This window comes from Muricoccus harenae (assembly GCF_009848505.1).
Classification (GTDB): Bacteria; Pseudomonadota; Alphaproteobacteria; order Acetobacterales; family Acetobacteraceae; genus Roseomonas; species Roseomonas harenae.
Window position 1 is genome coordinate 1 of record NZ_WWDL01000010.1, and the last position, 55,554, is coordinate 55,554.

Annotated in this window: 50 protein-coding genes and 1 pseudogene; 27 read left to right on the top strand and 24 right to left on the bottom strand. The window is 70.1% G+C overall.

Annotated elements, in window-relative coordinates:
- From GSE44_RS25620 to GSE44_RS09205, 3 genes and pseudogenes are all read right to left on the bottom strand, one after another.
- Window positions 1-852: pseudogene (locus GSE44_RS25620) on the bottom strand (IS630 family transposase); the annotation flags it as partial.
- A gap of 192 nt (window positions 853-1,044) precedes the next feature.
- Window positions 1,045-1,932, bottom strand: coding sequence for a sigma-70 family RNA polymerase sigma factor (locus GSE44_RS09200; RefSeq protein WP_159348508.1), 888 nt, complete (start codon window positions 1,930-1,932; stop codon window positions 1,045-1,047).
- 2 nt (window positions 1,933-1,934) lie between these two features.
- The gene (locus GSE44_RS09205; RefSeq protein WP_159348509.1) at window positions 1,935-2,408 is read right to left on the bottom strand and encodes a carboxymuconolactone decarboxylase family protein; all 474 of its coding nucleotides are present in this window, start codon (window positions 2,406-2,408) and stop codon (window positions 1,935-1,937) included.
- A gap of 158 nt (window positions 2,409-2,566) precedes the next feature.
- On the opposite strand from GSE44_RS09205, the gene GSE44_RS09210 reads away from it, so the two are divergent.
- From GSE44_RS09210 to GSE44_RS09245, 8 genes are all read left to right on the top strand, one after another.
- A complete protein-coding gene (locus GSE44_RS09210; protein WP_235924666.1) occupies window positions 2,567-3,085 on the top strand; it encodes a CHAP domain-containing protein in 519 nt (172 codons plus the stop codon).
- Window positions 3,086-3,305: 220 nt separating this feature from the next.
- The gene (locus GSE44_RS09215) at window positions 3,306-3,572 is read left to right on the top strand and encodes a twin-arginine translocase TatA/TatE family subunit (RefSeq protein ID WP_159348511.1); all 267 of its coding nucleotides are present in this window, start codon (window positions 3,306-3,308) and stop codon (window positions 3,570-3,572) included.
- Between the two features lie 83 nt (window positions 3,573-3,655).
- On the top strand, window positions 3,656-4,276 hold the full coding sequence (locus GSE44_RS09220) for a methylthioribulose 1-phosphate dehydratase (protein ID WP_159348512.1): 621 nt from the start codon (window positions 3,656-3,658) through the stop codon (window positions 4,274-4,276).
- A 20-nt stretch (window positions 4,277-4,296) separates the two neighbouring features.
- Complete coding sequence (locus GSE44_RS09225) at window positions 4,297-4,836, top strand: 1,2-dihydroxy-3-keto-5-methylthiopentene dioxygenase (protein WP_159348513.1); 540 nt, start codon at window positions 4,297-4,299, stop codon at window positions 4,834-4,836.
- Window positions 4,833-5,543 carry an acireductone synthase gene (gene mtnC / locus GSE44_RS09230; protein WP_159348514.1) on the top strand — a complete coding sequence of 237 codons (711 nt, stop codon included), beginning with the start codon at window positions 4,833-4,835 and terminating at the stop codon, window positions 5,541-5,543. The genes GSE44_RS09225 and mtnC overlap by 4 nt, the downstream gene beginning before the upstream one ends.
- Before the next feature lie 141 nt (window positions 5,544-5,684).
- Complete coding sequence (corA, locus tag GSE44_RS09235) at window positions 5,685-6,674, top strand: magnesium/cobalt transporter CorA (protein WP_159348515.1); 990 nt, start codon at window positions 5,685-5,687, stop codon at window positions 6,672-6,674.
- Window positions 6,675-6,835: 161 nt separating this feature from the next.
- Entirely contained in the window at window positions 6,836-7,828 is a 993-nt protein-coding gene (locus GSE44_RS09240; protein WP_159348516.1) for a cyclase family protein, read from the top strand.
- Between the two features lie 134 nt (window positions 7,829-7,962).
- Window positions 7,963-8,268 (top strand): hypothetical protein, encoded by a 306-nt coding sequence (locus tag GSE44_RS09245; RefSeq protein WP_159348517.1) that lies wholly within the window; start codon window positions 7,963-7,965, stop codon window positions 8,266-8,268.
- A 26-nt stretch (window positions 8,269-8,294) separates the two neighbouring features.
- Here GSE44_RS09245 and GSE44_RS09250 read toward each other — a convergent pair whose 3' ends face one another.
- Window positions 8,295-8,927, bottom strand: coding sequence for an aspartate/glutamate racemase family protein (locus tag GSE44_RS09250; protein WP_159348518.1), 633 nt, complete (start codon window positions 8,925-8,927; stop codon window positions 8,295-8,297).
- 79 nt (window positions 8,928-9,006) lie between these two features.
- On the opposite strand from GSE44_RS09250, the gene GSE44_RS09255 reads away from it, so the two are divergent.
- The 3 genes from GSE44_RS09255 to GSE44_RS09265 are packed head-to-tail and all read left to right on the top strand — an operon-like array spanning window position 9,007 to window position 12,201.
- Entirely contained in the window at window positions 9,007-9,837 is an 831-nt protein-coding gene (locus GSE44_RS09255; protein ID WP_235924667.1) for a MurR/RpiR family transcriptional regulator, read from the top strand.
- Window positions 9,834-11,162: an aspartate aminotransferase family protein gene (locus GSE44_RS09260; RefSeq protein ID WP_159348520.1), complete on the top strand. Its 1,329-nt coding sequence runs from the start codon at window positions 9,834-9,836 to the stop codon at window positions 11,160-11,162. Before GSE44_RS09255 ends, GSE44_RS09260 begins: the two co-directional genes overlap by 4 nt.
- A gap of 25 nt (window positions 11,163-11,187) precedes the next feature.
- Window positions 11,188-12,201 carry an amino acid ABC transporter substrate-binding protein gene (locus GSE44_RS09265; protein ID WP_159348521.1) on the top strand — a complete coding sequence of 338 codons (1,014 nt, stop codon included), beginning with the start codon at window positions 11,188-11,190 and terminating at the stop codon, window positions 12,199-12,201.
- Window positions 12,202-12,374: 173 nt separating this feature from the next.
- Here the strand turns inward: GSE44_RS09265 and GSE44_RS09270 are convergent, their stop codons facing one another.
- From GSE44_RS09270 to GSE44_RS09285, 4 genes are all read right to left on the bottom strand, one after another.
- Window positions 12,375-13,769, bottom strand: coding sequence for a nicotinate phosphoribosyltransferase (locus tag GSE44_RS09270; protein WP_159348522.1), 1,395 nt, complete (start codon window positions 13,767-13,769; stop codon window positions 12,375-12,377).
- Window positions 13,766-14,605, bottom strand: a complete 840-nt coding sequence (locus GSE44_RS09275; protein WP_159348523.1) for an SIR2 family NAD-dependent protein deacylase — start codon at window positions 14,603-14,605, stop codon at window positions 13,766-13,768. The genes GSE44_RS09270 and GSE44_RS09275 overlap by 4 nt, the downstream gene beginning before the upstream one ends.
- Before the next feature lie 122 nt (window positions 14,606-14,727).
- Window positions 14,728-16,068 (bottom strand): ammonium transporter, encoded by a 1,341-nt coding sequence (locus tag GSE44_RS09280; protein WP_159348604.1) that lies wholly within the window; start codon window positions 16,066-16,068, stop codon window positions 14,728-14,730.
- 53 nt (window positions 16,069-16,121) lie between these two features.
- Window positions 16,122-16,460 carry a P-II family nitrogen regulator gene (locus GSE44_RS09285; protein ID WP_159348524.1) on the bottom strand — a complete coding sequence of 113 codons (339 nt, stop codon included), beginning with the start codon at window positions 16,458-16,460 and terminating at the stop codon, window positions 16,122-16,124.
- Between the two features lie 129 nt (window positions 16,461-16,589).
- Here GSE44_RS09285 and GSE44_RS09290 point away from each other — a divergent pair, with 129 nt between their 5' ends.
- The 3 genes from GSE44_RS09290 (at window position 16,590) to GSE44_RS09300 (ending at window position 20,929) form a co-directional block, all read left to right on the top strand.
- On the top strand, window positions 16,590-17,915 hold the full coding sequence (locus tag GSE44_RS09290) for a UbiH/UbiF/VisC/COQ6 family ubiquinone biosynthesis hydroxylase (protein WP_159348525.1): 1,326 nt from the start codon (window positions 16,590-16,592) through the stop codon (window positions 17,913-17,915).
- A gap of 271 nt (window positions 17,916-18,186) precedes the next feature.
- Window positions 18,187-19,461 (top strand): FAD-dependent oxidoreductase, encoded by a 1,275-nt coding sequence (locus tag GSE44_RS09295; protein WP_159348526.1) that lies wholly within the window; start codon window positions 18,187-18,189, stop codon window positions 19,459-19,461.
- 70 nt (window positions 19,462-19,531) lie between these two features.
- Entirely contained in the window at window positions 19,532-20,929 is a 1,398-nt protein-coding gene (locus GSE44_RS09300; protein ID WP_159348527.1) for an aminotransferase-like domain-containing protein, read from the top strand.
- Between the two features lie 83 nt (window positions 20,930-21,012).
- Here the strand turns inward: GSE44_RS09300 and GSE44_RS09305 are convergent, their stop codons facing one another.
- Together GSE44_RS09305 and bla are read right to left on the bottom strand one after the other, a co-directional pair.
- Window positions 21,013-21,705 (bottom strand): phosphoribosylanthranilate isomerase, encoded by a 693-nt coding sequence (locus GSE44_RS09305; protein WP_159348528.1) that lies wholly within the window; start codon window positions 21,703-21,705, stop codon window positions 21,013-21,015.
- Between the two features lie 114 nt (window positions 21,706-21,819).
- Window positions 21,820-22,713, bottom strand: a complete 894-nt coding sequence (gene bla / locus GSE44_RS09310) for a class A beta-lactamase (RefSeq protein ID WP_201305997.1) — start codon at window positions 22,711-22,713, stop codon at window positions 21,820-21,822.
- Between the two features lie 38 nt (window positions 22,714-22,751).
- Between bla and GSE44_RS09315 the strand changes: the two genes are divergently transcribed.
- A complete protein-coding gene (locus tag GSE44_RS09315) occupies window positions 22,752-23,696 on the top strand; it encodes a LysR family transcriptional regulator (RefSeq protein WP_328799062.1) in 945 nt (314 codons plus the stop codon).
- A 234-nt stretch (window positions 23,697-23,930) separates the two neighbouring features.
- On the opposite strand, the gene GSE44_RS09320 is transcribed toward GSE44_RS09315, so the two are convergent.
- From GSE44_RS09320 to GSE44_RS09340, 5 genes are all read right to left on the bottom strand, one after another.
- Window positions 23,931-24,938, bottom strand: coding sequence for a zinc-dependent alcohol dehydrogenase family protein (locus GSE44_RS09320; RefSeq protein ID WP_159348529.1), 1,008 nt, complete (start codon window positions 24,936-24,938; stop codon window positions 23,931-23,933).
- A 76-nt stretch (window positions 24,939-25,014) separates the two neighbouring features.
- Window positions 25,015-26,292: a hydroxymethylglutaryl-CoA reductase, degradative gene (locus GSE44_RS09325; protein ID WP_159348530.1), complete on the bottom strand. Its 1,278-nt coding sequence runs from the start codon at window positions 26,290-26,292 to the stop codon at window positions 25,015-25,017.
- 95 nt (window positions 26,293-26,387) lie between these two features.
- Entirely contained in the window at window positions 26,388-27,350 is a 963-nt protein-coding gene (locus tag GSE44_RS09330; protein ID WP_159348531.1) for a Bug family tripartite tricarboxylate transporter substrate binding protein, read from the bottom strand.
- Window positions 27,351-27,507: 157 nt separating this feature from the next.
- Window positions 27,508-28,371: a hypothetical protein gene (locus tag GSE44_RS09335; protein WP_159348532.1), complete on the bottom strand. Its 864-nt coding sequence runs from the start codon at window positions 28,369-28,371 to the stop codon at window positions 27,508-27,510.
- On the bottom strand, window positions 28,368-29,831 hold the full coding sequence (locus GSE44_RS09340) for a hypothetical protein (protein WP_159348533.1): 1,464 nt from the start codon (window positions 29,829-29,831) through the stop codon (window positions 28,368-28,370). The genes GSE44_RS09335 and GSE44_RS09340 overlap by 4 nt, the downstream gene beginning before the upstream one ends.
- Before the next feature lie 282 nt (window positions 29,832-30,113).
- On the opposite strand from GSE44_RS09340, the gene GSE44_RS09345 reads away from it, so the two are divergent.
- The 4 genes from GSE44_RS09345 to GSE44_RS09360 all read left to right on the top strand — a co-directional run bounded on the left by GSE44_RS09345 (window position 30,114) and on the right by GSE44_RS09360 (window position 36,783).
- On the top strand, window positions 30,114-31,091 hold the full coding sequence (locus GSE44_RS09345) for a Bug family tripartite tricarboxylate transporter substrate binding protein (protein WP_235924669.1): 978 nt from the start codon (window positions 30,114-30,116) through the stop codon (window positions 31,089-31,091).
- A 118-nt stretch (window positions 31,092-31,209) separates the two neighbouring features.
- A complete protein-coding gene (locus tag GSE44_RS09350; protein ID WP_159348534.1) occupies window positions 31,210-31,707 on the top strand; it encodes a tripartite tricarboxylate transporter TctB family protein in 498 nt (165 codons plus the stop codon).
- Window positions 31,707-33,209, top strand: a complete 1,503-nt coding sequence (locus tag GSE44_RS09355) for a tripartite tricarboxylate transporter permease (protein WP_159348535.1) — start codon at window positions 31,707-31,709, stop codon at window positions 33,207-33,209. Before GSE44_RS09350 ends, GSE44_RS09355 begins: the two co-directional genes overlap by 1 nt.
- An 82-nt stretch (window positions 33,210-33,291) precedes the next feature.
- Window positions 33,292-36,783 carry a PAS domain-containing protein gene (locus GSE44_RS09360; RefSeq protein WP_159348536.1) on the top strand — a complete coding sequence of 1,164 codons (3,492 nt, stop codon included), beginning with the start codon at window positions 33,292-33,294 and terminating at the stop codon, window positions 36,781-36,783.
- A 49-nt stretch (window positions 36,784-36,832) separates the two neighbouring features.
- On the opposite strand, the gene GSE44_RS09365 is transcribed toward GSE44_RS09360, so the two are convergent.
- A complete protein-coding gene (locus GSE44_RS09365) occupies window positions 36,833-37,636 on the bottom strand; it encodes an alpha/beta fold hydrolase (protein WP_159348537.1) in 804 nt (267 codons plus the stop codon).
- A gap of 405 nt (window positions 37,637-38,041) precedes the next feature.
- Here GSE44_RS09365 and GSE44_RS09370 point away from each other — a divergent pair, with 405 nt between their 5' ends.
- The 5 genes from GSE44_RS09370 to GSE44_RS09390 all read left to right on the top strand — a co-directional run bounded on the left by GSE44_RS09370 (window position 38,042) and on the right by GSE44_RS09390 (window position 43,536).
- A complete protein-coding gene (locus GSE44_RS09370) occupies window positions 38,042-39,055 on the top strand; it encodes a sulfate ABC transporter substrate-binding protein (protein ID WP_159348538.1) in 1,014 nt (337 codons plus the stop codon).
- The gene (gene cysT, locus GSE44_RS09375) at window positions 39,052-39,918 is read left to right on the top strand and encodes a sulfate ABC transporter permease subunit CysT (RefSeq protein ID WP_159348539.1); all 867 of its coding nucleotides are present in this window, start codon (window positions 39,052-39,054) and stop codon (window positions 39,916-39,918) included. Before GSE44_RS09370 ends, cysT begins: the two co-directional genes overlap by 4 nt.
- A 72-nt stretch (window positions 39,919-39,990) precedes the next feature.
- A complete protein-coding gene (cysW, locus tag GSE44_RS09380) occupies window positions 39,991-40,821 on the top strand; it encodes a sulfate ABC transporter permease subunit CysW (protein ID WP_201306004.1) in 831 nt (276 codons plus the stop codon).
- The gene (locus GSE44_RS09385) at window positions 40,818-41,888 is read left to right on the top strand and encodes a sulfate/molybdate ABC transporter ATP-binding protein (RefSeq protein WP_235924670.1); all 1,071 of its coding nucleotides are present in this window, start codon (window positions 40,818-40,820) and stop codon (window positions 41,886-41,888) included. The genes cysW and GSE44_RS09385 overlap by 4 nt, the downstream gene beginning before the upstream one ends.
- A gap of 76 nt (window positions 41,889-41,964) precedes the next feature.
- Complete coding sequence (locus GSE44_RS09390) at window positions 41,965-43,536, top strand: ABC transporter substrate-binding protein (protein WP_159348541.1); 1,572 nt, start codon at window positions 41,965-41,967, stop codon at window positions 43,534-43,536.
- 7 nt (window positions 43,537-43,543) lie between these two features.
- On the opposite strand, the gene GSE44_RS09395 is transcribed toward GSE44_RS09390, so the two are convergent.
- Entirely contained in the window at window positions 43,544-44,209 is a 666-nt protein-coding gene (locus GSE44_RS09395; protein ID WP_159348542.1) for an RraA family protein, read from the bottom strand.
- 112 nt (window positions 44,210-44,321) lie between these two features.
- Window positions 44,322-45,896 carry a bifunctional phosphoribosylaminoimidazolecarboxamide formyltransferase/IMP cyclohydrolase gene (gene purH, locus GSE44_RS09400; protein WP_159348543.1) on the bottom strand — a complete coding sequence of 525 codons (1,575 nt, stop codon included), beginning with the start codon at window positions 45,894-45,896 and terminating at the stop codon, window positions 44,322-44,324.
- A gap of 373 nt (window positions 45,897-46,269) precedes the next feature.
- Here purH and GSE44_RS09405 point away from each other — a divergent pair, with 373 nt between their 5' ends.
- From GSE44_RS09405 to GSE44_RS09415, 3 genes are all read left to right on the top strand, one after another.
- Complete coding sequence (locus GSE44_RS09405; protein WP_159348544.1) at window positions 46,270-47,091, top strand: glucose 1-dehydrogenase; 822 nt, start codon at window positions 46,270-46,272, stop codon at window positions 47,089-47,091.
- Window positions 47,091-48,938 (top strand): glycoside hydrolase family 15 protein, encoded by a 1,848-nt coding sequence (locus tag GSE44_RS09410; protein ID WP_159348545.1) that lies wholly within the window; start codon window positions 47,091-47,093, stop codon window positions 48,936-48,938. The genes GSE44_RS09405 and GSE44_RS09410 overlap by 1 nt, the downstream gene beginning before the upstream one ends.
- Before the next feature lie 127 nt (window positions 48,939-49,065).
- Complete coding sequence (locus tag GSE44_RS09415; RefSeq protein WP_235924671.1) at window positions 49,066-49,590, top strand: MaoC family dehydratase; 525 nt, start codon at window positions 49,066-49,068, stop codon at window positions 49,588-49,590.
- Between the two features lie 15 nt (window positions 49,591-49,605).
- Here GSE44_RS09415 and GSE44_RS09420 read toward each other — a convergent pair whose 3' ends face one another.
- The 6 genes from GSE44_RS09420 to GSE44_RS25640 form a co-directional block, all read right to left on the bottom strand.
- A complete protein-coding gene (locus GSE44_RS09420) occupies window positions 49,606-50,982 on the bottom strand; it encodes a nucleotide sugar dehydrogenase (RefSeq protein ID WP_235924672.1) in 1,377 nt (458 codons plus the stop codon).
- Window positions 50,979-52,901 (bottom strand): polysaccharide biosynthesis protein, encoded by a 1,923-nt coding sequence (locus GSE44_RS09425; protein WP_159348547.1) that lies wholly within the window; start codon window positions 52,899-52,901, stop codon window positions 50,979-50,981. The genes GSE44_RS09420 and GSE44_RS09425 overlap by 4 nt, the downstream gene beginning before the upstream one ends.
- 10 nt (window positions 52,902-52,911) lie before the next feature.
- Entirely contained in the window at window positions 52,912-53,916 is a 1,005-nt protein-coding gene (locus tag GSE44_RS25625; protein ID WP_235924673.1) for a UDP-N-acetylglucosamine 2-epimerase, read from the bottom strand.
- Window positions 53,913-54,149, bottom strand: a complete 237-nt coding sequence (locus tag GSE44_RS25630) for a UDP-N-acetyl glucosamine 2-epimerase (protein ID WP_235924674.1) — start codon at window positions 54,147-54,149, stop codon at window positions 53,913-53,915. The genes GSE44_RS25625 and GSE44_RS25630 overlap by 4 nt, the downstream gene beginning before the upstream one ends.
- A gap of 150 nt (window positions 54,150-54,299) precedes the next feature.
- Window positions 54,300-55,058 (bottom strand): glycosyltransferase family 4 protein, encoded by a 759-nt coding sequence (locus tag GSE44_RS25635; RefSeq protein ID WP_408015099.1) that lies wholly within the window; start codon window positions 55,056-55,058, stop codon window positions 54,300-54,302.
- A 77-nt stretch (window positions 55,059-55,135) separates the two neighbouring features.
- Window positions 55,136-55,480: a glycosyltransferase gene (locus tag GSE44_RS25640; protein ID WP_235924676.1), complete on the bottom strand. Its 345-nt coding sequence runs from the start codon at window positions 55,478-55,480 to the stop codon at window positions 55,136-55,138.
- Window positions 55,481-55,554: the final 74 nt, after the last annotated feature.

The window sequence follows — 55,554 nt, forward strand, 5'->3', positions numbered from 1 at the left end:
TCCACCGGGTTCAACTCGGGTGCGTAGCGCGGCAGCGGGAGCAAGCTGATGTTCTCGGGCAGGCGCAGCCTGGGTGAGGTGTGCCAGCCAGCACCGTCGAGCACCAGGACGGCGTGCGCGCCCTGGGCCACGCAGCGGCTGATCTCGGCCAGGTGGATGTTCATGGCCTCCACCTTGACCTCGGGCAGCACGACAGCGGCGCCGACGGCGCGCTCGGGGCAGACCGCGCCGAAGAGCCAAGCCCAGGTATAGCGGTGGTCGCGCACGGCACGTGGGCGCGTGCCCCGCTTGGCCCAGATGCGTGTCAGCGTGCCCTGTTGGCCCACACGGGCTTCGTCCATGAACCAGACCTCAAGGGGAGTGCCGGGTGCAACCGCGCCGACAACCTCCTTCACCCGATCAGCGAAGCCCCCCTAAAAGCCGCCTGCGCGGCAGGGTCGCTCTGCGGGTGCTGTGGCCGCACGGAAAGACGGCGGAAGCCCGGAACTCGCTGCTGATCCGCTCCTGCAGGTCGCGGCAGCGCCAGCGCACGACGCCGTCGCGCTCCAGGTCCGGTCCTTCCTCAACCCAGCGGGCCACCACCGCCTCCTGCTCGCTCGAGAGCCGTGGAGCCGGACCCGGAGCACGGCGGTTCACCAGCCCGGCAAGCCCCTCGGCGTTGTAGCGGTGCACCCAGTCACGCAGCGTCTGCCGGTCCATGCCGCAGCTCTCGGCCGCCTCCTCACGCGAGACCCCCTCTAGCACCAGCGCGATCGCCAGCATCCGGCGTGCCGCATTCGCATCACGGCTCCGCGCCGCTGACTTCCGGAGTTCGGCCGCCGAAAGATCCTGCCGCGTGATCGCCAACGCCATCCCAGCCTCCCAAACCAGCCGTCAGGAGGAGCGAATCACAACCGCCGCGCGGGCGGGATCACATGCGAGTCAGCGATCAAGGCGGTTGGTATAACATGGCTGCCTACGGCGCTTGAAACCGAACGCGGGGTCCGGGGTGGCCGCTGCCACCCCGGCGGACGTCCGGAGGCAGAGCCTCCGGGGCCCACCGCCCTACTGCAGCCGCGCCCGGATACCCGCCAGCTTCTCCGGGTTCCGCACGATGTAGATGCGCATGATCAGCCCATCCCGGATTTCCAGCGCCGTGGTTTGCGGCAGCCCGTCCGCTTCCAGCGTGACATAGCCCGGAAGGGTGTTGATGCGGCCGAGATGAAGCAGCGGCACCGGGGCCGGGTGCTTGCGGGCAATGCCGGCGAAGAAGCGGCTGACCTTCCCGGCGCCGCTGATGGGGTTGAGAGCGGCGGGGCGGATACCGCCGCCATCCGTGTGCAGCACGACATCCTGGGCGAGGAGATTGCGCAGCGTCGCCTCGTCGCCGTTGCGGGAGGCGGCGAGGAAGGCGCGGGCGATGCGGCGCGCTTCCGGGTCCGTGACGGGTTGGCGGGGCGCGGTTTCGTTCAGGTGGTCGCGGGCGCGGGTGGCGAGCTTGCGGCAGGCGGCTTCGCTGCGGGCGAGGAGGGTGGCGATCTCGGCGAAGGGGGTTTCGAAGAGATCGTGCAGGATGAAGACGGCGCGCTCGGCCGGGGAGAGGCGTTGCAGGGTGAGCAGGAAGGCGACGGAGAGATCCTGTGCGTGCTCGTGGGCGGCCTGTTGCGGGGGGTCTTCCGAGTCCAGCACGGGTTCGGGAAGCCAGGGACCGACATAGTGCTCGCGGTGGGAGCGGGCGGATTTCAGGTGGTCCAGGCTCAGCCTTGTCGCGACCTTGAGGAGCCAGGCGCGGGGGATCTCGATCTGGCTGCGGTCGGCCGCGTTCCAGCGGAGGAAGGTGTCCTGGGCGATGTCCTCCGCGGTTGCGAAGGAGCCGGTCATGCGGTAGGCGAGCCCGATCAGCTCGGCCCGCAGGGGGGTGAAGCCGTCGGTGGGATCGGGCTCGCCTTGCATGGTCAGGCCGCCGCCGCCGCTGCTGGCGCCGGGGCCTCGCACTGGGGCAGGCTGCGGAAGCCGATGGCTAGGCGGTTCCAGGCGTTGATCGTGGCGATCAGCAGGGTGAGCTTCACGATCTCCTCCTCGGTGAACTCGGGCTTCAGGGCCTCGTAGTCCTCGTCTGGGGCATGGGTGGCGGCGACGAGGGTCAGGGCCTCAGTCCAGGCCAGGGCGGCGCGTTCGCGCGGGGTGTAGTGGGGGGCTTCGCGCCAGGCATCCAGCAGGAAGAGGCGGGCTGTGGATTCGCCCTCCTTGATGGCGTCCCGCGTGTGCATGTCGATGCAGAAAGCGCAGCCGTTGATCTGGGAGGCGCGGGTCTTCACCAGATGGATCAGGCAGTGCTCAAGGCCGCTGGCGGCGACCGTCTTCTCCAAATTCAACATGGCCTGCAGGAGCTTGGGGGCGGTGGCGAAGTAGTTCAGGCGCGGTGTCATGGCGACCATCCTTGCATGGGGTTGTCGGCCATAGGACGAGGCGGCGGCGGCGGATGTGACGCGGGCGCGTGATTTTTTCGCGGCGCTGACAGCGGGCGGGTGGTCGCGCTAGGCTGTGGGGGATGGGTCTCGGGGGAGGCCCAAGGGGGTCTTCGATCTTGGCCGGGTTCGTGCTGCGCTTGTTGCTGCTCGCGCTGACAGGCGGGGCGCTATCCGCCTGCGGATCCACGCGGGGGCCGATCGCGGCCGGCTATGGTTATGAGGCGAGTGACGGCTACCAGTCCTGCGTGCCCTATGCGCGGGCGCGGTCGGGGATCGAGCTGCGCGGGGACGGATGGCAGTGGTGGGAGGCGGCGGCCGGGCGCTATGACCGGAACCAGCGGCCGCGGCCGGGCGCCGTGCTGGTGCTGCAGCGGACCTCCCGGCTGCGGGATGGGCATGTCGCGGTAGTGGCGCGGGTGATGGGTCCGCGCGAGATCCGGGTGGACCATGCGAACTGGGCCTCGGGCGGGCTGAAGGGCCGGGTGGCGCGGGACCAGCTGGTGGTGGATGTCTCGGCGGCGAATGACTGGTCCGCGGTGCGCGTGTGGTACCCGCCGGCCGCGGTGGTGGGGAACACCGTGTTTCCGGCCTATGGCTTTGTCCATCCGACGCGGAGCTGGGCCTCCGCCCAGTGATGGGCCTCGAAAGAACGGCTGCGGAATGATTCGGGAATGGATGACGGAACCGTCATCCAGCCATTGCGCCGGGACGCCGCATGGCCCATGTCCCTATCTGGATTTCCACAGGGATGGCGTGGGCCGGTTTACCCCGGTGGGTCGCCGCCCTAGTGTTCCTCCCAGGAACGTGGCGAAGGCCACAGGCCCGCCAAACCACGCAAGGATATCGGGGCGTCACATGGGTTCGTTCAGCATCTGGCACTGGCTCGTCGTGCTGCTGGTCGTGCTGCTGCTCTTCGGCAGCGGCAAGATCAGTGGCCTGATGGGCGACCTCGCCACGGGGATCAAGTCCTTCAAGAAGAACATCAAGGAGGACGAGCCGGACGCCTCCATGGCGGAGACGACGGCGCAGCCGCCGGCCGGCAACCTGCCGTCGCCGGGTACGACGCAGTCCGTCGCGGATCCGAACCGCACCGTGGTGCGCCAGCCGCCCGGCCCGGTCTGATCCCAGGTTTCTTGCCATGATGGCGCGCCGGTCCCGCAGGGGGCCGGCGCGTTTCGTTTGTGTGATGCTTTGGGGACAGGATGATGGCGGATCCCATTCCTGGCGGGGCGGTCCGGGCGATCGTCGAGGCCGGGCGCCGGATGGCGGAGCGGAACTGGGTGCCGGCGACGGCGGGGAACATCTCCGTCCGGCTGCCGGGCGGGCGGGTGGCGATCACGCGCTCGGGCTTCCACAAGGCGCATCTGACCGCCGAGGCGGTGATGGCGGTGGACCTGCAGGGCGTGCCGGAGGATCCGACGCTGCGGCCTTCGGCCGAGACGGGGCTGCATTGCGGGGCCTATCGCGCCTTTCCGAATGCGGGGGCCGTGGTGCACGGGCATTCGGTGGCCAATACCGTGCTGTCCATGCGGGCCGGGGATTCGGTGCGGCTGGAGGGGTATGAGCTGCTGAAGGCTTTCCCAGGGCTGGCAACGCATGAGGCCTCGGTCGAGGTGCCGGTGCTGGACAACGACCAGGACATCGCCCGGCTGCAGCAGGCCGTGGAGGCGTGCTGGGCGCGCATGGCGGAACCCGCCCTTCCCGGGTATTTGATCCGCGGCCACGGTGTCTATGTATGGGGCCCTGACATGAACGCCGCGCTGGCGCGCCTGGAGGGGCTGGAATTCATGCTGGCCTGCGAGATGGCCAGGTTGTCGTTCAACTGACCTTTGGGAGGTTCCGAGCCATGAGCCGCCTTGTCGTTCATGATGCCAATACCCGCTCTGTGCTGCAGGACACGCAGGACGGTGACGAAATCGCCAAGACGCTGGCCGGGATCGGCGTGCGATTCGAGCGATGGGATGTGGCCGAGCTGCCCGCCGGGGCGGATGCCGACACGGTGCTGGCGGCATACCGGCCGCGGTTGGACGCCTTTCTAGGCGAGACCGGGGCGGGCACGGCGGATGTAATCCGGCTGACCGCCGATCATCCCCAGGCTGATGCGCTGCGAACCAAGTTCCTGGCTGAGCACCGGCATACCGAGGACGAGGTGCGCTTCTTCCATGAGGGCGCGGGGAACTTCATCCTGCATGTCGGCGACAAGGTCTATGACACGCATTGCACGAAGGGCGACCTGATCTCCGTGCCGGCGAATACCGAGCACTGGTTCGATGCGGGCAGCGTGCCGAATGTGACGGCGCTGCGGATCTTCACCGACACGACCGGCTGGACGCCGCATTACACGGGCACCGACATGTCGGAGCGCTTCCCGGCCACCACGGCGTGACCCCGCCGAAGGTTGTCGTCTGCGACATCGAGGGGACGACCAGCGCGATCGCCTTCGTGAAGGACTCGCTGTTCCCCTTCGCGGAGCAGGCGCTGGACGGCTTCCTGCGCGCGCGGGCCGATGATCCGGCGGTGGCGGCCGTGCTGGAGGAGACGCGCGGCCTGGCGCCGGGGCTGGAGCCGGCCGAGGCGTTGCGCGGCTGGATGGCGCGGGACGAGAAGGTGACGCCGCTGAAGGCGATCCAGGGGATGGTCTGGCGGCAGGGCTTCGAGGACGGAGCGCTGCACGGGCATCTCTGGCCGGATGTGGCGCCCTGCCTGCGCGCCTGGGCAGCGGCGGGTGTGAAGCTGCGGATCTATTCCTCGGGCTCCGTGGAGGCGCAGAAGCTGCTGTTCCGGCATTCGGCGGCCGGCGACTTGACGCCGATCCTGTCCGGCTTCGACGACACGCGGACGGGGCCGAAGCGGGAGGCCGCGTCCTACCAGGCGATCGCGGCCTCGGCTGGGGTGGAGCCAGGGGCGGTGCTGTTCCTCTCCGATGTCGCGGAGGAGCTGGATGCGGCCGCCGCCGCTGGGATGCAGGTCTGCCAGCTGGTACGCGCGGCGGATGGCACGGTGGCGAGCGGCAGGCATCCGGCCTGCGCCACCTTCCCCGAGGTCGCTCGGCGCTTCGGCCTGCCGGCACCGGACGAACCGCCCCCCGGCTGATCGCGTTTTCGCCGGCCGACTGGCCCTGTTGTCACGCCGCCGCGCTTTCCGGGCGGGGTGCGGCGGGCCAGATTGGCGGCACCCTGGCTTTGGCAGGATTCGGGCTTGCCGCATCTCACTCCCCGTCGGGAGACTTCGACCATGATGACGACCTATTCCCTCCGCGGCGACAGCTGCGCTGTGCATGGCGGGCCGGATACGGTCGAATCCATCGCGCGCGCGACCTGGATCGACCTGCTGAACCCAACGCCGGAGGAGGAGCGCGCCGTGCAGGAGGCGCTCCAGGTGGAGGTGCCGACGCGGGAGGAGATGCAGGAGATCGAAAGCTCCTCGCGGCTGTACAAGGAAGGCGAGGTGCTGTTCCTCACGGCCTCGTTCCTCTACGGCGCGGATGAGGGGGAGTTCGGGTCGACGCCCATCACCTTCGTGCTGGCGCCGACCGCGCTGGTGACGGTGCGCTATGCGACGCCCAAGGCGTTTTCCGTTTTCGCGGTGCGGGCGCAACGGCAGGCGCTGCCGATCCTGAAGACGCCGGATGGCGTGATGCTGCATCTGTTCGAGCAGATCGTGGACCGGCTGGCCGATATCCTGGAGCGGACGGCGAGTGAGATGGACCGCGCGAGCCAGTCCACCTTCCGCAATGCGCGCAACATGCAGGTGAAGGCGAACAAGCGGGACGTGGACCTGCGGCAGGCGCTGCTGGCGCTGGGGCAGGTGGGTGAGGTGACGAGCCGCGCGAGCGACACGCTGCTGGGGCTGACGCGCATCCTGACCTTCGTCGGCGCGGAGAAGGCCAACGCCGTGCGCAAGGAGAATCAGACGATGATCAAGACGCTGGTCCGGGACGTGCGCTCGCTGGTCGAATACGCGAACACGATGAACAACAAGGCGCAGTTCCTGCTGGATGCCGTGCTGGGCATCATCAGCATGGACCAGAACGGGATCATCAAGACCTTCACCGTGGCGTCCGTCGCGCTGATGCCGCCGACGCTGGTGGCGAGCATCTACGGCATGAACTTCGAGTTCATGCCCGAGCTGAAATGGGCGCTGGGCTATCCCTGGGCGCTGCTGCTGATGGTGGTGAGCGCGGTGCTGCCTATCGTGTACTTCAAGCGGAAGGGATGGCTGTAGCGCGGACGACCCGGTGCCCGCCCCGTCCCTGACCCCACGAAGTGTTTGGCTGGGGCACGGCGGGAAGAGGTAGGCAGGCGCCGCCTGGTCCCATCATGCTCCTTCCTGGCCGCCCGATGCCGTGACGCATGGCGGGAGAGTGGGCCGGGAGGAATATGCCAATGAGACCGCTTTCACGCAGAAGAACGCTGTTCGGCAGCGCCTGCCTTGCCTGTGCCGGGCTGCATGGGCTGGCGGCTTCCGCCGTGGCGCAGGAGCCGCAGCGCTGGTCGCCGCCGGCCGCCGGCGACCGCTGCCCCTCGCCGCGCTGGGGAGCGGCGGACCGGCGCGGGTCGATGAACCTGATGACGGCGGAGCGGGCCAAGCGCGCGGCCTCGCTGATCCGGACGGGCGAGATCGTGGAATGCGGGCAGACGCTGAACCAGACCATGCCCTTCTTCGGCACGCGGCGGTTCGACGTGCATCTCAAGCGCACCTTCATGAATCCCCAGCCGAACCGGCGCGGTTCCAATGAGGAGCTGGTGGTCTCCGAGATCAGCCAGGTGGGGACGCAGCTGGATGCCTTCCCCCACCAGACCATCGGGGATGAGGCGTATAACTGCGTGAACATCCCGCGCATCTCCAGCCGCAACGGCTTCACCGAGATGGGCGTGGACACGGTGGGCACGATCTTCACGCGCGGCGTGCTGATCGATGTGGCAGGGCTCAAGGGCGTTCCAACCCTGCCCGACACCTATGAGATCACGGTCGCCGATCTGGAGGCCGCGCTGTCGCGCCAGAACGTCCGAATCGAGGAAGGCGATGCCGTGATCATCCACACGGGCTGGGGCCTGCTTTGGGGGCGGGAGAACGCACGCTTCGTCGCCTCCTGCCCCGGGATCGGCGTGGCGGCGGCGGAATGGATCCTGCGCCAGAATCCGATACTGATGGGATCGGACAACTGGCCGGTGGAGTGTTCGCCCTCCAAGACCATGCCGGATGCGAGCCTGCCGGTGCATCAGCTGGCGCTGGTGGTTCATGGCGTGCACCTGCTGGAGAACATGAAGCTGGATGTGCTCGCGCAGCGCGGCCAGTCCGAATTCGCCTTCGCGGTGCAACCCCTGAAGATCCAGGGCGGGACGGGCTCGACCGTCGCGCCTTCCGCGCTGTTCTAGGCCGGGTTCTGGCGCGCCGGGCTGCGGGAGGATTCCCGCAGCCTCCGGCTGCCGGATGTTGTGTTCATCCCTTGCCGGCAACCGCTTCCACGCCGGAGGCTTGAGTTCCTTCCAGGCGGGCGAGGGAAGTGGGCATGCGGTCCGGCGATGCGGCGAGGCTGGCGCGGGTGCTTGCTTTGCTTGGCTCGGAATATGCCGGGGAGAGGGCTTCGGCCGCGCTGGCGGCGCATCGCCTCGTGAAGCGCCTCGGGACCACCTGGCAGGAGGTGTTGGCGCCGAAGGCGGAGGAAGTGCCGGTCCGGAAGGAGGCGCTGGAAGCCGTGGAGTCCCGGTTGCGCCAGTCCCAGCGGGAGAATGCCGAACTCCGCCGCCAGATCACCCTGCTGAAGCGCCGGCTGGAGGCGTTGCAGCCGCGCCAGCCGGCGCAATGGGAGGACTGAGCGGGGAGGCGCGCCGGGGAAGCGGTTCAGGGCTTCAGTCGCGCCCGCAGGGCCCGCACCGCGCTGTCAGGCGTGGTGAGCACCGGCTTTCCCGTCGCCGCCGTGATGAGCGGGGCGGCGCGGGCGAGGCTGAACTGGGCGAGGGCGATGGCGTCGCAATCGATCAGGTCGCGCGCGGCCTCGGCAGCCAGGCGGTCATGGGTTTCAGCATCGCCACGATTCAGGGCGTCGAGGGCGCCTTCGGCGAGTCGAGGGACGAGAATGACGTTCCCCGGGAATTCGGGGGGCATGCTGTCCAGCGTGGGGCCGAAACTCGCGAGCAGGCCGATGCGGCCGCCCATGGCCCCGGCTTCGGCAACCATGGCCTCGTTGGGCTTGAGGACGGGGAGGGGGGCGAGCTCGGCGGCACAGGCTTCGATGCAGGGGCCGAAGGCGGAGCAGGTGAAGAGGATGGCGTCCGCGCCCGTGTTCACCGCGTAGCGGGAGAGGGTGAGGAAGCGCTCGGTCATGGCCGGGGTGATGGTGCCGTCCCGCGCGAGGTCGGCGGAGAGGCTGTCATCCAGCAGGTTCATGAGGGTGGCGTCGGGCCAGAGGCGGGCGAAGGCGGCCTCGATGGCCGGGGGCGAGTGGCGCAGGGCATGGATGAGGGCAATCCGCATGGGTGGAGTGTGACGCAGATCGGGCTTTGAAACAAATGTTGCAGTATGCGGCGCGTGGTGCACTATATGTTTCATGCCCATGGACGCGCCGCTGGAACGCCTTCGCCTCGCGCAGCCGGAGCTTCCACCCCGGCTGCGCGAGGCGGCGCGCTATCTGGCGGAGCACGCCTTCGACGCGACCACGCGCTCCATGCGGGAGCTGGCGGCGGATGCGGGGGCGAGTCCGGCGAGCTTCACGCGGTTGGCCCAGGCGCTGGGCTATTCGGGATGGGAGCCGCTGCGGGCGGCGCTGGTGGAGGCGCGGCGGCCGGCGGCCCCCTTCTCGGGGCGGGCGCAAGCGCGGGACGATCTTCCGGCAGCGATGCTGGCCGCCGATGCGGCGGCGCTCGGGCGGCTGGAGGCAGGGCCGGTGGCGGCCGCGGCGGCGGCGCTGCATGGCGCGCCGCGGATCTGGTGCGCCGGGTTCCGATCCTGCCGGGCGGTGGCGGGGCTGCTGCATTACCAGCTTCGGCTGTTCCGGCCGGAGGCGCGGCTGGTGGGGGCCGAAGGGCCGGAGGAGCTGGACCTGGAGGGCTTTGCCGCGCGGGATGCCGTGGTGGTGGCGAGTTTCGCACCCTATTCCGCCGAGGCGGTGCGCACGGCCGCCGCCGCGCGGCGGACGGGGGCCATGCTGGTGGCGCTGGTCGATTCGCCCCTGGCGCCGGTGGCGTGCGGGGCGGCGCATCTGCTGCGCTTCGAGGCCGATGGGCCTGGTTTCTTCCATTCACTGACTGGCGCCGTTTCCCTGGCGCAGGCGCTGGCGGCGGCGGTCTTCGCCCAAGGCGGGGCTGCCGCGATGGAGCGGCTGCGCCAATCCGAGGCGCGGCTGGCCGAGCTTTCCCGATACGCTTCCGATGAGGATTCCCGATGACATCCCGCCTTCTGCATCGTGGCCGCAACACCCCTCCCGTGGCCGTGGGGGGGAAGGGCTCCTGGCTGCATCTCGCCGATGGGCGGGAGGTGCTGGATGCCTCGGGCGGGGCGGCGGTGTCCTGCCTCGGGCACCAGCATCCGGCGGTGGTCGAGGCGGTGCAGCGGCAGATGGGGGCGCTGGAATACGCGCATACCGGCTTCTTCACGAACGAGCCCGCCGAGCGGCTGGGCGAGGTGCTGGTGGGGCATGAGCCGGGCGGGCTGAGCCGCGCCTATTTCGTCTCCGGCGGGTCCGAGGCGATGGAGGCCGCGCTGAAGCTGGCGCGGCAGCATTTCGTGGAAGCGAGGCAGCCGCAGCGGGGGCGCTTCATCGCCCGGCGGCAGAGCTATCACGGCAATACGCTCGGGGTGCTGGCGCTGGGCGGGAATGTGGCGCGACGGGCGCCTTACGCGCCGATCCTGGCGGATGCCTTCAGCCATGTGTCGCCGGCCTTTGCCTATCGCGGCATGCGCGAGGGCGAGGACGAGGCGGGTTTCGTGGCGCGGCTTGCCGATGAGTTGGAGGCGGAGTTCCAGCGGCTGGGGCCGCAGAACGTGGCCGCCTTCGTGGCGGAGACGGTGGTTGGGGCGACGGCGGGTTGCGTGGCGCCGCCCGCCGGGTACTTCCGCGCTGTGCGGGGCATCTGCGACCGGCACGGGGCGCTGCTCATCCTCGACGAGGTGATGAGCGGGATGGGGCGGACCGGGACGCTGCATGCCTGGGAGCAAGAAGGGATTTCGCCGGACATCCAGGCAATCGCGAAGGGGCTGGGCGGCGGCTACCAGCCGATCGGCGCGATCCTGATGAACGACCGCGTGCTGGCGCCGATCCTGGCGGGCTCGGGCGCCTTCGCGCATGGGCATACCTACCTGTCGCATCCGGTGGCCTGCGCCGCCGCGCTGGCGGTGCAGGAGGTGATCGCCTCCGACGGGCTGCTGGAGCGCGTGCGGCTGCTTGGGGCGCGGCTGGAGGCGGGGCTGGTGGAGCGCTTCGGCAACCACCGGCATGTGGGTGACATCCGGGGGCGCGGGCTGTTCCAAGCCATCGAGTTGGTGGAGGACCGCGCGACGCGCGCGCCCTTCGATCCGGCGCGGAAGCTGAACCTGCGCATCCGGGACGAGGCGCTGTCGCGCGGGCTGGCGGTCTATCCTGGCGCCGGCACGGCGGATGGGGCCGCGGGGGACCACATCCTGCTGGCGCCGGCCTATATCGCGACCGAGGCGGAGATCGATCTGATCGTCTCGCGCCTCGGGGAGGCGGTCGATGCGGTGCTGGCCGCATGAACGATCCAATACGAAGGGTATGGAAATGATGAAGCGTTTGTTGCTGGCGGCCTGTGCTGCCATCGGGCTTTCCGCCGCGGCGGGTGCCGCCACGCTGGAGACGGTAAAGGAGCGCGGTACGCTCGCCTGCGGTGTCTCCACGGGCTTCGCGGGCTTCTCCGTGCCGGATTCGCGCGGCGAGGTGCGCGGGCTCGATGCGGATTACTGCCGCGCGGTCGCGGCGGCGGTGCTGGGCGATGCGACGAAGGTGCGCTTCGTCGGGCTGACGGCGCAGAACCGTTTCACGGCGCTCCAATCCGGAGAGGTGGATGTGCTGCTGCGCAATTCCACCCAGACATTCCTGCGCGATGCAACAATCGGGCTGAATGCGGGGCCGGTGAACTTCTATGACGGCCAGGGCTTCGCGGTGCGCCGCGATGCGAACGTCAAGGATGTGAAGGGGCTGGATGGCGCGACCGTCTGCGTGGCGCAGGGCACGACGCATGAGGTGACGCTGGGTGACGTGGCGCGTGCACGCGGCATCACCTTCCAGCCGGTGGTCTTCGAGCGCGTGGACACGATGTACCAGGCCTTCTTCGCAGGCCGCTGCGACGCGATGACGCAGGACGCCTCAGCGCTCGCCGGTGCGATGGCGACGGCGGCGCCGAATGCGGCAGACTACCTGGTGCTGGCGGAGACCATCTCGAAGGAGCCGCTCGGGCCTTTCACGCGCAACGGCGATGACGCCTGGAGCAACATCGTCGCCTGGGTGCATTACGGGCTGGTGGAGGCCGAGGAGGCTGGGATCACCAAGGCCAATGCGGATGAGATGGCCCGCGGCGCCAATCCCGTGGCGCAGCGGCTGCTGGGCACGAGCGGCGAGTTCGGCTCGCGCCTCGGGCTCGACAACCGTTGGATGCTGAATGCCATCAAGGCTGTCGGCAATTACGGCGAGGTGTTCGAGCGAAATGTCGGGCAGGGCAGCACGCTGAAGCTGCAGCGCGGGCTGAACGGGCTGTGGAACCAGGGCGGGCTGATGTACGCGGTGCCGTTCCGGTGAGGTGAGGCTGGTGGCCCCCGGGAGGCACCGCCTCCCGGACCCTCCGCCGGGGGTGAACGCAGCCCGCGGCCCCTGGGAAGCTACCTGCGGCGCTTAAAGTGAACGGGGTGGTCGCCACCACCCCGGCGGAGGCCCGGAGGCAGAGCCTCCGGAGGCTACCGCCCGGATAGCCCCTAAACCTCGACCGGAACCTCGGTGAGGCCTTCGGTGCCGAAGACCGACCGGTAATACGCGATCTCCTCGGCAGGGCCCGTGGCCTTGGTGTAGTTGTCGCTCAGCTTGACCGCGGGATGTCCTTCGACCGCGGTCACCTTGCAGACGAGGCTGATGGGGGAGAATTCCGGCGCCTCCACGGGCGAGCAGCCGGCGAAGTCGTTCGTCAGCTTGGTGCCGATGCCGGAGCTGATGCGGCAGCGCGGCTCGTGGCGCCATTTGGCGGGGTCCTGGAAATCCCGCGCATCGCGGAAGTGGGAGGGGGCGTGGCCGGGCTGGATGCGGCCGCCAAAGGCGGCGTGCAGCTGCAGCATCAGGTCGGCGTTCAGGCCGTCCGAGGGAATCAACAGCTTCTGGCGCAGGTCACGGCCATGGGCGGCGAAGAAGGCGAGCGCCTCCTCGCCGCCTTCGAAGGGATCCTTGCTGTCCAGACGCACGCCGGTCCAGTCGGCGGCCCAGTCAGGGGCGTCGCGGAAGAACTGGGTGGAACCGTAGGTATCGGGCAGCATCACCCGCATGGCGGGGCCGTACATTTCCTGCCAGAGGCGCAGCACCTCGTATTGCGCATCCTTCAGGCTGGTTGCGCCGAGGCGGCCGAGCCGCGCCAGGGCGGTCAGCACCATGGGCAGTTCATGCGCGTTGGTGCCGATGGCTTCCAGATTGTGCTTGTAGGCCAGGTAGGTGTTCGAGGTTCCGGCGAAGACCCCGGGCAGGCGGGCGGCGAGGAGTTCCAGCACGTATTCCTGCCAGAGAAAGGAATGCCGGCGTCGCGTGCCAAAATCGGCGAATTTCAGCCCCGGCACGCCAGCCACGCGCTCGATCTTGGACCAGAGGCGCGACTTGGCGCGGGCGAAGAGGATGTCGAGATCCATCTCGTCCAGCCGGGCATAGCCGCGGCGCGTGCGCAGCTCGGAGAGGATGGCGAGCGCATGGATCTCCCAGAGCGTGACCTCCTCCCATGCTCCCTCAAAGTCCAGCTGGAACTGGCCGTCCATGCGGGAGAGGCGGTAGGGCGGAAGGGAGAGGCCGGAGAGCCAGTCCAGGAAGTCGGGCCGGAAGATGTTGTGCTGGCCGTAGAAGGTGTTGCCGGCCAGCCAGATCAGCTCGGACCTGGTGAAGCGCAGCGTGCGGGCATGGTCGAGCTGGGCGCGCAGCTCCGCCTCATCCACCACCTCGGCGAGGCGAACCGAGCGCGTGCGGTTGATGACGGTGAAGCGGACATGCGTGCCCGGGAAATGCTTCCAGATGAACTGCAGCATCGCCAGCTTGTACCAATCGTCGTCCAGCATGGAGCGGATGATCGGGTCGAGCGTCCAGTTGCGGTCATGGGCACGCTTGGCGAGGTTGTGGATCATGAGGTGGCCGGGCTCTCGTTGGCCTGCACATGGCGTAGCAGTTCCTCGAGAAAGGTGGACAGGGATGCGGCGGGATCGTCGCCTTCCCCGGCGATGACGTTGATGCCCCATTGGGCGAGCACGGCTTCCTGCACGTCGTTCCGGCGTGGCATGAAGACAAAGGGAGAGGGGCGGTCCTTCTCGTAGCCGGAGTCGCGCCAGACCTGGGCGAGCTTGTGCAGCAGCAGGCGGATGTTCAGGTCCGACATGCTGTAGCCGATGAAGAGGAGCGTGCGGCCGAGCGCATCGGCCCAGAGCTTGATGTCGAGCGGGGAGGAGAAGCCGAGGCGGTTGAGGTAGTCGGTCTCGGCGATGACGAGGGATTGGTCATCCTCGAAATCGCCGTGGTACTTGATGATCTGGGTGACGGTGTCGTTGGTCTTGGCGATGTCGCGGGTGTTGGCGATCTTGACGTAGTCGCAGCCATGCACGCGGAAGGCGGTTTCCAGGTTCGCGTCGTAGTTGGTGGTGTAGATGATGGGAAAGTTGAGCTGCACGATGATCTCGTGCAGGCGCGAGGCGCGGATCTTCTCCTCCGTGACGCTCCAGTTCCGGTCCATCCAGCTGCGCAGCGGGCCGATGCTGCCTTTCTTCAGGCGGTAGTACTCGGCCAGAGTGTGATAGCTGCTGTCGGCGCTGAGGAACCATTCTGGATCGAGGCCAAGCTCCTCGCCCATATGCTCGATGAGCTGGCGCCAGGAGGGGAGGCCGACGGTCATGGAGAGGCCGGCGCCGACGAAGAGGATGGCGCGCCTTTCACGAATAACCTGTGCCAGCGAGTCCAGATCCGAGCGCATTCCTGCCGCACCACCACGCCGGGGGAGATAGAACCCAGGGGCGGGAGGCGGGTTTCCGCGAAAGCACGCAAAGAAAAGGCCCGGCGGATCGCTCCGCCGGGCCTTTCCCGTTCAGGTCGGGATCAGCCGATGCGCTCGCCGTGGAGGGAGACGTCGAGGCCTTCGCGCTCCTCTTCCTCGGAGACACGCAGGCCGACGATGACGTCCACGATCTTCAGCAGGATCCAGGTGGCGACCGCCGTGTAGATGAAGGTGGCGACCACGGCATAGACCTGGATCAGGAACTGCCCGGTGCTGCCGGCGACGCCTTCCGGCGCGGCGGCCGTGGCCGAGAGCGGACCATAGGCGAAGAAGCCCGTCAGCAGCGCGCCGACGATGCCGCAGATGCCGTGCACGCCGAAGGCGTCCAGGCTGTCGTCATAGCCGCACCAGTGCTTGAGCGCGGTGGCGCCCCAGAAGCCGGCGAGGCCCGCGATGACGCCGATGATCAGCGCCGGCACCGGCAGGACAAAGCCGGCGGCGGGCGTGATCGCGACGAGGCCCGCGACGGCGCCGGAGATGGCGCCGAGGACGGAGGGCTTGCCCTTGCCCATCCATTCCGCCGCCAGCCAGGCGAGGGTGGCCGCGGCCGCCGCGATCTGCGTGACCAGCATGGCCATGCCCGCGCGGCCACCGGCGGCGCCCGCGGAACCCGCGTTGAAGCCAAACCAGCCCACCCACAGCAGGGAGGCGCCGATGACGGCGAGCGCGAGGTTGAAGGGCGACATGTTTTCGGTGCCGTAGCCGACGCGCTTGCCGAGCACGATGGCGGCGACGAGGCCAGCGACGCCCGCATTGATGTGGACCACCGTGCCGCCCGCGAAGTCGAGCGCGCCCAGGCCGAAGATCCAGCCATTCGGGTGCCAGACCCAATGGGCAATCGGAGCGTAGATGACCAGCAGCCAGAGGATGGTGAAGAGCACCATGGCCGAGAACTTCATCCGCTCGGCAAAGGCGCCGGAGATGAGGGCCGGGGTGATGATGGCGAAGGTCATCTGGAACATCAGGAAGACCGTCTCGGGAATGGTGAAGGCCACCGCCGAATCGCCTGTTCCCAGCGTAAAGGGCTTGTCCCAGTTCTCCGCCACGCCGCGGAGCAGCAGCTTGGAAAGGTCGCCGACATAGGCGCCGCCCTCGCCGAAGGCGAGGCTGTAGCCGGCCACCATCCAGACGATGGAGGCGATCGCCGCGATGGCGAAAGACTGCATCATGGTGCCGAGAACGTTCTTCTTGCGGACCATGCCCGAATAGAAGAGCGCGAGGCCCGGGATGGTCATCATCAGCACCAGCGCGGTGGAGGTGAGCATCCAGGCGGTGTCGCCGGTGTCCACCGTGGCCGGGGCATCCTGGGCCAGGGCGGGGCCGGCCAGCAGCATGGCACCCGTCGTGGTCAGGGCGGCGGCGGCCATCGCCCAGCCGCGCATATGGGGTCGCATCGTCGTTTCCTTGTTCTTGGTCATCGTCATCGTCATCGGGGTCACAGGGCCCCTGTGTCGGTTTCGCCGGTGCGGATGCGGAGCGCGCGCTCCAGATCCAGCACGAAGACCTTGCCGTCGCCGATCTTGCCGGTGCGGGCGGTGGTGGCGATCGCCTCCACCACGGCATCGGCGAGCTCGGAGGGCACGGCCACCTCGATCTTCAGCTTCGGCAGGAAGGAGACTTGGTATTCCGCGCCGCGGTAGATCTCCGTCTGCCCCTTCTGCCGCCCGAAGCCCTTGACCTCGGTCACGGTCAGCCCTTGCACGCCGAGCGGGGTGAGCGCCTCGCGCACCTCGTCCAGCTTGAACGGCTTGATGATCGCCATCACCAACTTCATCGTGTCGCGGCCCCCTTCCTCCGCAGGTATGGGCGGGTTGATGCGAGTTGCGTGCCACGGCGGTTACAACCGGCCGGGGTGGCGGGAGGTGGCGCATTGCCCAAATGATGGGCAGAACACCGCCACGCGATGCAGGATGAGATGATGAGCCCGCCCGAAGACGCTGCGCAGGACCTGGACGTGCTGGTGATCGGCGCCGGCCCGGCCGGGGGGACGCTGGCCGCGGCCCTGGCGACGGCCGGGCTTTCGGTGGCTGTTGTCGATGCCCAGCCCCTGCCGCCGATGGAGCTGCCGGCCTTTGACGGCCGGGCCTATGCCATCGCGGCGAGCAGCCGGAACCTGCTGGAGGCGGCTGGCATCTGGCCGCTGCTGCCGGCGGTGCCCTGCGCGATCACGGCCATCCGCGTGAGCGACGGGCGGCCGGGGGAGGCGCCTTCCCCTCTGCGCCTGCATTTCGATGCGGCGGAGATGGGGGAGGAGGCCTTCGGCTGGATGGTCGAGGCGCGTGCCCTGCGGGTGGCGCTGAATGCCCGGCTGGCGGCGCTGCCGCGGCTGCAGGTGCTGGCGCCGATGACGGTGGAGCTCGATCGGCGGCTGGGCGGGGTGGTCGCGCGGCTGGCCGATGGGCGGGTGCTGCGGGCGCGGCTGGCGGTTTCGGCAGAGGGCCGGCGGAGCACGCTGCGGGGCGAGGCCGGGATCGGGGCGGCGCGGCTGGATTACCGGCAGGCGGGGATCGTCTGTGCCATCGCGCATGAGCGGCCGCATGGCGGGACGGCGCTGGAGGCCTTCCTGCCGAATGGTCCCTTCGCGCAACTGCCGCTTTCCGATGCCTCGCCCGATGGGGATGACGAGCGGGCGGCGGCGGCGCGGGAGGGGTTTCCGCATGCCTCGGCGATCGTGTGGTCGGAGCGGACGGATCTGGCGCCGCGCTTCATGGCAATGGATGGCACCGCCTTCGCCCGTGAGGTGGTGCGTCGGATGGGGGACCATCTGGGCGCGGTGCGGCTGGTGGGCGGGCGCTGGTCCTATCCGCTCTCGGCGCTGCAGGCGATGCGCTTCGCGGATATGCGGCTGGCGCTCGTGGGGGATGCCGCGCATGGCATCCATCCGATCGCCGGACAGGGGCTGAATGTTGGCTTCCGGGATGTGGCGGCCCTGGCGGAGCTGGTGATCCAGGCCAAGGCAGCCGGCGGGGATGTGGGCACGGCGCCGGTGCTGGCGGCCTACCAGGCAGCGCGGCGGCCGGATTCGCTGATGATGCTCGGCGCGACCCATGCGCTGGAGCGGCTGTTCGGGAACGACATCGCGCCCGTGCGGGTGGCGCGGCGGCTGGGGATTGCGGCGGTGGACCGGATTCCAGCGCTGAAGGGTTTCTTCGCGCGGCGGGCGATGGGGTTCGGGGGCGGGGTGGCTTCCGGGTTGTTAGAGGGGCGGGGGATCATGCCGGTGCGGTGAGGCGGGCCAGGGGCTTTGCCTCTGGACCCCACCGGGGTGGCAGCGGCCACCCCGGACCCCGCGATCTGTTGGTGTGCCTGAGGCCGATGACCTCAGGCGACTGAAAGGGCAGTCCGCGCGGCCGGGGAAATCTGCCTGCGGCGCGACAGCCGGCGCCCTTCCACTAGGAACCGAACGCGGGGTTCGGGGGGCACGCCTGCCCCCGGCGAGGGGTTCCAGGGGAGCGGCGCTCCCCTGGTGCCGCCCGCGCGCCCGTCCGACACTGCGCGGCATGAGCACCGACGAGACCTTCGATGTGGTGGTGGCCGGCGGCGGCGCGGCCGGCGTGGCGGCGGCGGTCGGTGCTGCAAGGGCCGGGGCGCGTGTGTTGCTGGTGGAGCGGTATGGCTTCCTCGGCGGTGCGGCGACGAATGCGAATGTGCTGACCTATTGCGGGCTGTTCCAGCAGGGCGAGGTGGCGCGCGCGGCGGTGGGTGGCGTGGCGCTGGAGGTGCTGCGCGGGCTGGCGGCGCTGGGCTTCGAGGTGTCGCCGCGGCGTTCGGCCAGCGGAAACTGGATCGTCACCTTCGAGCCGGAGGCGTTGAAGCGGGCGCTGGATAGGGTGGCGTGCGGGACGCCGGGTCTGTCGCTGGCGCTGCATGCGCGGGTGACGGGGGTGGAGGCTTCGGGCGGCGTGCTGGGTGCCGTGGTGCTGACCGATCATGCGGGCACGCGCATGGTGCGGGCGGCGGCCTTCGTGGATGCGAGCGGGGAGGCGGTGCTGGGCGCCCTGGCGGGGGCGGCGATGCGCGCCGACACGATGCGGGACGGGCCGGGCAATGCGGCCTCCCTGCCGGTGCGGCTGAGTGGCGTGACGCGGCTGCCGGACCGGGCGGCGCTGGCGCGGGTGGCGGCGCGGGCGAATGCGATGCTGGCGGCGGGGCGGAACGATGCCGTGCGCGTGCGCGAGGATGGCGGCGTGTTCATGGCGATGGAGGCCCCGGGCGAGGCCTGGTGGATGTGCATCGACCTCGCGACGGATGGGTTGAGTTCCGCCTCGCTGACGGCGGCGGAGGTGAAGGGGCGGCGGATGGCCTGGGCCTGCCTGGCGGCGCTTCGGGGGGAGGCCGGGTGCGAGGGGGCGCGGATCATTTCCACGGGGCCGCAATTCGGGGTGCGCGAGACGCGGCGCTTCGCGACGCGGGCGGTGGTGACGGAGGCGGATGGGCTGGCAGGGCGGCGGGATGAGGCGGGGATCGCGCGGGCGGCCTGGCCGATGGAGGTGCATGCCGAGCCCGGGCGGCCGCGCTTCACGCCGGTGGGTGGGGATGGGTTTTTCGACGTGCCGCTGGATGCACTGCGGCCTGAGGGGTTCGGGAATTTGTGGGCCGGGGGGCGGGTGATCGGGGCGGATGCCGCGGCCTATGGCTCCGTGCGGGTGATGGGAACGGGCTTCGCGACCGGGCAGGCGGCCGGCGTGGCGGGCGCCTTGCAGGCGGCTTCCGGCGTGGCTCTGCCCGCGGAGGCCGTGCGCCGCGTGCTGCTCGCCCAGGGCGCCATCCTGTGACCCTGCGCGCCCCGAACTCGAAGAAAAAGATGGGGGTCTGGGGGAATTCCTTCCCCCGGCCTTCCTTGCTTTGACGAAACCTCCTTCAAAAGCCAGCGCCATCGTCGAGCGCCTGGCGGCCTCTATCGACGCCGGCACCCTGCGCCCCGGGGAGCGCGTGGCCTCCGTGCGGGATGCCGCGCGCGAGCAGGGGGTTTCGAAGAACACGCTGGCCGGGGCCTATGACCGGCTGGTGGCCTCCGGCCATCTCGAGGCGCGGCGGGGGGCGGGGTATTTCGTCGCTTCCGGGGCGAGACCGGCGGTGCGTCGGCCGGGGCCGGAGGTGGAGGAGGCGCTGGATCTGGTCTCGCTGCTGCGGGAGCAGACGGAGGCGCATTACGTGGTGCGCCCCGGGGAGGGACGGCCGCCGCCGGGCTGGATGGAGGAATCCGAGCTGGGCGCGCATTTCGCGCGGGCGGCGCGGCTCGGTGGGCGGGGGGAGGCGCATGAATATGGAAGCGCCTGGGGCTATGCGCCGCTGCGGGAGCGGATCGCGATGTCACTGCAGGAGCGGGCGATTTCCTGCGCGCCGGAGCAGGTGCTGCTGACGCAGGGGGCGAATCACGCGCTGGACCTGATCGTGCGGCAGATGGTGGAGCCGGGCGACGCCGTGCTGGTGGATGACCCCGGCTATTACCCGCTGTTCGGAAAGCTGCGGCTGGCGCGGGCGCGGATCGTCGGGGTGCGGCGGCGGCCGGATGGGCCGGATCTGGAGGATCTGGCGGCGAAGCTGGCGGTGTTGCGGCCGAAGCTCTTCTTCACCCAGTCCCTGGCGCATAACCCGACGGGCGGGACGCTTTCGCCGGCCGTGGCGCATGGGCTGCTGCAGGCGGCGGAGCGGCATGGATTCCAGATCGTGGAGGATGATCCCTTCGCGGATTTGCTCCCGGCCACGGCGCCGCGGTTGGCGGCGCTGGATGGGCTGCGACGGGTGCTGCATGTGGGCACCTTCTCGAAGACGCTGTCAGCCTCGCTGCGCGTGGGCTTCGTGGCGGCCTCGCCGGCGGTGGTGCGGGCGCTGGGACATATGAAGCTGCTGACTGTCGTCGCGACGTCCCAGTATGCGGAGCGGATGGTGGCAGGGCTGATCGCGGGCGGGCATTACCTGCGGCACCTGCGCCGGCTGCGCGCGCGGGTGGAGCGGGCGACGGATGCGGCGCTGCGCGATCTGGCCTCGGTCGGGCTGCCGGTGTCGCGGCCGCCAGGGGGCGGGTTTTATCTGTGGACGCCGCTGCCCGAAGGGGCGGAGGAGGCGGCGATCGTGCGGGAGGCGGCGGCGCATAACATCTTCCTGGCGCCGGGGGCGGTGTTCAGCCCGGAGCGTGGGGTGAATCCGCCAATGCTGCGGATCAATGTGGCGCATGCCAGCGATCCCAGGTTCCTGGGCTTCATGCGGGGGTGGGTGAAGGCTGGCGGCTTTGCCCCCTGACCCCACCGGGGTGGCAGCGCCACCCCGGACGCCGTGGCTGGTTTCCCTGTAGATGCAACTCGCCGGTGTGAAAGGATGATCAGCTATGGCGCATCCGGGCCTTGGCGGGCATCCAACCCGCGATCGGCGGCGCGTGCAGCCTCCACGAAGGCGGCGAGCTTGGCTTTGTCGAGCCAGCCATCGGTCCTTACACCGGAGCACAGGTCGAGACCGAAGGGACGAACCCGGCGGATCGCCTCCCCGACATTGGCCGCCGTAAGTCCGCCAGCCAGGAAGACTGGCCGCCGGCTGGCTTCCACGAAGGCCGCACTGACCGACCAGTCATGCACGCGTCCCGTCCCGCCGAGTTCCCGGATGGCTGCGCTCGGTCGCCCGGAGTCCAGGAGGAAGGCGTGGACGTGAGGTGCGTAGCGCGGAATGAGGTCGAGGGCGTTGCTCCCGTCCACATGGATGACCTGAACACGCCTGACATGTGGCTCAAGCATGGCGAGCCGGGCGGCCTCGGCTGGATCGATATGCGAAACCACCTGAACCGTGGTCGGCCGCGTCGCCCGAACATGGGCTGAAATGGCATCGGCCGATGTCTCGGACGTCAGAAGGAAGGTCGAGATCGGAGGGGGCGCGAAGGCTGCGACTTCGGCGATCCGGTGGTCCGGGATGGGGCCCGGGCCCGAAGGCATGGCCCCGACCAGGCCAAGCGCGTCCGCGCCGGCAGCGATCGCCAGTTCCGCTTCCTCAACCGACGCGATGCAGCAGACCTTGATGCGCGTTCTCATGGGCGCCTGATGCCAAGGCCAGTGCGGCCAAACAATGTCCGTTCTTCACCGATGCCGGCGGTCGCCCGGGAGCGGGGCTGTCTCGGCACCCGGCTCCCGGAAGACCAGGCAGCGCTAGCTCGACAGAGCCTCGGCGACCGCCGCGCCGATATCGGCCAGGGCGGCATCACGCACGGCGCCGTCGGCAGCACCGCCAGTGAGATAGGCGGCCACCAGCACCGGCGGGGCACCATTCGGGGGCCAGAGCAGCCCGGCATCGTTGCTGCTGTTCCTTTCCCCGGTGCCGGTCTTCTCTCCTGCTGTCCAGCCCTGCGGCAGCCTTGCGCGCAGGCGTGCGTCGCCTGTTCTGCAGCCGCGCAGCCAGGCCACCAGCCTTTCGCGAGAGGATGAGGAAAGGACGGATCCCAGGGCCAGCGCCTGGAGATCCAAAACCATGGCTGCAGGGGTGGTGGTGTCCCGGGGGTCTCCGGGAAGTGCCTCGTTGAGCGCCGTCTCCAGACGATCCAGCCGGGTCACGGGATCGCCGATGGTGCGGAGCCATGCCGTTAGCCCGGCGGGACCCTCGACCGCATCGAACAGCAGGTTGCCTGCAGTGTTGTCGCTGGTGACGATGGCGGCCTCGCACAGGGCGGCCAGCGTCATGCCTTGGCCCACATGCTTTTCGGTTACGGGAGAGTAGGTCACGAGGTCGTCGCGGGTGAAGCGGACACGCCGCTCCATGCTGTCCATTCCAGCGTCGGCACGAGCCAGCACCGCGGCGGCGGCCAAGGTCTTGTAGGTGCTCAGGATCGGGAAGCGCTCGTCCTGGCGGTAGCCGGCCTGTCGGCCAGTGCCGGTGTCGAGCACCGCGACGCCCAGGCGGCCACCTCGTGCCGCTTCGATCTGGGCGAAGCGGCGGGGCAAGCCGGCGATGCCTGCCGCTGCCTGCGCGGGCAGCGCCCCCGCGAGCCCGGAGGATGCGAGCGCGAAGCCACCTAACCACTGCCGCCTGCTGATCATAAGAGTCATCAAGGTCGCCCTCCTGCTGGTGGGGCGGAAGCTGCGTGGTGAACGTCCACCGCACAAACGATCAATCTTTGCCGGAGCCCCAAGCAGAGCTAATGAGTGGCGGGATGGCTCCCTCGCATCTTCCGCTCAATGCGCTGCGCGCGTTCGAGGCAGCAGCCCGGCAGCTCAGCTTCACCCGTGCGGGTCTGGAACTGCGCGTCACGCAGGCGGCGGTCAGCCAGCAGGTGAAAAGCCTCGAGGACATCCTGGGGGTGCCGCTGTTCCGCCGGTTGCCACGAGGCCTTGCCCTGACGGAAGAAGGCGAGGCCCTGCTGCCGGTGCTGACCGACGCGTTTCGCCGCATCGCGGGCACATTGGATCGCTTCGAGGGAGGGCGGCTGCGGGAGGTATTGACGCTCGGCGCTGTCGGTACCTTCGTCACCGGTTGGCTGCTGCCGCGACTGGCAGGGTTCCGCGCAGCACATCCTTTCGTGGATCTGAGGTTGTTGACCAACAACAACCGCGTCGACCTGGCAGGCGAGGGGTTGGATTTTGCGATCCGCTTCGGCGACGGTGCCTGGCATGGCACGGAGGCGCTGCGGCTGTTTGGCACGCCGTTCTCGCCGCTATGCGCGCCAGCGCTGGCCCAGCGGCTTCGGCAGCCCGCGGACCTCATGCGGGAGACATTGCTGCGTTCCTATCGAACCGATGAATGGGCGCGCTGGTTTGCCACGGTGGGCCTGCCGACACCGAATGTGCGCGGCTTTGTATTCGACTCATCCCTGACCATGGCGGAAGCGGCCGTGCAGGGTGCGGGCGTTGCGCTGCTGCCGGCACGGATGTTCGAGCATGATCTGCGCGACAACCGGTTGGCGCGCCCGTTCGAGGCCGAGATCAACCTTGGGGACTACTGGCTGACCCGCCTGAAGTCGCGCAGCGAGACGGCAGCGATGGCCGCATTCCGCACCTGGCTGTCGGAGCAGTGCGAGGACAGCGCTTCCTGATCCTGCCCATTGCTTGAAGCCACTTACTGACGCACGAAAAGTCTGCTCCCCGTTCAGAACAACTCACCGAGTCTTCACCCTGAGGGGGCGCCGCAGGCAGGTTCACCTGGGCGCCCCGGCCGGCTGCAGTCAAGTGAGGTCCATGGCCTCAGGAAGGCTTACAAACAGATCGGGGGGTCCGGGGAGCCCGCTGGCTCCCCGGTGGGGTCCAGGGGCAAAGCCCCTGGGACGCCGCTACCACTCGACCCCGATCTTGCCGAAATGCCCGCCCGATTCCTCGTACCGGAATGCATCGGCCAGTTCTTCGAGGCGGAAGTTGCGGTCGATCACCGGGCGGAGGGCGCCGCCTTCGAGCGCGCGGACGAAATCCTGCTGCTGGCGGCGGTTGCCGACAATCAGGCCCTGGAGCCGCGCCTGCTTCGCCATGAGCGCCCCCGTGGGCACCTCGCCGGCGCGGCCGGTGAGGACGCCGATGAGGGAGATATGGCCGCCGACGCGCACGGCCTCGATGGACCGGGCGAGGGTGCCCGGCCCGCCGACCTCCACGACATGGTCGACGCCGCGGCCGCCGGTGAGTTCGCGCGCGCGGGCGCCCCAGTTCTCATCTGTGCGGTAGTTGATGGTCTCATCGGCGCCGAGGGCGCGGGCGCGTTCCAGCTTCTCGTCTGAGGAGGAGGTGATGATCACGCGCGCGCCGATCCGCTTCGCCAGCTGGAGGGCGAAGATGGAGACGCCGCCGGTGCCGAGGGCGAGCACCGTGTCGCCCGGCTTGAGCCCGCCATCCACCACCAGCGCGCGCCAGGCGGTGAGGCCGGCGGTGGTGATGGTCGCGGCCTCCACATGGCTGAAGCCGGCGGGGGCGCGGGTGAAGGCGGTGGCGGGGCGGACAACGTGGTCCTGCGCGAAGCCGTCCAGCCCGTCGCCCGGGGTGCGGGCGAAGTTGCCGATGGTGGGCGGGCCGTCCTGCCAATCGGGGAAGTAGCAGGAGACGACATGATCGCCGGGGGCGAAGTCGGTCACGCCCTGCCCAATGGCCTCCACCACCCCGGCGCCGTCGGCCATCAGGACGCGGCCATCCTCCGCCCGCGCCCGGCCGGTGGCCACGCCGTAGTCGTGGAAGTTGAGCGAGCTGGCGTGGAGCGCGACGCGGATCTCGCCTGGACCGGGCGGGCCCGGATCGGGGCGATCAGCCAGTTCCAGCTTGTCCAGCCCACCTGGGGCACGCACCACCATTGCTCGCATAGGAACCTCCAATCTGGTTCCCTGGTTCCCGCCCAGACGCCCGCACTGGCGGGCGCGGTCAAGTAAACTGCCCGCGTCAGCCCGCGCGCAGCTTCTCCAGTTCGGCGGCCGCCACGTCCTGCCGCACTTGGCGCCTTTCCACGAGGATGGCGGCCAGCTTCGCCACCTCCTCGCCCACCGCGCCGGCGGCGATGGCGACGTTGTTGGCATGCAGCGCCATGTGGCCCTTCTGGATGCCGGTGGTGGCGAGGGCCTTCATCGCGCCGAAGTTCTGCGCGAGGCCGACGGCGGCGATGATGCGCGCCAATTCCGCGGCGGTGGTGACGCCGAGGATCTTCAGGCAGGCGCGGGCGGTGGGATGGATCTTGGTGGCGCCGCCGACGAGGCCGACTGGGAGGGGGATTTCGATGGAGCCGGCGAGGCTGCCATCGGCAGTGACCTCCCAGCTGGTCAGGCTGGTGTAGCGGCCGTTGCGGGCGGCGAAGGCATGGGCGCCGGCTTCGACCGCGCGGGTATCGTTGCCGGTGGCGAGCACGACGGCGGAGATGCCGTTCATGATGCCCTTGTTGTGGGTGGCGGCGCGGTAGGGGTCGGCTTCGGCGAAGTGGTAGGCGGAGAGCATGCCGTCGCGCACCGCTTCGCCGCCGATCGCTTCCGCGGGCCAGATGGCGCGGGCGCGGGCGAGGCGGCGGTCGGCGAGGTTGGAGAGGATGCGGAGGAAGACCTTGCCACCTGTCCAGGATTCGATGGCCGGCGCCAGGGTTTCGGCCATGGTGTTGACGGTGTTGGCGCCCATGGCATCGCGCGTGTCGATGATGAGATGCGTCACCACCATCGGGCCGCCGCGCGTGGCGATGACGCGCACTTCGAGGTCCCGGAACCCACCGCCGAGCTTCACGAGCATGGGGTCGCAGCCATCGCAGGTGGCGGCGATCTCGTCACGGCGTTCGAGGATGCGGAGGCGGGCATTCTCGGGGTCCGTCACGCCGACGAGCTGCACCTGCGCGATCATCAGGTTGCCGGAGACGGAGGTGGTGAAGCCGCCGCTGTCGTAGCACTGGCGCGCGGAGTTGCAGACGGCGGCGACGACGGAGGATTCCTCGGTCGCCATGGGCACGAGCACGTCCTTCCCGTCCACGCGCATGTTGGTGGCGACGCCGATGGGGATGGAGAGGGTGGCGACCACATTCTCGATCATGTGGTCGGCGAGATGCGGGTCGATGTTCCCGGGGGCGGCCAGCTGCGTGATCGTGGTGTCGTCGAGGTTGGAGAAGGCGGCGACGGCTTCCAGGCGTTCCGCGGTGCTCATGCGGTGGAAACCGGAGATGCGCGAGGTGAGATTGCTGATCGTCATCGTCATGTCCGATGCGGCTTGGGTAGGCGTGGGTGGGCGATCCCGGCGCGCAAAGGCGCCAGGGCCGGCCTTGTCGGGGCGGGGAGCGGCGGCGGCTATTCGAGCTTGATGTTGCCTTCGCGGATCACGTCGCCCCAGCGGCGCGTGTCGTCAGCGAGATTCTTGCGGAGTACGGCAGCGTCGCCGCTGACGAGTTCCACGCCCTGCTCCGACATGCGGGTGCGGAGCGCGGTGTCGTCGGTGGCAGCGCGCAGGGCGGTGGCGGCGCGGGTGATGATCGGCTGCGGCGTGCCGGCCGGGGCGAAAAGGCCCTGCCAGAAGAAGACCTCGAAGCCCGGCAGGGTGTTGGAGACGGGCGGCAGGTTCGGATAGCCGGGGAGCGGGGCGCTGGCGGTGACGGCGAGGCCGCGCGTGCCGCCATCCGCGAGGGTGGTCGCGGCTTCCTGGATGGCATGGAAGACGACATGGATGCGGCCCTGGCGCAGGTCGAGCGCCGCTGGAGCGCCGCCGCGATAGGGGACATGCACGATGTCGATCCCGGCGCGGGCGCGGAACATCTCCAGGCAGAGATGGCTGACGGAGCCGGTGCCGGGGGAGCCGAAGAGGACCTTTCCGGGGTTCGCCTTGCAGTAAGCGATGAGTTCCGCCGTGTCCCTGGCCGGCACGGAAGGGTGGACATGCAGGATGAAGGGGGTGCGGAAGACCATGCCGATCGCGTCCAGCTCCTTCGCCGGGTCCTTCGGCGTCAGCTGGGGCTGGAGGGTCTGGTTGATGGCCAGTGTCGTGGTGCCCATGACCAGGGTGTGGCCATCGGGGCGGGCGCGGGCGGCGTAGGTGGCGGCGACGGAGGTGGCCGCGCCAGGGCGGTTCTCGACCACCACGGGGACGCCGAGATTGCGCGACATCGGGTCCGCGACGGCGCGCGAGGCGAGATCGGTGACGCCGCCCGGCGGGTAGCCTTCGATCAGGGTGATCGGGCGATCGGGCCAGTTGCCCTGGGCGAAGGCCGGAAGGGCGGGCAGGGCGAGGGCGCTGCCGAGGAGGGTGCGGCGGTTCATGCTGGACGTTTCCCTGGTTGTTCGTCTTATCGTTGACGCCAGGGTGTCCCACGTGGACCCGCGCCGGGAAGGGACAGTCCTCCGGATTCTGCGAGGCACTGTCCCAGGGGTTCGGCTGGGACAGATGGGCCGGAGGATGACTTCCCCGGCCTTTGCCTCACTCGCTGCCGAGCAGCCCCTCGAGGATGCCGCGCATCAGTGCCGCGCCTTCCGAAAGGCGTTCGAGCGCGAGTGGCCGCCCGTGCGGATCGCCGACGGTGGCGAGGGTCGCGCGGTCCTGGGCGAGTTCGCGGGCGGAGAGGCGGCCGTCGCCGTCATAGTCCAGGCTTTCCACCGCCAGCCGCGCCGCGACGACGCCGCTGACGGCGCCTGCCGTGTTGGTGAGGCCGGAGAGTTCGGGCGCGACCTCGGCCTGGAGGGAGACGAGCCAGGTGGCGCCGCGGAAGAGGCGGGCCAGCTCGGCGGTGCCGAGAAGATTGTCGCCGGAGACGTCGCCGGCGCGGATGATGGCGGCGGCGCATTCCGGCACATTGCCGCTGGCCGGTCCGCAGCCGGCCTCGATCACCTCGATGGCGCCGAGGAAGGCGATGCCCTCGCCCTGGGCCGCGAAGGTGAGCGGGGTGGCGGGGCAGCGCTGCCAGCGGGTGAGGGGGATGTCCCCGGGCAGGCGGTCGTCGCGGGTCTTGTTGGCGGGCTCGGCGGTTTCCAGCTCGTCGCCGGCGGGGCGGAGCATGAGGCGCGGGGCCTCGGCGCCGCGGGCGGTGGCGATGGTCCAGTCCGACTGGGCTCGGGTGGCGGTGAAGCGGAGGAGTCGGCCGGTGTCGTCGGCCGGCAGGCGCGCGGCGCCGCGGGCGGAAAGGGCGAGCAGGGCGGTGGGGGCAGTGCAGCCGCCCTCGAACCAGACACCGCGCAGGGGCTCGGGCACAGCGATGGTCGGGGAGGCCGGTGCCTGGGCGCGGGCGGCGAGCGGCGCGACCAGGGCCAGCGCCAGGGCCAGGGGGGCGAGGCGGAAGCGGGTCATGGCAGGGGCACCTCGATGCCGGCGCAAAGATCCAGGCGCGCGCGCTCCACCTCCCGCCCGTCGCGGAAGATGGCGAGGAGGCGGGCGGGGCAGGCGGCACCCTCGGGCGGGGCGACGTCGAGCGTCTCATTCACGCCGAGGACGTTGGTGCCGAGGCGGTCGTCGCCGCGCGGGGCGTCCGGCGCATCGATGTAGAGCTCGACGATGGGGGTGGTGCCGGCGTTGCGCAGGCGGACGCTTCCGGGGCGGGGGCCGGAATCCTCCTCGCCATCGCTGGCGTCGAGGTCGCTGGCGATGGTCCAGCCTGGGCGGATGACGATGACGGGGTTCCGGCAGATGTCGATCTCGCGCCGTTCCTCCGCGCCGTTGGTTGGGAAGACCATGCGCAGGTCCACGGTGCAGTCCACCGGGACGGAGAGGGTGTGGCGGGCTTCGCGCGCTAGGCCGCCGGGCAGGCGTTCCGGGCCCCAGTCGCCTTCGGAGGAGGAGGAGACGTAGATCTCATCGATGCGCGCGCCGTGGCGGTTGATGATGGTGACGGGGCGTTCGGGCGGGCGGGGGATGCCACTGCCGTCGAAGGTGATGCTGGGGGTGCGGCAGATGTCCACGCCGCGCTTCGCCTCGGCGGCGTCGTCCTCATAGGTGGCGCGGAGATCGGCCTCGCAGCCGGGGATGCGGATGCGCAGGCGGAGGCTCCCGCCTTCCGGGAGGGCTTCCTCGCCCATGCGGTCCACGCCCCAGCCTTCCTCCGATTCGAGCGGGCCGCCGCGGCCGCCGGCGACGGCATGCAGGCCCTGCAGCGCGCGGCCCGCGCGGTTGAGGATGGTGAGCTCCCGCCAACTGGTGTTCGGATCGGCCAGGGCGACGCGCGGGTTACGGCAGAGATCGGTGCGGGGGCGCGAGACCTCGGAGCCATCGGCCATGATGGCTGTGATATCAAAGACGCAGTCACGGCGGCGGCCGAGGCGGAGGCGGTGGGTGCGGCCGGCGGGAATGACCTCGGCGCCCAGCCGGTCCGGGCCGCGGGAGGCGGCGCCGGGCGGGGCAGCGAAGATTTCCCGCACGTCGATGTCCGTGTCGTTGTTGATCAGCGCCTCGCGCGCCGGGGCGCCGGGATCGCCAAGGGTGACGCGGTTGGAGCGGCAGAGGTCGATGTTGCGACGTTCCTCAATGGATTCATCGGCGAGGACGGCGCGGAGGGACCAGGCGCAGGGCTGGTTGCGGCCGAGGCGGACGCGGAAGGTGCCGCCATTGGGGAGGGTATCGGCGCCCAGGCGGTCGGGGCCGGGGGCGGTCTCGGTGGCGGGGGCCATGAACAGCTCACGCACGGCGAGGCCGGTCTCGTTGATGACGACCGCCTCCCGCTCCGCCGCTGCCGCCCGGCCCTGGCTTTGGCCTTGGTTCTGGGCTTGGCCGGGCGAGGAGGCGAGGAGTAGCGCCACCAGCGCGATCCCCCTCATCCCCGCGAAGATCCCACGCATCCCCAAGGCCCCGATTCAATGCCGCGCCGACCTGTCCGGCATGGTGCGATGCAGGATCGTCGCATGAAAGCCACGGCGCAATGGCCGAAAAGCCACACATCTCGTTCCGAGTGGCGCATCCGGTGGGCCGGTCGTTCAAGCCAGCGCGATCATGGCAGAGCTTTCATCCCCAGCTGCGGAATTCCTGCCGGGGCAGGATTCAGCCCGGAGGCGATCCCGGCCTAAGATGCGCGGGAAGTGTCCATGGGAGGACCGACAGATATGACATACCTGATGATGGGCCGGCGCAGCGTGCTGGCCGGCGCGGCCGCGCTTCCGTTCCTCGGCGCCCGCGCCAGGGCGCAGGGGAACCAGCGTTATGCAAGCCTGAACATCTTCATCCCCGCCGCGCCGGGTGGTGGCTGGGATGGGCTGGGGCGCGCGATCGAGCAGGTTGCGCGGCAGGCGGGGCTGGTGGGCTCCATGCAGTTCGAGAATGTGGGCGGGGCCGGCGGCGCGGTGGGGCTGCCGCGCTTCGTCTCGCAGCGGCGCGGGCGGCCGGACGCGCTGATGGTGGCCGGCGCCGTGATGGTCGGCGCGACCATCACCAACAAGAGCCCGGTGGGCATCAAGGACGTGACGCCGATCGCGCGGCTGACGGACGAGACCTCGGCCATCGTGGTGCCGGCGAGTTCGGAGATCCGCGACCTCAAGGGGCTGATGGATGCGCTGAAGGCCAATCCGGGTGCGGTGGCCGTGGGCGGCGGCTCGGCGGGCGGGATCGACCACATCCTGCTGGGGCTGCTCATCAAGTCGGTCGGGCGGAACGCGCGGGAGGCCTCCTATGTTGCCTTCGCGGGCGGCGGCCCAGCCGTGGCGGCCATTCTCGGTGGCCAGGTGAAGGCCGGCATCTCCGGCTGGTCCGAATTCGCCGAGCAGATCAAGGCGGGCCGGATGCGCGCCCTGGCCACGAGTGGCGAGAAGCGGATCGATCCCAGCGTGCCGACGCTGAAGGAAAGCGGCATCGACATCGTGATGGGCAATTGGCGCGGCATCTTCGCGCCGCCCGGAATCAATGCCGAGATGCGGGCGAAGCACACCGCCTTCGCCAAGGAACTGCACGCGCTGCCGGCCTGGAAGGAGCTGCTGCAGACGCGCGGCTGGGAGGACGCCTTCATGGAGGGCAGTGAGTTCGAGGCCTTCCTGAAGCGCGACCATGACGAGACGACTGCCGTGCTGAAGGATATCGGCCTGGCGTGAGCGCCGGCCGGCGGGGGCGCGCGGGAGGCCTTGCGCGCCCGTCGCTTCCGCGTTCCGGGCTCCCGTGCCATTCAGATCAGCGGAACCCGCCGCAGCGGGACCAGGGAACGATGCATCTATGAACCAGACCTTCCCGCAGGGTGGGACGCCCCGCGCCGATCTTGGCGTGGGGCTGTTCGTCCTGCTGCTCGGCCTGCTAGCGCTCTATGCCGCCTGGGCGATTCCTGATTCGCCACTCTATGCCCAGGTGGGCGCGAAGGCGGTTCCCTATCTCGTCGGCGCGATCATGGTGGTGCTGGGGATTGGGCTTTCGGCCTCCGCCTTGCGTGGCGGGTGGAGCCAGGACATCGAGGAGGCGATGGAAGCGCCGCCGACCAACTGGCGGGCGCTTGGGCTGCTGGGCGCGGGGCTGCTGGTGCAGATCGCGCTGATCGATTGGCTGGGCTTCGTCATCGCGGCGACCATCCAATACGTGCTGGTCTGTTCGGCCTTCGGCTCGCGCAAGCCGTTGCGCGACCTGGCGATCGGGATCGTGGTGACGCTCGGCGCCTATCTCGCCTTCTCGCGCCTGCTGGGCGTCAATATCGGTGCGGGCGTGCTGGAGGGAATTCTCTGATGGACGCCATCTCCGGCCTCGCCATGGGCTTCGGCGCCGCGCTGACGCCGATCAATCTCGGCTGGGCGCTGCTGGGCTGCTTCCTCGGCACCGCGATCGGCGTGCTGCCGGGCATTGGGCCGGCGCTGACCATCGCGCTGCTGCTGCCGGTGACTTTCAAGGTGGAGGCGACGGGGGCCTTCATCCTGTTCTGCGGCGTGTTCTACGGGGCCATGTATGGTGGATCGACCACCTCGATCCTGCTGAACACGCCAGGAGAATCGGGATCGATCATCACCGCGCTGGAAGGCGCGAAGATGGCGCGCAACGGGCGGGCGGGACCGGCGCTGGTGACCGCCGCCGTCGGCTCCTTCGTGGCGGGAACGGTGGGGACGCTGGGCATTTCCTTCATCGGGCCGATCGTGGTGGATCTGGCGCTGAAGCTGGGGCCGGCAGAGTATTTCTCCCTGATGCTGCTGTGCTTCGTCACCGTCTCGGCGGTGCTGGGCGGATCGGCGCTGCGGGGGCTCACCTCGCTCGGCTTCGGGCTGTTGCTGGGGCTGGTGGGCATCGACCTGCAGACGGGGCAGCCGCGGATGACCTTCGGGATTCCGGAGCTGCTGGACGGGGTGAACGTGGTGCTCGTCGCGGTGGCGCTGTTCGCCGTGGGCGAGACGCTGCACCTGGCCTGGCGCCATGTGGAAGGGAAGCAGGAGGTACGGCCGATCGGTCGGCTGTGGATGAGCCGGACTGACTGGAAGCGCAGCATCGGGCCCTGGCTGCGCGGCTCCTTCCTCGGCTTTCCCTTCGGCGTGCTGCCGGCGGGCGGAACCGAGATGCCGACCATGCTGAGCTATTACGCCGAGCAGAAGCTTGTGAAGCCGGAGCATCGCGGCGAATTCGGCACGACGGGTGCGATCGAGGGTGTCGCGGGGCCGGAGGCGGCGAACAATGCTGCGGCGGCGGGCGTGCTGGTGCCGATGCTGACGCTGGGCCTGCCCACTTCCGCGACGGCGGCGATCATGCTCTCGGCGTTTCAGTCCTATGGCATCCAGCCGGGGCCGATGCTGTTCACGCAGCAGGCGGCGCTGGTCTGGACGCTCATCGCGAGCCTCTACATCGCCAATGTCATGCTGGTGGTGCTGAACCTGCCGCTGGTCGGGCTCTGGGCGCGCATTCTGAAGATCCCGACGCCGCAGCTCTATGCGGGCATCCTGGTCTTCGCGACGATCGGCACCTACGGCATCAGCAACTCGGTCACTGACCTCGTGCTGCTCTACGGAATTGGCATTATCGCGATGTTCATGCGGCGCTTCGACTTCCCGACGGCGCCCGTGGTGATCGGGATGATCCTGGGGCCGATGGCGGAGCAGGCGCTGCGGCAGGCGCTGACAATCAGTCAGGGCGATTGGTCCACTTTCGTGACGCGGCCGATCTCACTGGGCATCCTGGTGCTGGCAGCGGCGGCACTGGCAGGGCCGCGGCTCTGGGGGCTGTGGCGGAGAACGCGCCGCCCGGCCTGAGGGTAGGCGCCATATCGGGCGTGGTGGCGGGGCGGCACGGCCTGCCCTATATGGGCCAGGGCGTTCCGTCCCGGACCACGCCATGCCCGAGGACGCCGGCGCCCACCGGCGAGACGAATTGATCCCGATCAACTTCGCGACGCTGTTTGGCGCTTCCCCGAACCCTTACGTCCTGCTGGACCCGGCCTTCGTCATCGTCACGATGAACGAGGCCTATCTGCGCGTGACGATGCGCGAGCGCGATGACCTCGTCGGGTGCAACATGTTCGACGCCTTTCCGAGCGACGCGGATTCGGAGGGGCACAGGCAGCTCGTGTCCTCGCTGCAGCGGGCGCTGGCGACAGGCGCACCGGACCACCTGCCGCTGATCCATTACGACATCCCGTCGCCGGAAGGTGGCCTCGAGAAGCGGAGCTGGAGCGCGACGCACACGCCGCTCAAGGCTCCGGACGGCAGCGTCGCCTTCATCCTGCAGCATACGGTGGACGTGACGGAGCTGCAGCAGCTGCGCCAGCTTGCGCGCCGCGCCCAGCCCGGCGGCGATTCAGCCGGAATCGAAACCGGTGTGCTGCGCCGCGCCGAGGCGGTGCAGGAGGCCAATGCGGCGCTGCATGCGGAGCGGCAACGGCTACGCCAGCTCTTCGAGCAGGCGCCGGGATTCATTGCGGTGGTGGAGGGGCCCGACCATGTCTTCACCATGGCCAATGCGGCCTACGAGCGGCTGGTTGGGCGGCGGGGGCTGATCGGGCGGACGGTGGCGGAGGCGTTGCCCGAAGTGACGGGCCAGGGCTTCGTGGAGCTGCTCGACCGCGTCGCCGCCACGGGCGAGCCCTTCGTGGGGCGGCAGATGCCCGTCCGGCTGGCACAGGCGCCGGGCCAGGGGCTGACGGAGTGCTATCTGGACTTCGTGTACCAGCCCATCGTGGTGGGGGATGCCGTCATCGGCATCTTCGTGCAGGGCCATGACGTCACCGAGCAGAAGCGCGCGGAGGACGCCCTGCGGGAGAGTGAGGGGCGCTTCCGCCTGGTGGCCGAGAGCGCGCCGGTGAAGCTCTGGATGAGCGATGCCGCGGGACGCTGCGTCTATCTCAACCGCGCGCAGCGCGCCTTCTGGGGCGTCGGCGAGGAGGAAGTGCCGTCCTTCGACTGGCTTGCCACGCTCCATCCCGAGGATCGCGACGCGCTCGGTGGCCCCTATGGCACCGCCATGCGCGACCACACGGGCTTCGAGACGGTGGCGCGTTTCCGTCGGCACGACAGGGCCTGGCGGATCCTGCGCACCAAGGCGCAACCGCGCTTCGGGATGGGGGGCGAGTTCCTCGGCATGATCGGCGTCAACCAGGACATCACGGAGATGCGGCGCGCCGAGGAGGCGCTGCGGCGCGAGACGCGCATGCTGGAGGTGCTTAACCGCACCGGCGCCACCATAGCGGCCGAATTGGAACTGGACCGCGTGGTGCAAATGGTCACCGATGCGGGGGTGGAGCTTTCGGGCGCGAAGTTCGGCGCCTTCTTCTACAACGTGCTGGATGACAAGGGCGGGAGCTACATGCTCTACGCGCTGTCGGGTGTGCCGCGCTCGGCCTTCGACCGGTATCCGATGCCACGAGCCACGGCGGTGTTTGCGCCGACATTCCGAGGCGAGGGCGTCATCCGCTCGGACGACATCCTGCTCGACCCACGTTACGGCCAGAACGCGCCGCTGAAGGGCATGCCCCCCGACCATCTTCCGGTGCGCAGCTACCTCGCGGTGCCGGTGATCTCGCGCTCGGGCGAAGTGCTCGGAGGATTGTTCTTCGGCCATCCGGAGCCGGGGCGCTTCAAGGCGGAGCACGAGGCGCTGCTGCGTGGCATTGCCGGCCAGGCGGCGATCGCAATCGACAATGCGCGGCTGTTCCAATCCGCGCAGCGGGAGATTCGGCACCGGGGGCGAGCCGAGGAGCAGCTACGGCAGCTGAACGAGACGCTGGAGGCGCGGGTGGCCGCCGTGATCGCCGAGCGGCAGCAGGCCGAGGCGGCGCTGCAGCAGGCGCAGAAGATGGAATCCATCGGCAAGCTGACCGGCGGCGTGGCGCATGACTTCAACAACCTGCTGCAGGTGGTTTCGGGCAACCTGCAGCTGCTGGCGCGGGACGTGGCGGGGAACGAGCGGGCGGAGCGGCGCGTGGGCAGCGCCATGGCGGGCGTCGCGCGCGGGGCGAAGCTGGCATCGCAGCTGCTGGCCTTCGGGCGGCGGCAGCCGCTGGAGCCGAAGGTGGTGAATGTCGGGCGCTTCGTCACCGGGATGGAGGACATGCTGCGCCGGACGATCGGCGAGGCGATCGAGATCGAGACCATCGTCTCGGGCGGGCTGTGGAACACCTTCGTCGATCCGATGCAGGTGGAGAATGCGTTGCTGAACCTGGCGATCAATGCGCGGGACGCGATGGATGGCAGCGGGCGGCTGACCATCGAGGTGGGCAACGCCTTCATCGACGACGACTATGCGCGCACCCATGTCGATGTTCAGCCCGGGCAGTATGTGATGCTGGCAGTGACCGACACGGGTTCCGGCATGGCGCCCGAGGTGCAGGCGCTGGTGTTCGAGCCCTTCTTCTCGACCAAGCCCGAGGGCAAGGGATCGGGGCTCGGGCTCTCGATGGTGTATGGCTTCGTCAAGCAATCGGGCGGCCATGTGAAGATCTATTCCGAGGTTGGGCAGGGCACGACGGTGAAGATGTACCTGCCGCGCGCGAACCGGGCCGAGGATCTGGTCGTGTCGGTGGAGGCGGGGCCGATCACCGGCGGCACGGAGACGATCCTCGTGGCCGAGGATGACGACGCGGTGCGTGCGATCGTGGTCGATACGCTGACCGAGCTGGGCTACCGCGTGCTGAAGGCGCGGGATGCCGCAAGCGCCCTGAGCGTGGTGGAAAGCGGCATGCCGATCGACCTGCTGTTCACTGATGTGGTGATGCCGGGACCGCTGAGGAGCACGGAACTGGCGCGGCGCGCGCGGGAGCGGCTGCCCGGGATCGCGGTGCTGTTCACCTCCGGCTACACAGAGAACGCCATCGCCCATGGCGGGCGGCTGGATCCCGGGGTGGAGCTGCTTTCCAAGCCCTATACGCGGGAGGCGCTGGCGCGGAAGCTACGGCATGTGCTGGCGAATTCGGCACAGCGCCGGAGCGCGCTGGCCGCGCCCGCGGCGATGCCCGTGCCCGTGCCCGTGGCGCTGGCCGGGCCCTTCCTGCAGGTGCTGCTGGTGGAGGACGATCCGATGATCCGCGGCGGCACCGCGGAGATGCTGCGCGGGCTGGGCCACCAGGTGACGGAGGCGGGCAGCGCGGAAGAGGCGATGGCGCAGCTGCGGGCGGCCGGGGCGGATGTGCTGGTCACCGACCTTGGGCTGCCCGGGGTTTCGGGCGGGGTCTTCGCGCAGGAGGTACGGGCCGCCTGGCCCAGTATGGGGATCGTCTTCGCGACGGGCCGGGATTCGGCGCCGACCGAAGGGCTGGACCGGGCGGTGCTGCTGCGGAAGCCCTATGACACGGCCGGGCTGGCGGCGGCGTTGCGGCGCGTTGCCGGGAGTTAGCCGGTTTTCACAGGCAGCGCGTGGTCCGGGAGCAAGACCTCTGGCCCGCCTAGCCGATCAGGGCCGCATTCACCGCATCAGCCGCCTCGAAGGCCACCCAGTGCCCGGCGCCAGGGATGACCAAGGGTTCCGTGCCGCGCGCGCGGAAGAAGGCGATGCGGTCGGCCATGTGGGGGATCACGATAGCATCGTGCTCGCCATAGATGACGGCGAGGGGAAGGTGCACCGCCTCGAGCGCGTCTCGGAGGGAGTTGGGGTTCACCACATTGCGGCTGCGGTAGCGGGCGTGATCGCTGTTCCAGGCCTGGATGGCGAGGGCCTCGTCGTCGATGCAGGCGGGGTCGGCGATCATCAGCCGGGCGAGGTTCTCGCGATGGGCAGCGATGCGGTCCTCGCCCTGACGGTCGCGCACGGAGACCAGGGGCACCGGCCTGCGCGCAAGGCCGAGCGCGCCGGCGCCGAGCAGGGTGAGCGAGTCAAGCCCGGCCGCGTGGCGGGCGGCGATGTGGCCGGCGATGACGGAGCCGAAGGAGAAGCCGATCAGGTCGTAGCGGGCCCCGCAGAGCTGGGTGGCGATGCCGGCGGCGACGGTGGCGGCGATGCCCGGGAGATCGGTGCCGGGGGGCGGCAGGTCGGATTCGCCGAGGCCGGGAAGATCGGGGGCCAGGACGCGGCGGTTGCGGGACAGGGGCTCGATATTGCGGGCCCAGTGGCGCCAGGATCCGGCGCCGCCATGGAGGAGGACGAGGGGCTTGCCGGCGCCCCACTCGTGCCAGACGAGCCGGCCCGGGCCATTCGGGGTTTCGCTGCGGGTGGCTGTGGCGGAAAGGCGATCCAGCCGGTCCCGGGACATGCACATTGTCATGGGTTTGTTCTGCGACAAAAGATGCCGCGGGGGAACCGGCACCAGTTCATTGAACGATGAGCCTCTGGGATTTTCTGGATGCTTGACTTGACGTCAGAGCACCGGGCTGGGTTCATTCTCGAAACGAGCGGCCGGGGCGAGACCGGAACGGAGGCACCGAAGGCGCTGCCTCCCGCCATCCCGTTTCCACCCAGCCCCGACACGCGCCGAGGCCGATCCCCCGGACGCAGGCCCGAGCAAACCGCGGGGTCCCGGGGCGCGCGTCCGCCTCCCGGCGGAGGTCCGGAGGCAGGGCCTCCGGGGCCCGGCCGGAAAGCCTTCCACGGGATGCAGGCCGCTGCGCTATCTTCGCGCCGCGACCAGCGTTCAACCTTGGTACAGAGGGGAGACGAGATGGCTGCTTCTCTTTCCCGCCGCGCCCTGTTCGGTGCCACGGCCCTGGCTGCCTCGCCGGCGCGCGCGCAGTCCATGCCGACGCTGCTGAATGTTTCCTACGACCCGACGCGGGAGTTGTACCGCGCCTTCAATGCGGCCTTCGCCACGCGCTGGGCGCAGGAGAATGGCGGGCAGCGCGTGCGGGTGAATTCGTCGCATGGCGGCTCGGGAGCGCAGGCGCGGGCGGTGATCGACGGGCAGCAGGCGGATGTGGTGACGCTGGCCTTGGCTTATGACGTGGATGCGATCGCGGAGCGCGGGCTGATCGACAAGGGTTGGATGGGCCGGCTGCCGCATAACAGCGCGCCCCATACGAGCACCATCGTGTTCCTGGTGCGGAGGGGAAATCCGGAGGGGCTACGCGACTGGGGCGACTTGGCCAGGGAAGGGGTGGGGGTGGTGACGCCCAATCCCAAGACCTCGGGTGGAGCGCGCTGGAACTACCTGGCGGCCTGGGCCTGGGCGCGGCGGCAACCAGGCGGGTCCGACGCCACGGCGGAAGAGTTCCTGAGGCGGCTGTTGCGGAACGTGGCGGTGCTGGACACGGGCGCGCGGGGATCGACCACGAGCTTCGTGCAGCGCGGGCAGGGCGACGTGCTGCTGGCCTGGGAGAACGAGGCTCACCTGGCGCTGAAGGAGTTCGGCGCGGGGCAGTTCGAGATCGTGCTGCCTTCGCTTTCGATCCTGGCGGAGCCGTCGGTTGCGGTGGTGGACCGCAACGTGGACCGGCGCGGGACGCGGGCGGTGGCTGAGGCTTATCTGCAGCATCTGTACAGCCGGGAGGGGCAGGCGCTGGCGGCGCGGCATTTCTACCGGCCGCGCGACGCGGCGGCACTGGCCTCGGCGGGCAGCATCTTCCCGCCGATGGAGATGGTCACGATCGACGAGGCCTTCGGCGGCTGGGCGAATGCGCAGCGGGTGCATTTCGCGGATGGCGGCAGCTTCGACCGCATCTACAGGCCGACGCGTTGAGCCTCGCGCTGCCCGCATCGCGTCGGCCGGGACACTCCGTAGCGCGGCGGCGTGACGCGCTGCCGGGATTCGGGCTGTCGCTCGGGGTGACGCTGGCCTGGCTGTCGCTCGTGGTGCTGGTGCCGCTTTCGGCGCTGGCGCTGCGGCCCTGGGAGTTGGGCGTGGCAGGGGTGCTGGGCGTGCTGTCAGACCCGCGGGTGCTGGCGGCGCTGCGGCTTTCCTTCGGCACGGCGCTGATGGCGGCACTGCTGAACCTGCCACTGGGGCTGCTGGTGGCCTGGGTGCTGGTGCGGTGGCGCTTCCCTGGGCGGCGCCTGCTGGATGCGATGGTGGACCTGCCCTTCGCCCTCCCGACGGCGGTGGCGGGGCTGGCGCTGACTGCGCTGTTCGCGCCCAACGGATGGCTTGGGGCACCGCTGAAGGCGATCGGCGTCACGGTGGCCTACACGCCGCTGGGCGTCTTTGTGGCGATGATGTTCGTGGGCGTGCCCTTCGCCGTGCGGACGGTGGAGCCGGTGCTGCGGGACCTGGGGACGGAGGCGGAGGAGGCGGCAGCGACGCTGGGGGCGAGCCGGGCGCAGGCCTTGCTGCGCGTCGTGCTGCCGGCGCTGGCGCCGGCGCTGCTGACGGGCTTCGGGCTCGCCTTCGCGCGGGCGGTGGGGGAGTATGGCAGTGTGATCTTCATCGCCGGAAACCGCCCCATGGTCAGTGAGATCGCGCCGCTGGTGATCGTGCAGCGGTTGGAGGGCTTTGATTACGCCGGCGCCGCCGCGATCGGACTGGCAATGCTGGGGATGTCCTTCCTGGTGCTGCTGCTGACGGGGCTGGTGCAGGCTTGGCTGCGGCCGGGGCGTCGCGCGTGAGCGCGCCTAGGCACCGCGCGTGAGCGCGCTTAGGGCACCGGGCGTGGGCGCGCGGGGAGAGGCCGCGTGACGATCGGGCCGGCCGCGCGCGATCCGGCAGTGGCGCGATGGGCGGCCGGGACACTGGCGGTGCTGCTGCTGACGATGTTCGTCGCGCTGCCGCTTGCCGCCGTGTTCACCGAAGCGCTGCGGCGCGGATGGGGCACGGTGATGGAGGCCTATGCCGATCCGGATGCGAAGGCGGCGATCTGGCTGACGCTGCTGGTGGCGGCCATTGCCGTGCCGGTGAACACGCTGGGCGGGATCGCGGCGGCCTGGTGCGTGGCGAAATACGAGTTCCGGGGCAAGCGATTGCTGGTGGCGCTGATCGAGTTGCCGTTTTCGGTCTCGCCGGTGATCTCGGGGATGGTCTTCGTGCTGGTCTTTGGTGCGCAGGGCTGGCTGGGGCCATGGCTGCAGGCGCATGACGTGCAGATCGTCTTCGCCCTGCCAGGGCTGGTGCTGGCGACGGTGTTCGTGACCTTTCCCTTCGTCGCGCGGACGCTGATCCCGCTGATGCAGGAGCAGGGACGCGCGGAGGAGGAGGCGGCGGCGACGCTGGGGGCGAGCGGTTGGCAGAGCTTCCGCCTGGTGACCCTGCCCAACGTCAAATGGGCGCTGCTCTCGGGCGTGCTGCTGTGCAACGCGCGGGCGATGGGGGAGTTCGGGGCAGTATCCGTGGTGTCCGGGCACATCCGGGGCGAGACCAACACCATGCCGCTGCATGTCGAGATCCTCTACAACGAGTACCAGTTCGCGGCGGCCTTCGCGGTAGCGGCGCTGCTCGCGCTGCTCGCGCTGGTGACACTGTGCGCGAAGACGGTGCTGGAGCGGATCTCCGGGCGGCGGGGGGAGATCGCTTGAACGACTCCCTGGAGCATGAGGCGCGGCTGCGTGGCACAGCCGTTGAGATAGCGGGTGTGGCGCGGCGCTTCGGGAGCGCCGCGGCGTTGGACGGCGTCAGCCTTTCGGTGCGCTCGGGGGAGTTCGTGGCGCTGCTGGGGCCGTCCGGCTCGGGCAAGACGACCCTGCTGCGCATCCTGGGCGGGCTGGACCATGCGGATGCCGGCAGCGTCATGATCGGCGGGCGCGACGTGGTGGGGGTGCCGGCGCGCGACCGCGGGATCGGCTTCGTATTCCAGAACTATGCGCTGTTCCGGCACATGGATGTCTTCGCCAACGTCGCCTTCGGGCTGCGGGTGCGCAAGCGCGGGCGGCCTTCCGCGGCCGAAATCGCGGCGCGAGTGCGCAAGCTGCTGGCGCTGGTGCAGATTCCGGAGCTGGAGCGGCGCTATCCCGACCAGATCTCGGGCGGGCAGCGGCAGCGCGTGGCGCTGGCGCGGGCGCTGGCGATCGAGCCTTCGCTGCTGCTGCTGGACGAGCCCTTCGGCGCGCTGGACGCGCAGGTGCGCAAGGAGCTGCGGTTGTGGCTGCGTGGGCTGCAGGAGGAGGTGGGGATCACCACCATCCTGGTGACGCATGACCAGGACGAGGCGATGGAGGTGGCGGACCGTGTGGCGGTGATGCGCGCCGGGCGGATCGCGCAGTTCGACACGCCGGAGGTGCTGCTGGACCGTCCCGCCGATGCCTTCGTCGCCGGGTTCCTGGGGGAGTCGAACCGGCTGGGCTGCGAGGTGCGCGGCGGGATGGCGCATTTCGCCGAAGGGGTTCTGCCGCCGCTGGCGGTGCAGGCCCCGGAGGGGCCGGGGCTGGCCTTCATCCGCCCGCATGAACTAGTGGCGCAGGCGCGGGCGGATGGGCGGTTCAGCGTGCGCGCCGTGCGGCCGGCGGGGCCAGGAACCCGGCTGGTGGTCTCCGGGGCGGGCGGTTCCTTTGATGCGGTGCCCGCGCCGGATGCGCCGCTGCCGCGCCGGGGGGATGCCTGCGCGCTGGAGGCCGTCGGCGTGCGGATCTTTCCGGACCGGGATTGAGTCGCCCCCGGCACGCATCATGCTAGCCTCCGCGGCGGCACCCCGCGAAAGGGGGCATCTCCGGAGGAGCCTAGCCATGGCCTTGCGTCGCCTTTCCCTGGCCCTTGGGCTTGCGGCCGCCCTCTCGGCCGGGCCAGCCATGGCGCAGACCACCCTGCGCATCGCGCTGTCCCTGCCGGTATCGACGCTCGACCCTGTGCAGTCCACGGCGGCCACAGTCCGGAACCACGGCTTCTTCGTCTATGACCAGCTCTTCGCGCTCGACAGCAAGGGCGTTCCGAAGCCACAGATGGTGCAGGGCTACACGGTCTCCGAGGACCGGATGACCTGGCGCTTCACGCTGCGCGACGGGCTTGCCTTCCATGACGGCGCGCCGGTGAGGGCGGCGGATGCGGTGGCCTCCATCAAGCGCTGGGCACAGCGGGACGTGGTGGGCCGCGCCCTGGCCGCCGCCACGGGCGCGATTGAGGTGGTGGACGACAAGAGCTTCGAGATCCGGCTCTCCCAGCCCTTCGCCCTCGTGCTGGAGGCATTGGCGCGTCCGACGGGCAGCGCGCTGTTCATCATGCCCGAGCGGATTGCGCAGACGCCCGCCGCCACGGCGATCACCGATGCCACGGGTTCCGGCCCCTTCATCTTCCGCGCCTCTGAGTGGAGGGCCGGCGATCGCACGGTCTATGTGCGCAATCCGGCCTATCGCGCGCGGGAGGAAGCGCCGGATGGGCTGGCGGGCGGCAAGGTGGTGTTCCTGGACCGCGTGGAATGGCTGGCCATGCCGGATCCGACGGTGGCGGTGAACGCGCTGTCCAATGGCGAGATCGACTTCATGGAGCAGCCGCCGCCGGACCTGATCCCCTCGCTGGAGCGGAACCGCCAGGTGCGCGTGGCGCCGGTGAATCCGGTGGGCAGCATGGCCTGGCTGCGCCTTAACCACACGCAGCCGCCCTTCAACGACCCGCGCGCGCGGCAGGCGTTGCTGTACCTGATCAACCAGAAGGACGTGCTGGAAGGCATGGGCATCCGCGCCGCCGAGCAGGTGCCGTATTGCCCCGCCTATTTTCTGTGCGGGACGCCGCTGGAGACTGCGGCCGGGGCGCGCGGGCTGCGGGAGCCGGATGTGGCGCGCGCGCGCGCGCTGCTGCGGGAAGCCGGGTATGACGGGCGGCCGGTGGTGTTCCTGAATGCGACGGACAATGTGCTGAACAACGCCTCCACCCTCGTGATGTCCGAAGCCTTCAAGCAGGCCGGGCTGAACATGGATGTGCAGGCGATGGATTGGGGCACGCTGACTGCGCGCCGCAACAACCGCGCGCCGCAGACCCAGGGCGGGTGGAACATGTTCGTCACCATCGCCAATGTGCTGGATGGGGAGAACCCGCTGGCGAACCTGTATCTCGCCAGTACCTGCGATGCGGCACCGGCCGGCTGGCCCTGCGACGAACAGCTCGAGGCACTGCGGAAGGCCTGGTACCAGGAGAGCGATCCGGCGAAGCGGCGCGCGCTGCTCGATCAGGTGCATGCGCGGGCCTATGACGTGCTGCCCTACATCAATGCCGGGCAGTTCCGCGCCAATGCGGCGTGGCGGACGAATGTCACGGGCATTCGGCCGACGACGGTGCCGGTGTTCTGGGGTGTGAAGAAGGAGTAGGGCGGGCTTAGCGGCCCGCCAGCACCTTCGCGGTCGCGCCCGAGATTTCACCCAGCTTCGCGCCGGCGGCCACGCGGAGCTGCACCTCGAGCCCCTTCTCCTGGGCGGCGATGGCGCGGCGGGCTTCGGCCTCGGCTTCGCCCGGGGGCAGGATGAGCACGCCGCTGCTGTCGCAGATCACGGCGTCGCCAGGATTCACGACGACGCCGCCGATGCTGACCGGGACGTTCATCTGGCCACCCATGTCGAGCATCTGGGTGGTGATGGGGGAGAGGCCGCGGCACCAGACGGGGAAGTTAGCGGCTTCGAGTTCCTCGATGTCGGTGCAGGGGCCGTCCACCACGGCGGCGCGGGCGCCGGCGGTGCGGGCGGCGATGGCGAGGCCGCCGCCGATGCAGGCGTGGCGGTCGTCGCCCAGGCGGTCCACCACGAGGATGTCGCCGGGGCGCAGGCTGTCCAGCGCATGGGCGAGGATGGTGCCGTCATTGGCGGGCATCATGACGGTGAAGGCGGTGCCGGCGATGCGCGGGCTAGGGCGGAGCGCGGCGATGCGGCGATCGACGAAGCCCCAGTGGCGCCAATGGCCGATGGTGGCCGTCTCCGCCTGCTCGAGCAGGCTGATCAGCGCGGGGTCGAGGGGCGTCGGCAGCGCGCCGATGATGTAGCGGGACATTCCCGAAGAAGGCCCCCGCCCTCGGGAAAAGGAAAGCCATTCCCTCCGGTGCGCCGGTAAACAGGCAGGAATGGAAGGGGGACCGGGGGGATAGTTCCCCCCGGTCATTCTCTCAGTGCCGGAAGTGACGCATCCCCGTCAGAACCATAGCGAGCCCGGCCTCATCGGCCGCCGCAATCACCTCGTTGTCGCGCATCGACCCGCCCGGTTGGATCACCGCCGTGGCGCCGGCCGCTGCCGCAGCCTGGAGGCCGTCCGCGAAGGGGAAGAAGGCGTCGGAGGCGACGACGGAGCCCTGGGCGAGGGGCGTGTCGAGGCCTGCCGCCTTGGCGGCTTCCTGGCTCTTCCAGGCGGCGATGCGGGCACTGTCCACGCGGCTCATCTGGCCGGCGCCGATGCCGACGGTGGCGCCGCCCTTGGCATAGACGATGGCGTTGGACTTCACGTGCTTGCAGACGCGGAAGGCGAAGATGAGGTCCTGCATCTCCTGCGTCGTGGGCTGGCGCTTCGTGACGACCTTCAGGTCGGCCATGGCGACACGGCCGGCGTCGCGCGACTGGGCGAGGAAGCCGCCGCCGACGCTGCGGAAGGTGAGGCCGGGGGCGGTGGCGTCGGGCAGGCCACCGGTGAGGAGGAGGCGGAGGTTCTTCTTCTTCGCGAAGATGGCGCGGGCCGCCTCGTCCGCGTCCGGCGCGATCACCACCTCGGTGAAAATGGAAGTGATGCGCTGCGCGGCCTCGGCGTTCAGCGGGCGGTTGGCGGCGATGATGCCGCCGAAGGCGGAGACGGGATCGCAGCGAAGGGCGGCATCCCAGGCTGCGTTCAGGTCGGCGGCCGTGGCGACGCCGCAGGGATTGGCGTGCTTGACGATGACGATCGCGGGTTCGGCGAACTCGGCCACCGCTTCATAGGCGGCGTCGGTGTCGTTGAGGTTGTTGTAGGAGAGTTCCTTGCCCTGGATCTGCTCGGCGGTGGCGATGCCGGGGCGATGGGTGCCGTCCACGTAGAAGGCGGCCTGCTGGTGGGGGTTCTCGCCGTAGCGGAGAGTCTGCTTCAGCAGGCCGGGGATGGAGAGGCGCTGCGGGAAGTCCTGGTCGAGTTCCTGCGCGAACCAGCGGGAGATGGCGGCGTCATAGGCGGCCGTGCGGGCATAGGCGCTGGCTGCCAGGCGCTTGCGGGTGGCGAGCGAGGTGCCGCCCGATTCGGCGATTTCCCTGGCCACCTCCATGAGCTGCTCGGGCTTGGTCAGCACGGCCACATGGGCGTGGTTCTTGGCGGCGCTGCGGATCATGGCGGGGCCGCCGATGTCGATGTTCTCGACGCAGTCCTCGTAGGAGGCGCCGCGGGCGACGGTGGCCTCGAAGGGGTAGAGGTTCACGCAGACTAGGTCGATCGGGGCGATGCCGTGCTGCTCCACCTGGGCGACGTGCTCCGGCACGTCCCGGCGGAAGAGGAGGCCGCCATGGACGCCGGGGACCAGGGTCTTCACCCGGCCGTCCAGGATCTCGGGGAAGCCGGTATGGTCGGAGAGTTCCACGACCGGGAGGCCGGCCTCGCGCAGGGCCTTGGCCGTTCCGCCGGTGGAGAGGATCTCCGCCCCGTGGGCGGCGAGGGCGCGGGCGAATTCTACCAGCCCCGTCTTGTCGGAGACCGAGAGGAGGGCGCGGCGGATGGGAAGGGTCGACATGGCTCGGGCGGATAGCGCGCGGCGGGGCGGGACGGAAGGCAAAACGGGCGCGGGGCAGGTCTGAAGCTGGCTCGGGGCCGGAAGGGTGCGAGCCACGGCTGGGAACGCCGGTAGAACAAACTTGTAGTTGCAGGCGGCGCACACCTACCACAGGTTGTGTTTTTCGGGCCTGGAACGCCTGTCAGCGATTCGTTCGCGCGACTCGGGCGAGCCATCTGATTCGGCGCGATTCTCCGCGGGCGACGTTCGGCATGTGTTCGGCGGTCGACTCGAAAGCGTTTGGAACATTCCGTTGTAGGGCGCTCGCCCAACCCGGGCGCTGCGGTGGCGTTGCAGGGTTCGGGTCTTTGCGGCCCGCTGAGACGGAGTTCCCATGGCAGAAACCCCAGTGGGCCCCGGGCGGCTCCTCCTTGCCGGGCGGCGCGCCCTTGTCACCGGAGCGTCCTCCGGGATCGGCTATGCGGTGGCCCAAGGGCTGGCCGGGGCCGGGGCGGCGGTGGCGGTGAACTACCATTCGGACCGGGAGCCGGCGGAGCGGTTGGCGGCGGAGATCCGCGCAGCAGGCGGGCAGGCGGTAGCGCTGCATGGCGATGTGTCGAATGAGGAGGATGTGGTCGGCCTCATCTCCGGCACGGTGGAGGCCTTCGGGGGGATCGACCTGCTGGTGGCCAATTCCGGCATCCAGAAGGATGCGGCGGTGGGGGAGATGACGCTGAAGGACTGGCAGGCGGTGCTGTCGGTGAACCTCACCGGCCAGTTCCTCTGCTGCCGGGAGGCCATCAAGGCCTTTCGCGGGAATCCGGAGCAGCCGGGCCGGGCGCGGGGCAGCATCGTCTGCATGAGCTCCGTCCATGAGGTGATCCCCTGGGCCGGGCATGTGAATTACGTCGCGGCCAAGGGCGGGGTGCGGATGATGATGCAGACCTTGGCGCAGGAGGTGGCGGCGGAGCGGATCCGGGTGAACGCCGTGGCTCCCGGTGCGATCCGCACCCCGATCAACCAATCGGAATGGGCCACGAAGGAGGGGATGGAGGCGATGCTGCGGCTCATCCCCTACGGGCGGATCGGGGAGCCGGAGGACGTGGCACGGGCAGTGACCTGGCTGGCCTCGGACGAGGCGGATTACGTCACCGGCACGACGCTCTTCGTGGATGGCGGGATGACGCTCTACGCCGCCTTCATCGGGAATGGCTGATGGGAGAGCCGATCGAGAACCACGGCATCGTGGGGGATCTGCGCACTTCGGCACTGGTGGGACTGGACGGGGCCGTGGACTTCTTGTGCTGGCCTCGCTTCGACAGCCCGAGCGTCTTCGCCTCGCTTCTCGATGAGGAGAAGGGTGGGCGGTTCGAGCTGTCTCCGGCGCTGAACGGGGCACGGCACCGGCAGCTCTATTTGCCGGACACGAATGTGCTGCTGACGCGCTTCCTGTCGCCCGAAGGCGTGGCGGAGATTTCCGACTTCATGGTGCTGGGCGGCGCACAGCGGCTGGTGCGGCGCGCGAAGGCGGTGCGGGACCCGATGCGCTTCCGCATGCGCTGCGCGCCGCGCTTCGACTACGCCCGCGTCTCCCCCGTGGTGCGGGAGGAAGGCGGCAGCCTGGTGTTCGAAGGCGCGGGAAAGGCGCTGCGGCTGCGCTCGACCGTGCCGATGCGGATCCTGGGCGATGACGGGGTGGCAGAATTCGCGCTAAAGGCGGGGGAGGCGGCGGCCTTTGTGCTGGAGGATGCCGCGCTGGGCCATGCCTGTCCTGTCGATCCGCATGAGGTGGCGCAATGGTTCAAGGCAACCTCCGACGGATGGCGGCACTGGACGGCACGCTCGACCTATCGCGGCCGTTGGCGGGACATGGTGAACCGCTCCGCGCTGGTGCTGAAGCTGATGACCTCGCATGAGCACGGGTCGATGGTCGCGGCGCCGACCTTCGGCCTGCCGGAGGCGATCGGTGGCGTGCGCAACTGGGATTATCGCTACACCTGGATCCGCGACGCGGCCTTCACCGTCTATGCCTTCCTGCGGCTTGGCCACACGGCGGAGGCGAATGCCTTCATGCGCTGGCTGGTGGCGCGGGAGGCGGATGGCGATGCTGATGGGAATGGCGCGTCAGACGGCAAGCTCGATCTGATGTACGGGTTGGACGGGCATCGGGAGTTGGCGGAGACTGAGCTGCCGCATCTGCGGGGCTACCGGGATTCGCGCCCCGTGCGGATCGGCAATGGTGCGGCGGGGCAGCTGCAGCTCGACATCTACGGGGAGCTGATGGATGCCGCCTATCTCTCCGACAAGTATGGCGAGCAGATCTCGCATGAGGGGTGGCAGGGCATCACCCGCTCGATAAACTGGGTGACGGAGAACTGGGAAGAGCCGGATGAGGGCATCTGGGAGGTGCGCGGCGGGCGGCGGCATTTCCTGCATTCGCGGCTGATGTGCTGGGTGGCACTGGACCGCGCGCTGCGGCTGGCGCGCAAGCGTTCCCTGCCCGCACCCTTCCCGCGTTGGGCCGAGACGCGCGACGCGATCTACCACGACATCCACACGAACTTCTGGGACCCGGTGGCGCAGACCTTCGTGCAGAGCAAGGGTGCGACGTCGCTCGATGCCGCCTGCCTGCTGATGCCGCTGATGCGCTTCATCAGCCCGACCGACCCACGCTGGCTCTCCACGCTGAAGGCGGTCGGGGAGCGGCTGGTGGATGACAGTCTGGTGCGGCGCTACGAGGACGAATCCGTGGATGGGCTCGAAGGCGCCGAAGGCAGCTTCAACATGTGCTCCTTCTGGTATGTCGAATGCCTGGCCCGGGCCGGGGACCTCGCGCAGGCGCGGTTCCTGTTCGAGAAGATGCTCGGTTACGCGAATCACCTCGGCCTCTACGCCGAGGAGCTGGGGCCGTCCGGCGAGCATCTGGGGAACTTCCCGCAGGCCTTCACGCATCTCGCCCTGATCAGCGCGGCGCATTACCTCAACCGGGCGCTCTCGGCGCAGGAACGCAGCGGAACGCATGGGGAAATGGGCGGGGTGCCGGTGCCGACGACGGGAATCTGAACGCGCTGCCGCCGGACTGTCCGGCAGCGCCTGGATGTGGGAAGGGACGTGCGGAACGCCACGCAGATGCCGTGTGACGGAAGGGCCGCCGGCTGGGGGCTACCGAAAAAGCGAGGAGCGGCCCGCGTTGTCGACAAAGCCCATCACGCCCGCTGCGGCGCCCGCCGATCCCGCCTTCGACCCTGCGGCGCATCGCATGATGGCGGAGCAGCGCTGGTTCGAGGATTTCCGCCTGGGCGAGCGCTTCCCGCTGCCCAGCCGAACCATGACCGATGCGGTCTTCCTCGCCTTCCAGGCGGCGAGCGGCGACAACCATCCGGTGCATTACGACCGCGAGTACTGCCGGCGCCACGGCATGCCGGACATGCTGGCGCATGGCTACCAGGTCGCCATCCAGACCGTGGCGGGGGCGGGCATTTTTCCGCATCTCGTCGAGGAGTCCCTCCGGGCCTTCCTTGAGCAGTCGAGCCGCTTCCTGCATCCGGTCTTCGCCGGGGACACGCTTTATCCGGCGCTGGAGGTGGATGAGCTTTCGCCCAATCGCAGCACCGGCGTGGTGGGGCTGCGCAGCACGGTGCACAACCAGTCAGGCGTGCTCGTGCTGGATGGCCGCCACCGCTACCTCATCCGGCGGCGCCCGGCGGCAGGCTGACGACCCCGTGCGGGGTCAGGCCATCACGACCGTCCCCGGCCCGTCGCCCCGCAGGGCCCCGCGGGTATCGACCACGAGCGGCGCAACGCGGCGCACCAGCGCCAGGTCCATGCCGGGCTGCGGTGTGACGAGGATCACCGCATCCTGCGCCGCGAGGGTGGCGGCGGTGAGGGGCACGCTCGCCAGGTCGGGCGAGGTGCCGGCGAGGCGGCGGGTGGCAGGGAAGCGGGGAACGAGGGGGTCGTGGTAGCTGAGCTGCGCACCGCGTTCCTCGAGCAGGCGGAAGATCTCCACGCCCGGGCTTTCGCGCGTGTCGGGCACGCCCGGCTTGTAGGCGAGGCCGAGAATGAGGATGCGCGCGCGACTGAGGGCGATGCCGCGATCGTCCAGCGCGTTGCGCAGGCGGGCGACGACATAATCGGGCATGGCGTCGTTCACGCGACCGGCGAGCTCGACGAAGTCGCTCGGCACGTTCAGCTCGCGGGCCTTCCAGGCGAGATAATAGGGATCGACCGGGATGCAGTGGCCGCCGAGGCCGGGGCCGGGGCGGAAGGGCATGAAGCCGAAGGGCTTGGTGGCGGCGGCATCGATCACCTCATGCACGTCGATATGCATGGCATGGGCGATGCGCTTCAGCTCATTCACCAGACCGATGTTCACGGCGCGGAAGACGTTCTCATAGCACTTGGCGAGTTCGGCGACGGCGAGAGAGGAGACCGGGACGATGCTGCCAGCGACAGGGGCGTAAAGGGCCTGGGCGACGGCGAGGCAGGCGGGGGTCGCGCCGGCGACGAGCTTGGGGATACGGGCGACGGTGCCCTCGGGGTTGCCGGGATCCTCGCGCTCCGGGGAGTAGATGGCGAAGGCATCCTCGCCAATGCGCCGCCCGGCCCGGGCGAGGATGGGGAGAACGAGCTCCTCCGTCGTGCCGGGATAGGTGGTGCTTTCGAGGGCGATGGCCTGGCCGGGGCGCAGATGCGGGGCGAGGGCGGCCAGTGTGTCCCGCACGGCGGAGAGATCGGGCTCCTTATGCGGGCCGATCGGGGTGGGGACGCAGATGACCAGCGCGTCGCACCGCGCCGCGGCCTCGGCGCTGGCATGGGCGCGCATTCCGCTGGCGGCGATGCGGGCATCGGGGATGCCATGGACGGGGCTGCGGCCGGCATTGACGGCCTCAACCTTCGCAGGGTCGATGTCGAAGCCTTCGACGGGGAAGCCGATCTCGGCGAAGCGCAGCGCAAGGGGCAGGCCGGCATAGCCAAGCCCGATGACGCCGATCCGCGCCTCGCGCGCGGCGAGGCGGGTGAGCAGCGCGTCGAGGCAGGTGGCGGTGCGGCTCGTGCTCTCCATTGCCGTGCTGCCGCGGATGACGGGGCGGGAGGCGGCGGTCACGCGCGGTCTGCCGCCGGCGTATTCGGCGCGTGCTCGAACTCGGGCACCATGCGGGCGAGGCCGTTGAGCGCGAGGCGCGCCTGGCCGCCGCGGGCGGCGCCCGCGATCTCATCGATCGCACGGCCGACGAGGGCGGCGTCCGAGGTGCGCGGGGTGGCGACGAGCAGGCCGGCGAAGCCGGTGGGGCGCGGCGGCTCCTGGCCGTGGAACAGCTCCTCATAGAGCTTTTCGCCGGGGCGGAGGCCGGTGAAGCGGATCTCCACATCCTCCTCCGGGCGGAGGCCCGCGAGGCGGATCATGCGGCGGGCGAGGTCCACGATCTTCACGGGCTTGCCCATGTCGAGCACGAAGATGCCGCCGTCGCGCAGCTCGGGCGGCTGGTCGTCCCGGTCCTCGGCACCGATGACGCTGGCCTGGAGTACGAGGCCGACGGCTTCGCGCACGGTCATGAAGTACCGGCGCATATCCGGATGCGTGACGGTAAGCGGCCCGCCGCGCTCGAGCTGGCGGGTGAAGAGCGGCACGACAGAGCCTGTGGAGCCGAGCACGTTGCCGAAGCGCACCGTGACGCAGCGCATGCCGCCGGACTGGCGGGCTGCGACATCGAGCGCCTGGCAGTACATCTCGGCGAGGCGCTTGGAGGCGCCCATCACGCTGGTCGGGTTCACCGCCTTGTCGGTGGAGATGAAGACCATGGCGCGGCAGCCATTGGCGCGCGCGGTGTCGGCGATGAGGCGGGTGCCGAGGGCGTTGGTGAGCAGGCCCTCCAGCGGATCGTTCTCGACCATCGGCACGTGCTTCAGCGCCGCGGCGTGGAAGACCAGCTCGGGCTTGATCTCCTCCATCAGCCGGCGGAGGCGCGGCTCGTCCCGCACATCGGCCAGCACGGCGCGGCGGGGAACGTTGGGATGGCGCTCGGAGAGCTCGAGGTCGATGCCGTAGAGGGCGAACTCGCCATGGTCGAGCAGGGTGAGGTTGGAGGGGCCGAGGGCGGCGACCTGCCGCGCCAGCTCCCCGCCGATGGTGCCGCCGGCACCGGTGACGAGGACGCGGCGGCCCTGGATCAGCCGCGCCATGCCTTCGCGGTCCAGCGGAACCTGCGGACGGTCCAGCAGGTCCTCGATGGAGACGGGGCGCAGGTCGATCTTGCGGCTGGAGGGCGCACGGGCGGTGGCGGGATCGAGCGTGGTAGGGCGCGGGGCCCTGCGGACGGGCACGCCATGGCGGTCGGCGGCGTCCAGCAGGGATTCCAGCGCATCCCCGGCCAGGGCGGGATCGGCGAGGACGAGCAGCGCGGGCAGGCGACTTTCGGCACGCAGCATGTCGAGCACGGGGCCCGCTTCCTCCACCGCGCCCAGAATGGGTACGCCGAGGATGCGGCGCCCGCGCTGGCGGGTGCGGGGGGCGAGGATGCCGTCCACGCGGTAGCCGGGGGCGCGCTGGGCCATGAGGGCGCGGATGAAGAGATCGACGGAATCGCCGCCGCCGGCCAGCAGCACGGGCTGGGCCGGCACGTCGGAGGGCGGGCCAGCGCGATGGGCCGAGCGCAGGCGCCCAAACAGCCGTGCGCCGCCCAGCAGCGTGGCGGTCACGCCGGCATGCAGCAGGGGGAAGGCCAGGTTCGCGGGGCGCCAGCCGCCGGCAGCGAGAAGCCCGGCCCAGAACAGGGCGGCCCCACCGAGCGCGGCGCCCGCGACCGGCAGGAGGTCCGGCATGTCCGCATAGCGCCAGTATTGCTGCGGCAGGCGCAGCGGCAGGGCAGCGGCGAGGAAGGCGAGCAGCGCGCCGGCCAGCCCGGCGACCCACCAGCCCGTCGGCGGCCAGGTGCCGGGATTCGCCATCCAGAGGGCGGCGGGCAGCGCGAGCGCGGCGAGCGACAGGTCCAGCGTGAGGTTGAGGAGGATACGTTGCGGCGCCATGGAGAGGCGCCTAGCCGCTTTGGGGCGCGACGGCCACTACCTTCGGCAATGGCGGCTGGGCTTCCCCGGCTTCGAGGAGGCGCCAAGAGCCGGCGGGCCCCGGCGCGGCCGGTGGATCGGCGGCGCGCAGGGCAGCCTCCACCAGTGGCACGTCGGAGGTGATCGGCGCCGCAGCGGCGGTCGTGGGAGCGGGGGCCTCGGGGGGGCGGGCAAGGAGGGCGGCGACGGAGGCGGGGACGGTCTGGTTGCCGGACAGCCCTGCCTCCTGCAGCAGCCTGGGCCTGTCGTCCTGCTGGGTTGCCGGGACCATGGGGCGGGCGATGGCCGGGCCGGGGGTGGCGGATGGCGCTGGCTCGGGCGCCGGCGGTTTGTCGATCGCCTCGCGCAGGGAGGCGATGAGGGGGAAGCTCCGCTCCGGGGACGGCGCGGGACCCGGCCCACGGCGGGGTGCGCTGTCGCGGAGCGCCTGCACCATGGAGCCGAGAGCGGCCGAAGGGGCCAGTGCCGCTTCCGGCGCATCCCGGGCGAGGAGGGCGGCGAGGGAGGCCGGGATGTCCTGCGGACCGGCTGGCGCGGCTTCCAGCAGGAGGCGGGGGGGGGGGGCCGGTTGTGCATCACCGGCGGACGGCGTGGTGGGTGCCGGTGCCAGGAGGGGGAACGCGGCCGCCGCTGTCGCAACCGGTGGGGCCGGGGGCGCGGGTTCCCGGCGAATGGGCCGGGCGGCTTGCGGGATGGGCTGTGGCGGCGCGGCTTCGGGCACATGGCCTTCGGCGAGCAGGCGGGCGGCGGTGGCTTCGTCGGGCGGCCAGAGCAGGGTGCTGACGGCGTCCACGGCGCGGCGGTTGATCTCCTCGGGCATGTCGAGGTCGCCGCAGCGGAGGCCGGCTTCGAGATGGGCGACGGGGATGGCCAGCTTCCGGGTGGCCAGGGTGGCGGCGAGCGTGCCGTCCACATCGCCAGCCACAACCACCAGAGCTGGGCGGCGGGCGGACCAGAGTTCGGCGCAGGCCATCATGGTGCGGCCAGTGAGGGCGGCATGGCCGCCGCCGGAAATGCCGAGGGCAATGTCGGGCGGGGAAGGCCGAGATCGGCGAGATGGGCGCCGAACATGGCGGCGTCGTGGTGCTGGCCGGTGTGGATAAGGACCGGGGTGCAGAAGGGCGGAACTTCGGCCAGGGCGTGGAGGAGGGCGGCCAGCTTCGGGAGGTTGGGGCGGGCGGCGGCGATCAGGTGGAGCTCGGGGAGCATTCAGCGAAAGGCCGGGGGGAAGTATCCCCCCGGACCCCCTTCTATTTCTGTCTGTCTTGCTGGCGCGGGTGGAGCTGGCGCACCTGGAAGTCCGGAGAAAAAGATGAGGGGTTTGGGGAGAATTCCTTCTCCCCGGCCTGGCTTTCTCCCTCACGCTGCCGCCTCCAGGATTTCGCAGAAGCGGGCGGCGTGCAGGCGGCGGTCCCATTGGCGGACGGCCCGCGCCCGTGAGGCGGCGCCCATCGCGGCCCGCCGGGCGGGATTCGCAGTGAGCGCCGCCAGCGCGTCGGCCAGGGCCGGCGCGTCGCCGGGGGGCGCGGCGAGGCCGCAGGCGGGGCCATCGTCATCCGCTTCCACCAGCCGCGCGGCGCGGCCGGGGGTGTTGGTGACGACGGGCAGGCCGGCGGCGAGGTAGTCCATCAGCTTGTTGGGCGCGGTCCATTCCGCGAAGGCTGGGATAGGGGCCAGGAGGTGCAGGCCGATGCCGGATGCGGCCAGCAGCCCGGCCAGGCGGGGCTTGGGCAGGGGATCGAGAAAGGTGAGGTTGTGGAGGCCGCGGCGGGCGGATTCCTCCATCAGCCGGCGACGTTCGCCGCCCTCTCCGACCAGAACCAGGCGCAGGCGGCGTTCGCCCCGCGCCTGCAGCAGGGAGGCGGCATCGAGGGCGGCGTCGAGGCCATTCGCGCGGCCATGCGCGCCGGCATAGACGGCCAGGACTTCCCAGGCGGCGGCCTCGGGTGGGCGCCAGGGGGCAATCTGGGGACCAAAGAGGTCGAGGTCGCAGCCATTGGGGACGACATGGGTGCGGGCGGGATCGGCGCCGCGCGCGAGGGCGGTTTCGGCCATGCCCTCCGTCAGGCCGATCACGGCACTGGCCTTGCGACAGGCGGCGGTAGCCAGGCGGTCCATGGCGGTGAAGAGGGGGCGGGAATGCCGGCGCCGCCCGACCGCGAAAGGGCCTCGGAGAGGGCGCGGGGCAACTCGGGTCAGGGATCGCGGATCTCGAAGACGAAGGGCAGGCCACGCAGCCGGCGGGCGGCCAGGGCGGGGATGGCGACGGTTAGCGGGGTGGAAGAAGCGAGCAGCAGGTCAGAGCGGCCCGCCACGGCTAGGCCGGTGGCGCGGGCGGCGTAGCCAAGGAAGGCGGCGCTACGGGCGGCGAGGCCCTGGGCGTTGGAACAGGGGATGTCGAATTCGACCAGGCGGAAGCCGGCGGTGCGGCCTTCGCGCCTTCCGGCGCGGAAGGGGGCTTCCAGCCCGGTCTCGGCGCCCTTGTAGCGGCCGCAGGCGAGGGTGACGTCATGGCCGCGCGCGGCCAGGGCGCGGGCCATGGCATGGGCTCGGGTGGTGGTGGCGCCGCCCGGGCCGGAGTAATGCTGGTGGAGGTAGAGAAGGCGCAGCGGTT

What these genes read in the sequence shown, in the direction of transcription:
- GSE44_RS09200 (WP_159348508.1), bottom strand. Translation starts at nt 1,932, where the DNA reads ATGCAAGGCGAGCCCGATCCCACCGACGGCTTCACCCCCCTGCGGGCC.
- GSE44_RS09205 (WP_159348509.1), bottom strand. Translation starts at nt 2,408, where the DNA reads ATGACACCGCGCCTGAACTACTTCGCCACCGCCCCCAAGCTCCTGCAG.
- GSE44_RS09215 (WP_159348511.1), top strand. Translation starts at nt 3,306, where the DNA reads ATGGGTTCGTTCAGCATCTGGCACTGGCTCGTCGTGCTGCTGGTCGTG.
- GSE44_RS09220 (WP_159348512.1), top strand. Translation starts at nt 3,656, where the DNA reads ATGGCGGATCCCATTCCTGGCGGGGCGGTCCGGGCGATCGTCGAGGCC.
- GSE44_RS09225 (WP_159348513.1), top strand. Translation starts at nt 4,297, where the DNA reads ATGAGCCGCCTTGTCGTTCATGATGCCAATACCCGCTCTGTGCTGCAG.
- corA (WP_159348515.1), top strand. Translation starts at nt 5,685, where the DNA reads ATGATGACGACCTATTCCCTCCGCGGCGACAGCTGCGCTGTGCATGGC.
- GSE44_RS09240 (WP_159348516.1), top strand. Translation starts at nt 6,836, where the DNA reads ATGAGACCGCTTTCACGCAGAAGAACGCTGTTCGGCAGCGCCTGCCTT.
- GSE44_RS09245 (WP_159348517.1), top strand. Translation starts at nt 7,963, where the DNA reads ATGCGGTCCGGCGATGCGGCGAGGCTGGCGCGGGTGCTTGCTTTGCTT.
- GSE44_RS09250 (WP_159348518.1), bottom strand. Translation starts at nt 8,927, where the DNA reads ATGCGGATTGCCCTCATCCATGCCCTGCGCCACTCGCCCCCGGCCATC.
- GSE44_RS09255 (WP_235924667.1), top strand. Translation starts at nt 9,007, where the DNA reads ATGGACGCGCCGCTGGAACGCCTTCGCCTCGCGCAGCCGGAGCTTCCA.
- GSE44_RS09260 (WP_159348520.1), top strand. Translation starts at nt 9,834, where the DNA reads ATGACATCCCGCCTTCTGCATCGTGGCCGCAACACCCCTCCCGTGGCC.
- GSE44_RS09265 (WP_159348521.1), top strand. Translation starts at nt 11,188, where the DNA reads ATGATGAAGCGTTTGTTGCTGGCGGCCTGTGCTGCCATCGGGCTTTCC.
- GSE44_RS09270 (WP_159348522.1), bottom strand. Translation starts at nt 13,769, where the DNA reads ATGATCCACAACCTCGCCAAGCGTGCCCATGACCGCAACTGGACGCTC.
- GSE44_RS09275 (WP_159348523.1), bottom strand. Translation starts at nt 14,605, where the DNA reads ATGCGCTCGGATCTGGACTCGCTGGCACAGGTTATTCGTGAAAGGCGC.
- GSE44_RS09280 (WP_159348604.1), bottom strand. Translation starts at nt 16,068, where the DNA reads ATGCGCGGCTGGGCGATGGCCGCCGCCGCCCTGACCACGACGGGTGCC.
- GSE44_RS09285 (WP_159348524.1), bottom strand. Translation starts at nt 16,460, where the DNA reads ATGAAGTTGGTGATGGCGATCATCAAGCCGTTCAAGCTGGACGAGGTG.
- GSE44_RS09290 (WP_159348525.1), top strand. Translation starts at nt 16,590, where the DNA reads ATGCAGGATGAGATGATGAGCCCGCCCGAAGACGCTGCGCAGGACCTG.
- GSE44_RS09295 (WP_159348526.1), top strand. Translation starts at nt 18,187, where the DNA reads ATGAGCACCGACGAGACCTTCGATGTGGTGGTGGCCGGCGGCGGCGCG.
- GSE44_RS09305 (WP_159348528.1), bottom strand. Translation starts at nt 21,705, where the DNA reads ATGAGAACGCGCATCAAGGTCTGCTGCATCGCGTCGGTTGAGGAAGCG.
- bla (WP_201305997.1), bottom strand. Translation starts at nt 22,713, where the DNA reads ATGACTCTTATGATCAGCAGGCGGCAGTGGTTAGGTGGCTTCGCGCTC.
- GSE44_RS09320 (WP_159348529.1), bottom strand. Translation starts at nt 24,938, where the DNA reads ATGCGAGCAATGGTGGTGCGTGCCCCAGGTGGGCTGGACAAGCTGGAA.
- GSE44_RS09325 (WP_159348530.1), bottom strand. Translation starts at nt 26,292, where the DNA reads ATGACGATCAGCAATCTCACCTCGCGCATCTCCGGTTTCCACCGCATG.
- GSE44_RS09330 (WP_159348531.1), bottom strand. Translation starts at nt 27,350, where the DNA reads ATGAACCGCCGCACCCTCCTCGGCAGCGCCCTCGCCCTGCCCGCCCTT.
- GSE44_RS09335 (WP_159348532.1), bottom strand. Translation starts at nt 28,371, where the DNA reads ATGACCCGCTTCCGCCTCGCCCCCCTGGCCCTGGCGCTGGCCCTGGTC.
- GSE44_RS09340 (WP_159348533.1), bottom strand. Translation starts at nt 29,831, where the DNA reads ATGAGGGGGATCGCGCTGGTGGCGCTACTCCTCGCCTCCTCGCCCGGC.
- GSE44_RS09345 (WP_235924669.1), top strand. Translation starts at nt 30,114, where the DNA reads ATGACATACCTGATGATGGGCCGGCGCAGCGTGCTGGCCGGCGCGGCC.
- GSE44_RS09350 (WP_159348534.1), top strand. Translation starts at nt 31,210, where the DNA reads ATGAACCAGACCTTCCCGCAGGGTGGGACGCCCCGCGCCGATCTTGGC.
- GSE44_RS09355 (WP_159348535.1), top strand. Translation starts at nt 31,707, where the DNA reads ATGGACGCCATCTCCGGCCTCGCCATGGGCTTCGGCGCCGCGCTGACG.
- GSE44_RS09360 (WP_159348536.1), top strand. Translation starts at nt 33,292, where the DNA reads ATGCCCGAGGACGCCGGCGCCCACCGGCGAGACGAATTGATCCCGATC.
- GSE44_RS09365 (WP_159348537.1), bottom strand. Translation starts at nt 37,636, where the DNA reads ATGTCCCGGGACCGGCTGGATCGCCTTTCCGCCACAGCCACCCGCAGC.
- GSE44_RS09370 (WP_159348538.1), top strand. Translation starts at nt 38,042, where the DNA reads ATGGCTGCTTCTCTTTCCCGCCGCGCCCTGTTCGGTGCCACGGCCCTG.
- GSE44_RS09390 (WP_159348541.1), top strand. Translation starts at nt 41,965, where the DNA reads ATGGCCTTGCGTCGCCTTTCCCTGGCCCTTGGGCTTGCGGCCGCCCTC.
- GSE44_RS09395 (WP_159348542.1), bottom strand. Translation starts at nt 44,209, where the DNA reads ATGTCCCGCTACATCATCGGCGCGCTGCCGACGCCCCTCGACCCCGCG.
- purH (WP_159348543.1), bottom strand. Translation starts at nt 45,896, where the DNA reads ATGTCGACCCTTCCCATCCGCCGCGCCCTCCTCTCGGTCTCCGACAAG.
- GSE44_RS09405 (WP_159348544.1), top strand. Translation starts at nt 46,270, where the DNA reads ATGGCAGAAACCCCAGTGGGCCCCGGGCGGCTCCTCCTTGCCGGGCGG.
- GSE44_RS09410 (WP_159348545.1), top strand. Translation starts at nt 47,091, where the DNA reads ATGGGAGAGCCGATCGAGAACCACGGCATCGTGGGGGATCTGCGCACT.
- GSE44_RS09425 (WP_159348547.1), bottom strand. Translation starts at nt 52,901, where the DNA reads ATGGCGCCGCAACGTATCCTCCTCAACCTCACGCTGGACCTGTCGCTC.
- GSE44_RS25625 (WP_235924673.1), bottom strand. Translation starts at nt 53,916, where the DNA reads ATGATGGCCTGCGCCGAACTCTGGTCCGCCCGCCGCCCAGCTCTGGTG.
- GSE44_RS25630 (WP_235924674.1), bottom strand. Translation starts at nt 54,149, where the DNA reads ATGCTCCCCGAGCTCCACCTGATCGCCGCCGCCCGCCCCAACCTCCCG.
- GSE44_RS25635 (WP_408015099.1), bottom strand. Translation starts at nt 55,058, where the DNA reads ATGGACCGCCTGGCTACCGCCGCCTGTCGCAAGGCCAGTGCCGTGATC.
- GSE44_RS25640 (WP_235924676.1), bottom strand. Translation starts at nt 55,480, where the DNA reads ATGGCCCGCGCCCTGGCCGCGCGCGGCCATGACGTCACCCTCGCCTGC.